The 56,112-nt window shown below is 72.9% G+C and carries 48 protein-coding genes and 2 pseudogenes (1 of these 50 cut by a window edge); 22 read left to right on the plus strand and 28 right to left on the minus strand.

The window, feature by feature from the left end; all coding sequences use genetic code 11:
• The 3 genes and pseudogenes from ACFY6S_RS12945 to ACFY6S_RS12955 all read left to right on the plus strand — a co-directional run.
• A pseudogene (locus ACFY6S_RS12945) lies at positions 1-416 on the plus strand (hypothetical protein); the annotation flags it as partial.
• A complete protein-coding gene (locus ACFY6S_RS12950) occupies positions 413-1,441 on the plus strand; it encodes a phosphotransferase family protein (protein WP_388826581.1) in 1,029 nt (342 codons plus the stop codon). The pseudogene ACFY6S_RS12945 and the gene ACFY6S_RS12950, both read left to right, overlap by 4 nt.
• A gap of 9 nt (positions 1,442-1,450) precedes the next feature.
• Positions 1,451-2,668: an acyl-CoA dehydrogenase family protein gene (locus ACFY6S_RS12955; protein WP_388826584.1), complete on the plus strand. Its 1,218-nt coding sequence runs from the start codon at positions 1,451-1,453 to the stop codon at positions 2,666-2,668.
• Positions 2,669-2,710: 42 nt separating this feature from the next.
• Here ACFY6S_RS12955 and ACFY6S_RS12960 read toward each other — a convergent pair whose 3' ends face one another.
• Both ACFY6S_RS12960 and ACFY6S_RS12965 read right to left on the minus strand, forming a co-directional pair.
• The gene (locus ACFY6S_RS12960; protein WP_388826587.1) at positions 2,711-3,304 is read right to left on the minus strand and encodes a TetR/AcrR family transcriptional regulator; all 594 of its coding nucleotides are present in this window, start codon (positions 3,302-3,304) and stop codon (positions 2,711-2,713) included.
• Between the two features lie 177 nt (positions 3,305-3,481).
• Entirely contained in the window at positions 3,482-4,249 is a 768-nt protein-coding gene (locus ACFY6S_RS12965; RefSeq protein ID WP_388826590.1) for an SDR family oxidoreductase, read from the minus strand.
• A 359-nt stretch (positions 4,250-4,608) separates the two neighbouring features.
• On the opposite strand from ACFY6S_RS12965, the gene ACFY6S_RS12970 reads away from it, so the two are divergent.
• Positions 4,609-5,910: an exo-beta-N-acetylmuramidase NamZ domain-containing protein gene (locus tag ACFY6S_RS12970; protein ID WP_388826598.1), complete on the plus strand. Its 1,302-nt coding sequence runs from the start codon at positions 4,609-4,611 to the stop codon at positions 5,908-5,910.
• Between the two features lie 83 nt (positions 5,911-5,993).
• On the opposite strand, the gene ACFY6S_RS12975 is transcribed toward ACFY6S_RS12970, so the two are convergent.
• Positions 5,994-7,064: an alkene reductase gene (locus ACFY6S_RS12975; protein ID WP_388826601.1), complete on the minus strand. Its 1,071-nt coding sequence runs from the start codon at positions 7,062-7,064 to the stop codon at positions 5,994-5,996.
• A 113-nt stretch (positions 7,065-7,177) separates the two neighbouring features.
• On the opposite strand from ACFY6S_RS12975, the gene ACFY6S_RS12980 reads away from it, so the two are divergent.
• Entirely contained in the window at positions 7,178-7,558 is a 381-nt protein-coding gene (locus ACFY6S_RS12980; RefSeq protein ID WP_388826604.1) for a MerR family transcriptional regulator, read from the plus strand.
• 49 nt (positions 7,559-7,607) lie between these two features.
• Here ACFY6S_RS12980 and ACFY6S_RS12985 read toward each other — a convergent pair whose 3' ends face one another.
• Complete coding sequence (locus ACFY6S_RS12985; protein WP_388826607.1) at positions 7,608-10,514, minus strand: penicillin acylase family protein; 2,907 nt, start codon at positions 10,512-10,514, stop codon at positions 7,608-7,610.
• Positions 10,515-10,779: 265 nt separating this feature from the next.
• On the opposite strand from ACFY6S_RS12985, the gene ACFY6S_RS12990 reads away from it, so the two are divergent.
• The gene (locus ACFY6S_RS12990; RefSeq protein ID WP_388826610.1) at positions 10,780-11,391 is read left to right on the plus strand and encodes a hypothetical protein; all 612 of its coding nucleotides are present in this window, start codon (positions 10,780-10,782) and stop codon (positions 11,389-11,391) included.
• A 73-nt stretch (positions 11,392-11,464) separates the two neighbouring features.
• On the opposite strand, the gene soxR is transcribed toward ACFY6S_RS12990, so the two are convergent.
• Entirely contained in the window at positions 11,465-12,007 is a 543-nt protein-coding gene (gene soxR / locus ACFY6S_RS12995; RefSeq protein WP_388826613.1) for a redox-sensitive transcriptional activator SoxR, read from the minus strand.
• A gap of 145 nt (positions 12,008-12,152) precedes the next feature.
• Here soxR and ACFY6S_RS13000 point away from each other — a divergent pair, with 145 nt between their 5' ends.
• Positions 12,153-12,614 (plus strand): MaoC family dehydratase, encoded by a 462-nt coding sequence (locus ACFY6S_RS13000; RefSeq protein ID WP_388826616.1) that lies wholly within the window; start codon positions 12,153-12,155, stop codon positions 12,612-12,614.
• Between the two features lie 133 nt (positions 12,615-12,747).
• Here ACFY6S_RS13000 and ACFY6S_RS13005 read toward each other — a convergent pair whose 3' ends face one another.
• A complete protein-coding gene (locus ACFY6S_RS13005) occupies positions 12,748-13,374 on the minus strand; it encodes a TetR/AcrR family transcriptional regulator (RefSeq protein WP_388826619.1) in 627 nt (208 codons plus the stop codon).
• A 111-nt stretch (positions 13,375-13,485) separates the two neighbouring features.
• Positions 13,486-13,773: a YiaA/YiaB family inner membrane protein gene (locus ACFY6S_RS13010; RefSeq protein WP_388826622.1), complete on the minus strand. Its 288-nt coding sequence runs from the start codon at positions 13,771-13,773 to the stop codon at positions 13,486-13,488.
• 117 nt (positions 13,774-13,890) lie between these two features.
• On the opposite strand from ACFY6S_RS13010, the gene ACFY6S_RS13015 reads away from it, so the two are divergent.
• On the plus strand, positions 13,891-14,544 hold the full coding sequence (locus ACFY6S_RS13015; protein WP_388826625.1) for a TetR/AcrR family transcriptional regulator: 654 nt from the start codon (positions 13,891-13,893) through the stop codon (positions 14,542-14,544).
• A gap of 52 nt (positions 14,545-14,596) precedes the next feature.
• Here ACFY6S_RS13015 and ACFY6S_RS13020 read toward each other — a convergent pair whose 3' ends face one another.
• The 4 genes from ACFY6S_RS13020 to ACFY6S_RS13035 all read right to left on the minus strand — a co-directional run bounded on the left by ACFY6S_RS13020 (position 14,597) and on the right by ACFY6S_RS13035 (position 21,379).
• Positions 14,597-15,676: a Zn-dependent alcohol dehydrogenase gene (locus tag ACFY6S_RS13020; protein ID WP_388826627.1), complete on the minus strand. Its 1,080-nt coding sequence runs from the start codon at positions 15,674-15,676 to the stop codon at positions 14,597-14,599.
• A 130-nt stretch (positions 15,677-15,806) separates the two neighbouring features.
• Positions 15,807-17,219 carry an aldehyde dehydrogenase family protein gene (locus tag ACFY6S_RS13025; RefSeq protein ID WP_388826841.1) on the minus strand — a complete coding sequence of 471 codons (1,413 nt, stop codon included), beginning with the start codon at positions 17,217-17,219 and terminating at the stop codon, positions 15,807-15,809.
• 142 nt (positions 17,220-17,361) lie between these two features.
• A complete protein-coding gene (locus ACFY6S_RS13030) occupies positions 17,362-18,723 on the minus strand; it encodes an ABC transporter ATP-binding protein (protein WP_388826630.1) in 1,362 nt (453 codons plus the stop codon).
• A gap of 400 nt (positions 18,724-19,123) precedes the next feature.
• A complete protein-coding gene (locus ACFY6S_RS13035; protein ID WP_388826633.1) occupies positions 19,124-21,379 on the minus strand; it encodes a molybdopterin-dependent oxidoreductase in 2,256 nt (751 codons plus the stop codon).
• Positions 21,380-21,747: 368 nt separating this feature from the next.
• On the opposite strand from ACFY6S_RS13035, the gene hmgA reads away from it, so the two are divergent.
• The 3 genes from hmgA to ACFY6S_RS13050 all read left to right on the plus strand — a co-directional run bounded on the left by hmgA (position 21,748) and on the right by ACFY6S_RS13050 (position 24,705).
• Positions 21,748-23,076 (plus strand): homogentisate 1,2-dioxygenase, encoded by a 1,329-nt coding sequence (gene hmgA, locus ACFY6S_RS13040; protein ID WP_388826844.1) that lies wholly within the window; start codon positions 21,748-21,750, stop codon positions 23,074-23,076.
• A gap of 18 nt (positions 23,077-23,094) precedes the next feature.
• Positions 23,095-23,868: a GntR family transcriptional regulator gene (locus tag ACFY6S_RS13045; RefSeq protein WP_388826636.1), complete on the plus strand. Its 774-nt coding sequence runs from the start codon at positions 23,095-23,097 to the stop codon at positions 23,866-23,868.
• 180 nt (positions 23,869-24,048) lie between these two features.
• Entirely contained in the window at positions 24,049-24,705 is a 657-nt protein-coding gene (locus ACFY6S_RS13050; protein WP_388826639.1) for a DUF5701 family protein, read from the plus strand.
• Positions 24,706-24,890: 185 nt separating this feature from the next.
• Here the strand turns inward: ACFY6S_RS13050 and ACFY6S_RS13055 are convergent, their stop codons facing one another.
• Positions 24,891-25,439, minus strand: a complete 549-nt coding sequence (locus ACFY6S_RS13055; protein WP_388826642.1) for a MarR family winged helix-turn-helix transcriptional regulator — start codon at positions 25,437-25,439, stop codon at positions 24,891-24,893.
• Between the two features lie 241 nt (positions 25,440-25,680).
• On the opposite strand from ACFY6S_RS13055, the gene ACFY6S_RS13060 reads away from it, so the two are divergent.
• On the plus strand, positions 25,681-25,926 hold the full coding sequence (locus tag ACFY6S_RS13060; protein WP_388826645.1) for a hypothetical protein: 246 nt from the start codon (positions 25,681-25,683) through the stop codon (positions 25,924-25,926).
• A 337-nt stretch (positions 25,927-26,263) separates the two neighbouring features.
• Here ACFY6S_RS13060 and ACFY6S_RS13065 read toward each other — a convergent pair whose 3' ends face one another.
• Complete coding sequence (locus tag ACFY6S_RS13065) at positions 26,264-26,527, minus strand: hypothetical protein (protein WP_388826648.1); 264 nt, start codon at positions 26,525-26,527, stop codon at positions 26,264-26,266.
• 311 nt (positions 26,528-26,838) lie between these two features.
• Positions 26,839-27,648, minus strand: a complete 810-nt coding sequence (locus ACFY6S_RS13070; RefSeq protein WP_388826651.1) for an SGNH/GDSL hydrolase family protein — start codon at positions 27,646-27,648, stop codon at positions 26,839-26,841.
• A gap of 757 nt (positions 27,649-28,405) precedes the next feature.
• Between ACFY6S_RS13070 and ACFY6S_RS13075 the strand changes: the two genes are divergently transcribed.
• The 4 genes from ACFY6S_RS13075 (at position 28,406) to ACFY6S_RS13090 (ending at position 32,444) form a co-directional block, all read left to right on the plus strand.
• On the plus strand, positions 28,406-29,188 hold the full coding sequence (locus ACFY6S_RS13075; protein WP_388826847.1) for a glycosyltransferase family 2 protein: 783 nt from the start codon (positions 28,406-28,408) through the stop codon (positions 29,186-29,188).
• Positions 29,185-30,261 (plus strand): glycosyltransferase family 2 protein, encoded by a 1,077-nt coding sequence (locus ACFY6S_RS13080; protein WP_388826656.1) that lies wholly within the window; start codon positions 29,185-29,187, stop codon positions 30,259-30,261. The genes ACFY6S_RS13075 and ACFY6S_RS13080 overlap by 4 nt, the downstream gene beginning before the upstream one ends.
• A 131-nt stretch (positions 30,262-30,392) precedes the next feature.
• A complete protein-coding gene (locus ACFY6S_RS13085) occupies positions 30,393-31,199 on the plus strand; it encodes a polysaccharide deacetylase family protein (protein ID WP_388826850.1) in 807 nt (268 codons plus the stop codon).
• 99 nt (positions 31,200-31,298) lie between these two features.
• Positions 31,299-32,444, plus strand: a complete 1,146-nt coding sequence (locus ACFY6S_RS13090) for a DUF5925 domain-containing protein (protein WP_388826659.1) — start codon at positions 31,299-31,301, stop codon at positions 32,442-32,444.
• A gap of 107 nt (positions 32,445-32,551) precedes the next feature.
• On the opposite strand, the gene ACFY6S_RS13095 is transcribed toward ACFY6S_RS13090, so the two are convergent.
• From ACFY6S_RS13095 to ACFY6S_RS13105, 3 genes are all read right to left on the minus strand, one after another.
• Positions 32,552-32,926, minus strand: coding sequence for a GntR family transcriptional regulator (locus tag ACFY6S_RS13095; RefSeq protein ID WP_388826662.1), 375 nt, complete (start codon positions 32,924-32,926; stop codon positions 32,552-32,554).
• A 109-nt stretch (positions 32,927-33,035) separates the two neighbouring features.
• Positions 33,036-34,133, minus strand: coding sequence for a methyltransferase domain-containing protein (locus tag ACFY6S_RS13100; RefSeq protein WP_388826665.1), 1,098 nt, complete (start codon positions 34,131-34,133; stop codon positions 33,036-33,038).
• A gap of 123 nt (positions 34,134-34,256) precedes the next feature.
• Positions 34,257-35,132 (minus strand): putative protein N(5)-glutamine methyltransferase, encoded by an 876-nt coding sequence (locus tag ACFY6S_RS13105; protein ID WP_388826668.1) that lies wholly within the window; start codon positions 35,130-35,132, stop codon positions 34,257-34,259.
• 431 nt (positions 35,133-35,563) lie between these two features.
• Between ACFY6S_RS13105 and ACFY6S_RS13110 the strand changes: the two genes are divergently transcribed.
• Positions 35,564-36,634, plus strand: coding sequence for a lytic polysaccharide monooxygenase (locus ACFY6S_RS13110; RefSeq protein WP_388826671.1), 1,071 nt, complete (start codon positions 35,564-35,566; stop codon positions 36,632-36,634).
• A 52-nt stretch (positions 36,635-36,686) separates the two neighbouring features.
• Here ACFY6S_RS13110 and ACFY6S_RS13115 read toward each other — a convergent pair whose 3' ends face one another.
• From ACFY6S_RS13115 to ACFY6S_RS13130, 4 genes and pseudogenes are all read right to left on the minus strand, one after another.
• Positions 36,687-37,562: an esterase/lipase family protein gene (locus tag ACFY6S_RS13115; protein ID WP_388826674.1), complete on the minus strand. Its 876-nt coding sequence runs from the start codon at positions 37,560-37,562 to the stop codon at positions 36,687-36,689.
• Between the two features lie 221 nt (positions 37,563-37,783).
• Positions 37,784-38,764: a hypothetical protein gene (locus ACFY6S_RS13120; RefSeq protein WP_388826677.1), complete on the minus strand. Its 981-nt coding sequence runs from the start codon at positions 38,762-38,764 to the stop codon at positions 37,784-37,786.
• Positions 38,761-42,279, minus strand: coding sequence for a DNA polymerase III subunit alpha (locus tag ACFY6S_RS13125; protein WP_388826680.1), 3,519 nt, complete (start codon positions 42,277-42,279; stop codon positions 38,761-38,763). The genes ACFY6S_RS13120 and ACFY6S_RS13125 overlap by 4 nt, the downstream gene beginning before the upstream one ends.
• A gap of 404 nt (positions 42,280-42,683) precedes the next feature.
• Positions 42,684-43,766: pseudogene (locus ACFY6S_RS13130) on the minus strand (S1 family peptidase); the annotation flags it as partial.
• A 397-nt stretch (positions 43,767-44,163) separates the two neighbouring features.
• Between ACFY6S_RS13130 and ACFY6S_RS13135 the strand changes: the two are divergent.
• A complete protein-coding gene (locus tag ACFY6S_RS13135; protein WP_388826683.1) occupies positions 44,164-44,310 on the plus strand; it encodes a hypothetical protein in 147 nt (48 codons plus the stop codon).
• A 220-nt stretch (positions 44,311-44,530) separates the two neighbouring features.
• On the opposite strand, the gene ACFY6S_RS13140 is transcribed toward ACFY6S_RS13135, so the two are convergent.
• Both ACFY6S_RS13140 and ACFY6S_RS13145 read right to left on the minus strand, forming a co-directional pair.
• A complete protein-coding gene (locus tag ACFY6S_RS13140) occupies positions 44,531-45,430 on the minus strand; it encodes a S1 family peptidase (protein WP_388826685.1) in 900 nt (299 codons plus the stop codon).
• Positions 45,431-45,666: 236 nt separating this feature from the next.
• Entirely contained in the window at positions 45,667-46,467 is an 801-nt protein-coding gene (locus ACFY6S_RS13145; RefSeq protein ID WP_388826688.1) for a DUF1684 domain-containing protein, read from the minus strand.
• A 489-nt stretch (positions 46,468-46,956) separates the two neighbouring features.
• On the opposite strand from ACFY6S_RS13145, the gene ACFY6S_RS13150 reads away from it, so the two are divergent.
• Positions 46,957-47,394: a cell division protein SepF gene (locus tag ACFY6S_RS13150; RefSeq protein ID WP_388826691.1), complete on the plus strand. Its 438-nt coding sequence runs from the start codon at positions 46,957-46,959 to the stop codon at positions 47,392-47,394.
• Positions 47,395-47,420: 26 nt separating this feature from the next.
• Here ACFY6S_RS13150 and ACFY6S_RS13155 read toward each other — a convergent pair whose 3' ends face one another.
• The gene (locus ACFY6S_RS13155; RefSeq protein ID WP_388826694.1) at positions 47,421-48,719 is read right to left on the minus strand and encodes an acyl-CoA dehydrogenase family protein; all 1,299 of its coding nucleotides are present in this window, start codon (positions 48,717-48,719) and stop codon (positions 47,421-47,423) included.
• Between the two features lie 118 nt (positions 48,720-48,837).
• A complete protein-coding gene (locus tag ACFY6S_RS13160; RefSeq protein WP_388826697.1) occupies positions 48,838-50,562 on the minus strand; it encodes an MFS transporter in 1,725 nt (574 codons plus the stop codon).
• 435 nt (positions 50,563-50,997) lie between these two features.
• On the opposite strand from ACFY6S_RS13160, the gene ACFY6S_RS13165 reads away from it, so the two are divergent.
• Positions 50,998-51,993, plus strand: a complete 996-nt coding sequence (locus tag ACFY6S_RS13165) for a phosphatase PAP2 family protein (RefSeq protein ID WP_388826700.1) — start codon at positions 50,998-51,000, stop codon at positions 51,991-51,993.
• Positions 51,994-52,061: 68 nt separating this feature from the next.
• On the opposite strand, the gene ACFY6S_RS13170 is transcribed toward ACFY6S_RS13165, so the two are convergent.
• Positions 52,062-52,277, minus strand: a complete 216-nt coding sequence (locus tag ACFY6S_RS13170) for an I78 family peptidase inhibitor (RefSeq protein WP_388826703.1) — start codon at positions 52,275-52,277, stop codon at positions 52,062-52,064.
• 448 nt (positions 52,278-52,725) lie between these two features.
• Here ACFY6S_RS13170 and ACFY6S_RS13175 point away from each other — a divergent pair, with 448 nt between their 5' ends.
• Both ACFY6S_RS13175 and ACFY6S_RS13180 read left to right on the plus strand, forming a co-directional pair.
• Positions 52,726-53,514, plus strand: coding sequence for a hypothetical protein (locus ACFY6S_RS13175; protein ID WP_388826706.1), 789 nt, complete (start codon positions 52,726-52,728; stop codon positions 53,512-53,514).
• Positions 53,515-53,666: 152 nt separating this feature from the next.
• Positions 53,667-53,963: a hypothetical protein gene (locus tag ACFY6S_RS13180; RefSeq protein WP_388826709.1), complete on the plus strand. Its 297-nt coding sequence runs from the start codon at positions 53,667-53,669 to the stop codon at positions 53,961-53,963.
• Between the two features lie 82 nt (positions 53,964-54,045).
• Here ACFY6S_RS13180 and der read toward each other — a convergent pair whose 3' ends face one another.
• Positions 54,046-55,506 carry a ribosome biogenesis GTPase Der gene (gene der, locus ACFY6S_RS13185; RefSeq protein ID WP_388826712.1) on the minus strand — a complete coding sequence of 487 codons (1,461 nt, stop codon included), beginning with the start codon at positions 55,504-55,506 and terminating at the stop codon, positions 54,046-54,048.
• Between the two features lie 72 nt (positions 55,507-55,578).
• A protein-coding gene (locus ACFY6S_RS13190) for a lysophospholipid acyltransferase family protein (RefSeq protein ID WP_388826853.1) crosses the window boundary here: on the minus strand, positions 55,579-56,112 show its 3' portion. It continues 51 nt past the right edge of the window; only the last 534 of its 585 coding nucleotides appear in the window; its start codon lies beyond the right edge, outside the window — the gene reads right to left on this strand; it ends in the stop codon at positions 55,579-55,581.

Genomic DNA, 56,112 nt, shown 5'->3' on the forward strand with positions numbered 1-56,112 from the left:
GACGGCGGCACGGCGGCACGGCGGCACGGCGGCACGGCGGCACGGCGGCACGGCGGCACGGCGGCACGGCGGCACGGCGGCACGGCGGCACGGCGGTACGGCGGCACGGCGGTACGGCGGTACGGACGGGACCGGACCGGACGGGGGAACGGTCCGGCGGGACCCGGCGCACCGGCAGGCGTGGCCCGGCGGTCGGGGCCGGACGGGCGCCCGCACCGCCCCGCGCGGGCCCGGACGGGCGGGAATCCGGGCACCGTACCGCGCGCGGGAAGAGCACGCGGGGGCATGAGCACTGGACGACATACCGACTGGTCGGCATCATGGGGGCGACCAGCGACCGCGACCACCGCACCGCCGGTCCGCCGCCCGCCCGCAAGCACGCATGCACGCACGCACGCACGGAGGTACGCCGATGAGCCCAGCCCCGCCGCCAGGTCTCGATCCCGAGCGGCTGCGCGGCCATCTCGACCGGGCGCTGCCCGGCCTGGTGAGCGGCGCGCTCGACGCGCGGCTCATCGAGGGCGGCCGGTCGAACCTGACGTACACCGTCACGGACGGCGCCCGGCGCTGGGTGGTCCGCAGGCCGCCGCTCGGCCATGTGCTCGCCACCGCGCACGACATGAGCCGCGAGTACCGGGTGATCGCCGCGCTGCACCCGACGGCGGTGCCGGTGCCGGAACCGCTGCTGCTGTGCGAGGACGAGTCGGTGCTCGGCGCGCCGTTCTACGTGATGGAACACGTGGCGGGCACCCCGTACCGCACGGCCGAGCAGCTGGCCCCGCTCGGCGCGGCGCGCACCCGCGCGGCCGTACTCGAACTGGTCGACACCCTGGTCGAGTTGCACGCCGTCGATCCGGGCGCGGTCGGGCTCGCCGGCTTCGGCCGCCCCGAAGGTTTCCTCGACCGGCAGTTGCGCCGCTGGGGCAAGCAGCTCGACGGCTCGCGTAGCCGCGAGCTGCCCGGCATCGACGAACTGCACGCCGCGCTCGGCCGGTCGATGCCCGTCTCTCCCGCCCCCACCGTGGTCCACGGCGACTTCCGGCTCGACAACGTCCTCATCGGGGAGGACGACCGGATCAAGGCGGTGCTCGACTGGGAGATGTCCACCCTCGGCGACCCGCTGACCGATCTGGGGCTGCTGGTGATGTACAGCGCGCCGCTCGATCTGCCGGGCTCCCCGATCAGCACGACGGCCGGCGCGGCCGGCCACCCCTCCCCCGCCGAGCTGGTCGAGCGGTACGCGGCGGGGTCGGGCCGGGACACCTCCGGCCTCTCCTGGTACACGGCCTTCGCCTGGTTCAAGCTCGCCGTGATCCTGGAGGGCATCCACTACCGCTACACCCTGGGCCGGACCGTGGGCCCCGGTTTCGACCGGATCGGTGATCTCGTCCCCGTCTTCATCCGGCACGGCCTCGCCACCCTCCAGCTCCAGGAAGGCTGAGTACCCCTCATGGACTTCGCATTCGACGCCCGTACCGAAGAACTGCGCGCCCGGCTGCTCGCCTTCATGGACGAGCACGTGTACCCGGCCGAGGCCGTCGCGCAGGAGCAGCGCTCCCGGCTGGCCGATCCCTGGGACACCCCGGCGGTCGTGGCGGAGCTGAAGGCGGAGGCGCGCCGGCAGGGGCTGTGGAACCTCTTCCTGCCCGACCCGGAGTACGGCGCCGGGCTGACCAATCTCCAGTACGCGCCGCTCGCCGAGATCACCGGCCGCTCGCCGCAGTTGGCCCCCACCGCGCTGAACTGCGCGGCGCCCGACACCGGGAACATGGAGGTGCTCGCCCAGTTCGGCTCCGCCGGGCAGCGCAAGCAGTGGCTGGAGCCGCTCCTCGCGGGCGAGATCCGGTCGGCGTTCGCGATGACGGAGCCCGAGGTCGCCTCGTCGGACGCGACGAACATCCGCACGGTGATCAGGCGCGACGGTGACGACTACGTCATCGACGGCCGCAAGTGGTACATCTCCGGCGCCATGAACCCGGAGTGCGCGATCTTCATCGTGATGGGCAAGACCGATCCGGAGGGCGCCGATCCGCGCCGCCAGCAGTCGATGATCCTGGTCCCGCGCGACACCCCCGGGCTCGAAGTGCGCCGCGCCATGCGGGTGTACGGGTACGAGGACCACGCGCACGGCGGCCACGCCGAGGTCGTCTTCGACCAGGTCCGGGTGGACGCCGCCCACCTCATCGGCGAGGAGGGCGGCGGCTTCGCCATCGCCCAGGCCCGGCTGGGTCCCGGCCGCATCCACCACTGCATGCGGCTGATCGGGATGGCCGAGCGGACGATCGAGCTGATGTGCCGGCGGGCCGTGTCCCGTACGGCCTTCGGCAAGACGCTCGCCCAGCAGGGCGTGGTCCAGAACTGGATCGCGGACGCCCGGGTGACCGTGGAGCAGCTGCGGCTGCTGGTCCTCAAGACGGCCTGGCTGATGGACACCGTGGGCAACCGGGGCGCGCACACGGAGATCCAGGCCATCAAGATCGCCACTCCGCGTGCGGTGGTCGACATCATCGACTCGGCGGTCCAGCTGTACGGCGCGGGCGGTGTGAGCCAGGATTCCCCGCTGGCCGAACTCTGGGCCTCCGCCAGGACCCTGCGCCTCGCGGACGGGCCGGACGAGGTGCATCAGCGCTCGCTGGCCCGGCGCGAGCTGAAGAAGCACCTCCACTAGTCCGCCGGCGGGGGTGTCGCGCGGGGCCGACGGCTCAGGGGGTCATGGGCGCAGCGCCCGCAGCAGCAGGTCCGCGAGGTGGTCCGCGACCTGCTGCGGGGCGAGCGGGCCGTCCGGGCGGTACCAGGTGGACAGGTGGTGGACCGAGCCGAAGTGGTAGTCCACCACCAGGTCGGCGGGGGTGGCGGTGGAGAAGACACCGCCGCGCTGGCCCTCCTCGACCAGCGCGCGGAAGCGCTCGTGGTAGCGCCGCCGTTCCTGCCGTACCCGCTTGTACTTCTCGGGGCTCAGGTGGTGCATGGAGCGGAAGAAGATCGCGGCGTCGTCCAGGTTCTCGATCGTCGTGACGACGACATCGGCGGCGGCGGCGCGCAGCCGGCGCTCCACGGGCTCGTCGGCCTCGGCGAAGGCGTCCAGACGCTCCTGCTGGAGCCGGAGCACCCGGGCGTAGACCTCCTGGAGGAGATCCTCCTTGGAGCCGAAGTAGTGGTAGAGCGCCCCCTTGGTGACGCCGGCCGCCTCGACGATCTCCTGGACCGAGGTGCGGTCGTAGCCGCGCTCGGCGAACAGCCGGGTGGCGGCGGCCAGCAGCCGCTGGGGTACGGGGGCGCTGTCCCCGTCCGTCGTTCTCGCCATGCTCGGCCAACCGCCTTTCGTTCCGTGCCGTACCGTGCCGCGTCCGGCGCTCTCCCGATCGGCGCCCACGGCGGGGAACGCGGTTCCCGTCCGAGGATCTTCCCACCCGTGGTCCCGCACGGCCCGGGCAGGACCTCGGACACGCCCCGCCCGGAGCGAACGGGTCGGGCGCCGAGGTCAGGCGCCGCTCTCCTCCCACTTCCGCTGGAGGCGGTTCATGGAGTCCAGCCAGCCTCCTGTGTCCTCGGCGCGGGCCTGGAAGAAACCGGCCACCTCCGGGTGCGGAAGGACGAGGAAACGATCCTCCGCCATGGCATCGAACAGGGCGTCGGCGACGGCCTCGGGGGCGATGGCGGTCGGCATCAGCACGAGTTCCCCGGCGCTCCCGGTGGCGGCGAGCATGTCCGTACGGACACCCTGCGGGCAGATGGCGTGGACCTTGAGGCCCCGGTGCCGGTAGGTCAGCGCGAGCCACTCCGCGTACGCGAGGGCGCCGTGCTTGGTGACGCTGTACGGCGCCTCGCCGATCATGGTGAGCAGCCCGGCGGCGGAGACGGTGGAGACGAACCGGCCGCTGCCGCGCTCCAGCCAGGCCGGGATCAGCGCCCGGGACGCCCGGACGTGCGCCATCACATTGATGTCCCAGGCCGTCGCCCAGACGTCGTCGCCGGGCAGCGTACGGCCGGGTGGCGAGCCCACGCCGGCGTTGGCGCAGTAGATGTCGACGGTGCCGCCGAGCGCCTCGCGGGCGTCCTCGACGATCAGGGAGGCGTCGCCGGGTACCGCGACGGCCCCGATCGACGCGGCGACGGCATCGGCCTTCGCCGCGTCGAGGTCGTTCACCACGACCCGGGCCCCCTCGGCGGCGAATCGGCGGGCGAGCGCGGCGCCGATGCCGCCGCCGGCCCCCGTGACCACAACTCCCGCGCCGCGCACCGTGTCCATCGGGCCTGCCTCTCCGGCGTTCCGGTTCCGTGGCCGGTCCCCGGGAAGTGGCTCCGGGACGACCACGCTGTCGATCGACCCGAGCAGACTAACCAGTCGGTATGTTGCTGGGGAAGAGGCGGCGCCGGACGGCCTGGTTCGGGCCGGCGGCGAGGCGCTCGCCGTCCCGGGGCCGGGGATCGCCGCGCCCGGTAAGGCGCGGAAGCCCCCGCCGGCTCCGAGGAGTCCGGTCGGGGTGCCCGGCTCCGAGGAGTCCGGTCGGCGCGACCGGCCCCGCGCCGCCGGTCGCCTCGTTCCCCCGGCCCGCCGCAGCCGTTAGCGTGCGTGGCCACGATGGCGTCCGATCGCGGAGGTGCGGAATGAATCTGTCCAGACGTGGCCTGCTGAGCGCCGGCGGGGTGGCGGGGGCGCTGGCCGTGACCGCCTCGTCCCCCGCGCTCCCCTCCCCCGCCCTCTCCTCCTCCGCGTCTCCCGCCGCCGCGTCCCCCTCCCCCACTCACCCCGGCGGCGCCGCGCGCGTACGCACCGGCTTCGACCGGCTCGCCGCCGACGGCTACCGGCGGCTGTCGGGGCAGAAGGTCGGCGTCGTCACCAATCCGACCGGGGTCACCCAGGACGTACGCCACATCGTGGACGTCATGCACGCCGACGAACGGGTCGACCTGATCGCGGTCTTCGGCCCGGAACACGGCTTCCGGGGGACGGCCCAGGCGGGCGGCTCCGAGGGGCGGTACGACGATCCGGCGACCGGGCTGCCGGTCTACGACACGTATCTCAAGAGCGGCGGGCCGCTCGCGGACGTCTTCACCGCCTCCGGTGTCGACACCGTCGTCTTCGACATCCAGGACGCGGGGGCGCGCTTCTACACGTACATCTGGACGCTGTACGACTGCATGGAGGCGGCGGCGCGGGCGGGGAAGCGTTTCGTCGTCCTGGACCGGCCCAATCCGGTGACCGGGCGCGCGGCCCTCGGACCGGTCCTGCGGCGCGAGTTCGCCACCTTCGTCGGCCGCGAGCCGATCTCCCAGGCGCACGGCATGACCGTCACGGAGCTGGCGCGGCTGTTCAACGGCGAGTTCCTGGCGAAGCCCGTGCGGCTGGAGACGGTCGCCATGTCCGGCTGGCGGCGCGGTGACTTCTTCGACGCGACGGGGCTGCCCTGGGTGCCGCCGAGCCCCAACATGCCCACCCCCGACACCGCGCTCGCCTACGCGGGAACCTGCCTCTTCGAGGGCACGAACCTCTCGGAGGGCCGCGGCACCACCCGCCCCTTCGAACTGCTCGGCGCGGAGGGCGTCGACGGAAGGTGGGCCGAGGCGGCCAATTCCCTGTCGCTGCCGGGCGTGCGCCTGCGCGAGGCGTACTTCGCGCCGACGTTCTCCAAGTTCGAGGGCCGCACGATCGGCGGCGTACAGCTCCATGTCCACGACCGCGAGACCTTCGACCCGGTGCGCACCGCTATCGCCCTGCTGGTGACGGCGAAGCGGACCTGGAGCGGCTTCGCGTGGCGCACCGACCACTGGATCGACAAGCTGACCGGCTCCACGGGCGTCCGTACGATGATCGACGCCGGCGCGGACACGGACGAGATCGTCGGAGCCTGGCGGGACGAACTGGCCGCGTTCCGCGCCGTACGACGGCAGTACCTGCGCTACCGGTGACCGGACCGGCCGGGGGCCGCCGGGCCGCCGGAGACACGACCGGGGGCGGCGCGCCCGTCGCCGCCCCCGGACACCGCCCGGGGTCAGGCCGCGTGCTGATACGCCGGGTAGGTCAGATAGCCCGCGTCACCGCCCTGGTAGTACGTGGCCACGTCGACGGGGGCGACCGGGAGTCCGGTACGCAGCCGCTCGACCAGGTCGGGGTTGGCGATGAAGGCGCGGCCGAAGCTGATCAGTTCGGCGCCCAGCCCGAGCCAGCGGTCGGCGTCGGCCCGTTCCGTCTGCTTCGGGCCCATCGGGAAGACCGGGTTCATGATCAGGGTGCCGGGCCACGCACGGCGCAGGTCCACCAGCACCTCGTCGCCGACGGTGGCTTCGAGGTGGACATAGGCGAGCCCGAGGCGGGCCAGTTCGGTGAGCAGCGCGGTGTGCAGCTGGAGCGCGTCGTGCTCCTCCACGCCCCAGAACGCGCCGCCCGGGGAGAGGCGGATGCCGGTCCGGTCCGCGCCGACGGCGTCGACGGTCGCGGACACCGCCTCGACGGCGAACCGGATGCGGTTGGCCACGGAGCCGCCGTAGCGGTCCGTGCGCAGGTTGGCGTTGGACGACAGGAACTGGGAGATGAGGTAGCCGTTGGCGCCGTGCAGCTCCACGCCGTCGAAGCCCGCGTCGACGGCTCGGCGGGCCGCCTCGGCGTACGACTCGGCGTGCTCGGGCACCTCCGCCGTGTCCAGGGCGCGCGGCGTCGGCGCGGGCTGCGGGCCGGTGGGGGTGAACACGTCACCCACGGCGGGCACGGCGGAGGGCCCGACCGGCACCGTTCCGATGGTCTCGGGGTGGGAGACCCGCCCGCCGTGCATGAGCTGCGCGAAGATCCGCCCGCCGTTAGCGCGCACGGCGTCGGTCACCGGGCGCCACGCGGCGACCTGCTCATCGGTGTGCAGCCCCGGTGTCCCCGGGTTGGACTGCCCGATCGGGCTCGGCTGCACCCCCTCGCTCACGATGAGCCCGGCCGTCGCGCGCTGCGCGTAGTACGTCGCCATCGACGGCGTCGCGAGCCCGCCGGCGGCGGCCCGGGCCCGTGTCATCGGGGCCATCACCACACGGTTGGGCAGGGTCAGGCCGCCGAGCCGATAGCTGCTGAAAAGGGTCATCGCACAGGTCTCCTCGTTCCGTGGCGCCCAGATCGCGGGCACAACCGCTACGCTAGAACCTCACATTGACGTCAGAGGCAAGTCTTGTGCCACGGATCACAGGGGAGGACGAGGTGCGGATCGGAGAGCTGGCGTCACGGGGCGGGGTCAGTGTCCGCTCCTTGCGCTACTACGAGGAGCAGGGGCTGCTCAGCAGCGTCCGCAGCAGCGGCGGGCAGCGGCACTACCGGGAGGACGACGTCGAACGGGTGACGTTCATCCAGCGCCTGTACGCGGCGGGGCTGTCCAGCAGCACCATCGCCGAACTGCTGCCCTGCGCCTACGCGCCCAGCGAGGCGAATTCCGAAGCCGCGCTGGAGCGCATGGCGCAGGAGCGCGAGCGGCTCTCGCGGCACATCGCGGAACTCGTCCGCACTCGGGACACCCTCGACGAGCTGGTGGCCACGGCCAGGGCGTACCGGGAGAGTCTGCGGCCGATGGTGGCCGGACCGTAGGCGGTACGGTCCGGCCACCGGCGCCGCCCCCGCGCGCGGGGGCGGGCGGTCAGCGGTGCGAGGGGAACTCCACGACCTGCTGATATGTCGGCCTGTTCTGCCAGTTGACCTTCGGGTGGGCGATGCCTCCCAGCGCGCTGTGGATGATCGAGTCGGTGCACCACTGGTCACCGGCCGAGCAGTTCGCGTCGCCGGGGTAGACCTCCTTGACCGGGACGGCCGCCGCCGTCCTCAAGGTGGACAGGAGGCTCTCGCGGCAGGCGGTCGCCGAGCCGTCGCCGCAGTACGTGACCGGGGCCGGCGCCAGGACCGGGTCGCCGAGGACCTGGCGCAGGTCCTTGTCGACGTAGCCCCACCATCCGTACTGGAACGACGAACCGCTGTGCGCGCCGGTCGGGCCGTGGCTCGACGCCGGGGACTCGTCGATCTGGAGCGAGGCGGTGAGCGCCTCGTACAGACCGCTCCCGAGACCCGGCCGGTACTGGGCCTCGACCAGCCGGGGCCACCACGCGTCCATGATCCGTACGGCGGCGGCGTGGGTGTAGGTGTGCGAACCCTGCTTGGTCTCCTTGCGCGGCGATCCGGCGGCCCGCCAGGTCTCCAGTTGCTGGACGACGGTGTTCAGCGCGGGATCGGTGACGGGCGCCGAGCGGATCACCTTGAGCAGCGTGGGCAGCACCTGCTCGCCCCGGAGGTCGGTGACCGCCGCGTCGGCCATCGCCCCGGTCAGGGAGGCGCGGGTGACGCCGCCCTTGGCCACCAGCGCCTTGACCCGGTCGTCCAGCAGATCACCCCGGTGCACGGCGCCGTAGCCGAAGCCCGCCGCGTCGTACTCCTCGGCCTGCCGGTTGTTCCAGGAGATGTAGTAGTCCTGCCCGACGGACCGCGGATGCTGGGCGAAGGGCGTGTAGGCGGCGGTGTTGTGGACCGGGTCGAACCCCTGCCACTCGTACGCCTGCTCCGCCTTCACCGGCAGCGCGGCGTCGACTCCGGCCGCCCGCACCGGATTGAGGCCGCTGTTGAAGTAGGCGGCGGTGCGGGAGTCGGCGTAGAACCAGTTGAAGGCGTAGCCGATGTGGTGCGCGGCCTGCTGGAAGGAGGCGGCGTCCGTGACGTATCCGGGGTCGTTGAGCATCTGGAAGCCGATGATCGAGTCGGCCTCGTGCCGGTAGGTGCTCCGCAGTGAGGTGTACGCGACGGGCTTGCCGCCGACGGTCGCGCGGTGGGTGACCATGCCGTACTTCGTGCGCCAGACCTGGAGCCGGTACGAGCCCTCGGCGGTGGAATCGGCGGTGGTCGGCTTCCAGGCGTTCTTGCGCTCCATCTTCTCCATCGGGGTGCAGACGGAGCGGTGGAGGTACGAGGTGGACGCCTTGGTCGGGGTACCGCCGCCGGGTTCGCACAGTTCGACGGCGTACGTGTCGGTGATGTCCTGCTGGGCGGAGGTGGCGCTCCAGGCGTAGTCCTGGCCCCGGCCCATCTGGACGTACATGCCGACGCCGGCGAAGGCCACCCCGCGGGCGCTGATGCCCGGCCCCTGAAGCTCCTGGAGCATCATCAGCTGTGGCGCGAAATAGCCGGTCTGCGGTCCGAACACCGCGATGGGGTTGCCGCTGGCGGTGTGCTGCCCGGAGACCAGCAGCGCGTTGGACATCCCCTTCCTGGCGGAGAGCGCCCCGGCGGGGAACACCCCGTCGTCGAAGATCCCCTGGAGCGGCTCGATCCCGGCGGGGGCGCTGACGGGCGCCTTGGCGTCGGTGACGGCCGAGCCGGTCCGGTCGTACACCAGCGGTTCGGCCTGGACGGAGCCCGCGTCGGGCAGGGCCGTGCCCTGCGGGTTCGCGGGCTTTCGGGCGTACGGGAAGCGGGTGCCGTCGTGGACGGTGAGGACGGCCTCGGGGTCGTCGCGCTGACGGAACGACTCCCAGACCTCGGTGCCCTTGACCACGCCGTACTTCTGCTGTGCGGCGAGGAGCGAGAGCGCGGCCTGCACCTCGCCGCCGCCTCCCCCGCCGAACTGACCGCCGACGACGGAGGCGATGGAGATCAGGTCGGTGATCTTGAAGGGCTGGATCTCGCCGACGTTGGTGATCGAGTCGATCTTGCCGGTGAGCACGTACTCGCCGGGGAAGTAGCGGCCGTCCTTGGACTTCTGGCGGTAGGCGTTGATGCCGTCGACGTACGCCTGCGCGTCGGCCATGGCCAGCTCGCCGCGCTCGCCCCCGGTGGTCCTGATCCGCTCGACCTGGGCCTCGTAGTCGGCTTCCGTGTACGGGGCCGAGGGCCAGAACTGCTGCTCCAGGCCCTGGTTGGAGAGGGCGCCACCGGCGAAGGAGGTCAGTTCGCCGCGTCCGATGTGACGGAAGAGGTCCATCATCCAGAGCCGGTCCTGCCCGGCGGCGTAGCCCGCGCCGAACTCGGTGCCGTAGCGGGTGGTGCCCTGGATGTGCGGGACGCCGGTCTTCTTGTCCCGGGTGATCGTCACGTCCTCGCGGGGCGAGGTGACGGATTCGACCTGGCCGGAGGGGACGCCGAAGGAGGCGTCGTTGAAGAAGTCGGTGATCTTCGCGTCGGTGAGTCCGCTCTGCCCGGCCACCAGGGAGTCGTAGCGGGCCAGTTGGTCGGAGGCGTGGGCCGGGAAAGTGCCGAAGATCTTGTTGCCGAGGATGTCGGCGAGGGTGGCGTTGCCGTTCGCGCCGGGCGGCAGGATGTCGGCGCACTGGCCCCGGCAGTGGTCGGTGACATCGGCGGCCGGGGCGGCCTCCGGCGCGGGCGCGGCGGTGGCCGGCCCCTGCGGGAGCAGCAGGGCGGCGCCGAGCGCGAACACCGCGACGGCGGTGGCGGCGGCTCTGGTCGCGGTGCGGCCGGCTCCCGTTCTCTTCCGGCCGGTTCCGGTTCCGGCTCTGGCGCGGCCGGTGTCGGCGGCGCGGTCGGCTCGGTGGGTGCGTCGTCGCATACGAGCTCCTCGTGGAGGCGGGTGCGCCGGAGGTTACCGCCGGTACGACCGGTCGGTAAGGTGAACATCGGTCACCTTTCCCCGGAGCGCGTCCCGTCGCTCATTGCGGGGCGCGCTCCGTCGATTCCTGTGAATCCGCATCGAATACCGCTCGATAACGACCCAAATGCCGGAATCCATAGGTGCCATCTGTTTTTTGATGGAGCCGAATGGGGCAGACGTACGTCCATTCCTCAACGCCGAGAAGCGACGGAGGTGGCATGCGATGGCCGGGTTCCGGAGTCTTGCGAGACAGGTGCGCGATCCGCGATGCGATCTGGCCTTGCGACGGTATTCGCTGCGCAAGTGCCTGGAACGATTCGCCCCTTACGGGCACCGGGCGACCTGGGATCACCTGTGCGCGAGGCACAGCATCGATCCCGAGGACAGGGCGCCCGACCCGGCGCGGCTGACGGCCGCGCTGGACGAGCTGGAGGACGCGCGGGCCGTCTGGCTCGCGTACGAGCTGGAGTTCGCCGAGCGCCGCAGGCGCGAGAAGCACGACGGGCTGCGCCGGCCCGGGAGCTTCGACGACTGGCACCGGCGCACCTGGGGCGGCAACGGGGTCGCCCGCTGCGTCGACCCGGCGGTCCATCCCGCCGCGTCGCTCGGCGAGGTGCTGCGCCGGCTGATCTCCGGGCTGGAGACGGGCCCTGGCGCCGGCTGCCCGGTCTGCGGACGGGGCGGGATCGTCTGGCGCCCCGACCTGTCCGGCGCCCCCTGGTCGGGGCCCGTCTGTACGGGGTGCGGCATCGTCGTACCGCAGCCCGTGCTCACGAACGAGGCCCTGGCGCGGGCGAAGCGGGTACGGCTGAGGGATCTGGCGTCGGTGGCGTGAGACCTGCGGGGGCGGGCTCAGGAGCGGCCCCGGCCCCCGCGGTGTCCGTGCCGGACGGGGTGGGGCGGGCGGCTCAGGGCGCCGCGTCCCGGCACGTCGGCGCGCACGGTCCGTCCGGAACGCCCGGCTCGCCCCGCTCCTCCCGGCCACCCGGCGGGACGCGGCGCTCCGCGAGCAGGCGCGAGCCCGTCATCCGATCGCCGAAGGCGTCGTCGGGGTTGGAGAGGACACAGGTCTCCAGGGAGAGACAGCCGCAGCCGATGCAGTCCGTCAGATGGTCGCGCAGCCGGCCGAGCCGGCGGATGCGCTCGTCCATCTCCGCGCGCCAGGCCAGCGAGAGCCGCGCCCAGTCGTCGCGATCGGGGGTGCGCTCCTCGGGGAGTTCGGCCAGCGCGTCCCTGATGGTCGACAGCGGAATACCGACGCGCTGGGCGGCGCGCACGAAGGCGACACGGCGCAGCGTGTCCCGCGCGTAGCGGCGCTGGTTCCCGCTGGTCCTGCGGCTGTGGATGAGCCCCTTGGACTCGTAGAAACGCAGGGCCGACACGGCGGCGCCGCTGCGCGCCGACAGTTGACCGACGGTGAGTTCCTGGATCTTCTCCGGAATATGTGGCACCCGTCCGACCCTAAGGGCTGTCCCGAAGCCCTCGTCGACCGAGTCCGAAGCTCTCGTTGACAGGAGCACTCCCGCCCAACATGCTGAGCAAGCGCTTGGACACATACCGAGGAGCGCGGTCCCGAGAGGCAGGGAGCAGAGAGAAATGGCCGAGCCGAGAACCTTCACCTCCGCCGCGGATTTGCTCGCCGGGGTCGGCGTGCGCCTGGGGCACAGCGGCTGGCTGGAGATCGACCAGAAGCGGATCGACCTCTTCGCCGAAGCCACCGGGGACGAGCAGTGGATCCATGTGGATCCGGAGCGGGCGGCGGCGGGGCCGTTCGGCACGACGATCGCGCACGGCTATCTGACGCTGTCGCTGCTGCCCGTGCTCATGCCGGAGGTCCTGCGGGTCGAGAACGTACGGATGGCCGTCAACTACGGCACGAACAAGGTCCGTTTCCCCTCGCCCGTACCCGTGGGCTCGCGGCTGCGCGCGTCGGCCGTCCTTCAGGACGCCGTGGAGGCGGGCGGCGGTGTGCAGGTCACGGCGCTGGTCACGGTGGAGCGCGAGGGCGGCGAGAAGCCGGCCTGTGTGGCGGAGTCCGTGTCCCGGTACTACTTCTGAGCCGGACGGCCACGCGTACAGGCCGGAACGGGTACACCGGTACGGGACCGCGTACGGGACGGGCGCGTCAGGTGCGGGACCCGCGTCCGGTACGGGCGCTTCACCTGCGGGACCCGCGTACGGTACGGGCGCGTCAGGTGCGGGCCGAGACCATCCGCAGGACGAGGTCGGCGTAGAGCGCGCCGACCTCGTCGGGCGTCCTCGGGCCCGCCGCGTTGAACCAGCGCGCCACGTCGATGCAGAGCGACAGCACCGCGAGCGTGGTGCCCGGCACGTCCGGTACGTCGAACTCCCCGTCCCGTACGCCGTCGAGCAGGATGCGCCGCACCGCCGCACCGCTGCTGCGGCGCAGCTCCACGATCTCCGCGCGGTGCTCGGCGCCGAGCGCGTCGAGTTCGTACTGCACGACGCGCGCGGTGGTGTGCCGCTCCGCGTGCCAGCGGACGAAGGAGCGCACGGCACCGGCGAGCCGTTCGGACGCCGAGCCCTCGGCGTCCGCCGCGGCCGTCAGCAGCACCAGGGCGCTGTCGTGGCCGATCCGGCTGATCCGGTGGAGCAGCTCCTCCTTCGTCTTGAAGTGGATGTAGAGCGCCGCCGGGCTCATCCCGGCGCGGCCGGCGATGTCGCGGGTGGTGGTGGCGTGGTAGCCGCGCTCGGCGAACGCCTCGACGGCGGCGACCAGCAGCTTCCTGGCCGCCTCCGGGGTCACCTCGGCCCACGGCGGGTTCTCGCCGTCCGCCGACTGCTCCGCCGTACGCATCGCTCGCCCCTCTCGTTCGGCCGCCCATTCGATCAGGAGGCACACCCTACCCCGAGGGTGAGCAAGCGCTTAGAGCCTCTCGGGGGCTTCTCGGGGGCTTCTCGGGGCTGCTCAGAGCTTCTGGAAGGGATCGTGGTCGGCGAGCATCTTCTCCAGTCTCGCCTGGTCGACCCGGCTCACGATCTGCCCGGCCTCCTGCCGGTCTCTGATCACCTTGGCCAGCGTGAAGGCGGAAGTCGTCAGATAGAGGACGGCGATACCGAGGAATCCCCGCACCCAGGCGCTGGCGTCGAGCTTGAGGATGCCGACGGACACGGCGACGAGGGCGAGGGCGAAGGAGGCCACGGCCTGCACGTAGAAGGCCGCGGTGCTCTGCTGCTGAACGGGAGTCTCTGTCATGGGCCCAGCATCGGCGGGCCCGGCACGGGCCACATCGGTACGCGTACTCACCCGGCGTCCTGAGTACGGAGCGAGGAGCCCTGCCCGTTCCGCGCGGCGGGACCTACGATGTGCGCCATGGCCCGACCGCGCAGACCCCTGCTCAGCAGAGACCGCATCGTCGCCGCGGCCGGCGCGCTGGTGGACGCGGAGGGACTGGACGCGGTCTCCACCCGGCGGCTGGCCGCCGAGCTGGGGGTGAGCGGGCCTTCCCTGTACAACCACTTCCGCACCAAGGACGAGATCCTCGAAGCCGTCGCCGACGCCGTCAGCGCCCAGGTCGATCTGTCGATGTTCGAGGAGGGCGACGGTCGCGACTGGCGCACCGCGCTGCACGACTGGGCCCGCTCCTACCGCGCGGCGCTCGCCGACCATCCGCACATCGTGCCGGTGCTCGCCCGGGGGCCCGGCCGGCGGCCGGCCGGGCTGCGGGTCGCGGACGCCGTGTTCGGCGCGATGGTACGGGCGGGGTGGCCGCCCGCGCAGGCCACCTCGATCGGGGCGCTGATGCGGTACTTCGTCACCGGTTCGGCGCTCGGCTCGTTCGCCCGGGGCTTCGTGGACGACGCGGCGGCGTACGACCCGGCCGACTATCCGCACCTCGGCCGGGCCCATCTGCTCGCCGAGCGGCAGCGGCAGGTGGACGAGGGGGCCTTCGAGACCGGGCTGCGGGCCCTGCTGGACGGGCTCGCGATCCGGTACGCGCAGTACGAACGGCAGGGCGGGCGTTAGCGGGCGGGGGCTGGGAGGACCAAGGGCGTTGCCCGGCCCGGCCGGACGCCGCCTAGAAGATCACCAGCGCCCGGCCGCCCCGGCCCGCGAGCATGTTCTCGAAGGCCGCGGGGATGGCGTCGAGGCCGATCCGCTCGGTGACCAGCGCGCCCAGATCGAACCGCCCGGCGCCGATGTGGCCGGCGAGCACCGGCAGGTCCTCCGCCGGGTCGCTGTTGCCGTAGACGCAGCCGGAGAGCGTACGGCCCCAGTGGAACAGCTCCAGCGCGTTGAAGGTGACCGCCTGGTCCTTGCCGCCGATGCCGACGACCGTCGTACGGCCGCCGCGCCGGGTGGAGTCCCAGGCGGTGCGGATGGTGGCGGCGCGGCCGACGCACTCGACGGCCACATCGGCGCCCCGGCCGCCGGTGAGCTTCCGGATGGCCCTGGCCGTGGTGTCGGAGGCGACGACGTACTCGGTGGCTCCGGCAGCGCGGGCCAGGGCCTCCTTCTCCGGAGAGACGTCGACGGCGACGACCGTACCCGCTCCGGCGATCCTGGCGGACTGGAGGACGGCCAGGCCGACCCCGCCCACGCCGAACACCGCCACGGACTCGCCCTCGCGGACGCGGGCCGCGTGGTGGACCGCTCCGTATCCCGTCAGGACCGCGCAGCCGAGCAGCGCCGCGTCCGTGAGGGGGATGCCCTCGGGAAGCGGCAGGACGCAGTGGGCCGCGACGACCGTCTCCTCGGCGAAGGCGCCCACGTTGAGCCCGGGGTGCAGCTCCGTGCCGTCGGCCGTGCGGGCGTGCACCCCGGCCGTGCCGGCGAGGGCGTTGTCGCAGAGCCAGACCTCGCCGGCCACGCAGGGGGGACAGCTCCCGCAGGACGGGGCCCAGTTGAGGACGACGCTGTCGCCCGGCGCCACCCCGGTCACCCCCGCGCCGACGGAGACGACCGTACCGGCGCCCTCGTGGCCGAGGACGGCGGGGACCGGTACCCGCATCGTGCCGTTGGAGAGCGACAGGTCGGAGTGGCAGACCCCGGCGGCCGCGAGGCGGACCCGCACCTGCCCGGGGCCGGGTTCGGGAAGTTCGATCTCGGTGATCTCCAGCGGGGCTCCGACGGCGGGCAGGACGGCGGCACGGACCACGGGTTCTCTTCTTCCCTGAAGACGACGGGGACGGCTGGCGCGACGGGCGACGGCCGGCACGACTGGGGGCGGCTGGGACGGACGTGGCGGGCGGGGCGGCCGGATCGGCGGGCCGGCGTTGCCGGAACGGTCAGAACTGGAGGGACTTCGTCTGAAGGTACTCGGTGAGCCCGTGCACTCCCAGCTCGCGCCCCACGCCCGACTGCTTGTAGCCGCCGAACGGCGCGAGCGGGTTGAAGCGGCCCCCGTTGATGTCGACCTGTCCGGTGTCCATCCGGCGGGCGAAGGCCACGGCCTCGGCCTCGTCCCCGGCCCAGACCGCGCCCGCGAGGCCGTACACGGTGCCGTTGGCGATACGGAGGGCGTCCTCCTCGTCCTCGTACCGCAGCAGGGCGAGGACCGGCCCGAAGATCTCCTCCTGGGCGATGGTCATCTCCGGGGTGACCTCGGCGAACACGGTCGGCGCCACGTAGTAGCCGGTGGCCAGCGGGGCTTCGGGGCCGCCTGTGACCACCTTGGCGCCCTGCGCGACGCCCTGCTCCAGATAACCCCGCACCCGGTCCCGCTGCCCGGCGCTGACGACCGGACCGAGGCGGCTCGTCTCCTCGCGCGGATCACCCGCGACGTACTTCCGGGCGGCGGCGGCTGCCAGCTCGACGGCCTCGTCGTACTGGTCGGTGTGGACCAGCATCCGGGTCCAGGCGCTGCAGGTCTGGCCCGAGTTGGACATGACGTTGGCGACGCCGACGCGGACGGCCCTGGCCAGATCGGCGCTGGGCAGGATGACGTTGGCGGACTTGCCGCCCAGCTCCAGGGCGACCCGCTTGACCGCGCCGCCCGCCGTGGCGCCGATGCGCCTGCCGACGGCGGTGGAGCCGGTGAAGGAGACCAGATCGACCCCCTCGTGTTCGGCGAGGGCCTGGCCCGCGACCGGGCCGAGGCCGGTGACCAGGTTGAAGACACCCGCGGGCAGCCCGGCCTCATGGACCAGCTCGGCGAAGAGGCGGGCGGTGAGCGGGGTGTGCTCGGCCGGTTTGACGACGATCGTGCAGCCGGCGGCCAGGGCCGGGGCGACCTTCGCGACGATCTGGTGCAGCGGGTAGTTCCACGGCGTGATCGCGCCCACCACCCCCACCGGCTCCAGCAGCACGGTGGAGTTGCCCGCCTTCTCCTCGAAGGGGTACGACGCCGCCAGGTCGGCGTACGAACCGGCGACCAGGATCGGCGCCGCCGCGTGGACCAGCCGCGAGAAGCCGATCGGCGCGCCCAGCTCGGCGGTGACGGTTTCGGCGATCTCCTCCTTGCGGGCGGCCATGGCGTCGCGCAGCGCCCGCAGGTACCCGGCGCGCTCGGCGGGCGGGGTGGCGGCCCAGCCGGGGAAGGCGGCCCGCGCCGCGCGGACGGCGGCGGCGACGTCCTGCGCCGTACCGGCCGGGACGGTGGCGATGATCTGCTCGTCGGCCGGATTGACGACCGGGATCGTGTCCGCTCCCGCCGCCGGCCGCCACTGCCCGTCGATGTACATCCCGTCGTACGCCTGCATCGCCATCCCCTGTCCTCGCCCCGTACGTGGTCGCTGCGGTGTCCGCGTTCGGCACCGGTGACGGAACTCCAAACTAGCGACGATAGTTTTACGGCGCCAGGGCCCCTGTGCGAACGATTCGCGGCGGGCGCCGACGGCGCGCCTACCCGTCGAGCCCCGGCAGATCCCTCGGCGCGGGACAGATGCGGCGGCCGAGGTGGTCGAAGACGTACAGGTGCGCGAGATCCACCAGCAACGGCACCTGCGCGCCGGTCCGCAGCCGCATGTCGGGGCCGGTACGGACCACCAGGTCGCTCGCCGTGATGGCGGCGCGGTCCGGGCCGAACTCCCCGTCGCTCTGCGGCTCCTGACCGTCCAGCACCACCACGGGGCCCGCCACCCGGCTCGCGTCCCGGCCGTCCCGGCGGCCCTGCGCGCGCCCGGTGAGCCGTTGCAGCAGTCCCGGCCCCCGGCGTCCGCGCGATCCCGGCCGGGGGCGGGCGGATTCGAGGTCCGTCACCGTGGCGGGCCGTGAGCCGATGTCGAGATGGACCAGCGCCTCGTGGCCCTGGTACTCCATGTGCTCGACGATGCCGCTCAGCGCCACCTCACCGGAGCGCGCCTGGCTCGGCGGCGCGATGCGGGCCGCCTCGGAGCGCAGCCCGACGATGATCTGCCGGCCCTGCTGGATGCGGAGCAACTGGTGGTCGGAGCTGAGGGGTTCGGGCAGCGGCAGCCGCTGCCGGCCGAGGTCGATCGACATCCGGCCGTCCAGCGGCGCGTACACCACGGCCTGGAGCAGATTGATGCGCGGGGTGCCGATGAAGGCGGCGACGAAGACGTTCTCCGGCAGGGCGTACACCTGGCGCGGCGCGCTGACCTGCTGGAGCACTCCGCCGCGCATCACAGCGACCCGGTCCCCCAGCGACATCGCCTCGGCCTGATCATGCGTCACATAGACGGTGGTGACGCCGAGTTCGGTGGTCAGCCGGGCTATCTCGGCGCGCAGATGGCTGCGCAGTTTCGCGTCGAGATTGGACAGCGGCTCGTCCATCAGGAAGACCGACGGCCGCCGGGAGATCGCGCGGCCCATCGCGACACGCTGGCGTTCGCCGCCGGAGAGCTGGCTCGGATAGCGGTCCAGCACGCTCTCGATGCCGAGCATGCGGGCGGTGGCGTCGACCCGCGCGGTGCGGTCCTCGCGGGGGTTCTCCAGCCGGAGGGGGAAGCCGATGTTGTCGCGGTTGGTCATGTTCGGGTAGAGCGCGAAGTTCTGGAACACCATGGCCATGCCCCGCTCCCGGGGCGGCATGAGGTTGGAGTACTCGCCGTCGAGCAGCAGTTCGCCCTCGGTGATGTCCTCCAGCCCCGCGATCATGCGGAGCACGGTCGACTTGCCGCACCCCGAGGGCCCGAGCAGCACCAGGAATTCGCCCGGCGCGATATCGAGCGAGAAGCGGTCGACGGCCCGGGTGGCTCGTCCGTACGTCTTGCTGACACTGTGCAGAGAGATGGCGCGAGTCATGAATGGATTTCCGCCCGTATGCCCGTATGCGCGTATGGAAGCCCGTATGGAGGGGGTGGAGTTGCCTGCGCGCCTGAAGTTAGCCGACCACGGGCGGTCAGGGAATGACTCGCGCGAAGGTCGCGGGGCGGATCGGGCGTTGTCCCCGCCGGGCGGGGGCCTGCGGGGGGGGCGTCGGCCCACCGGGCCTCGGCCCGCGAAGTGCGTCGGCCTGCGCGGTGCGTCGGCCTGCCCGGTGCGTCGGCCTGCCCGGTGCGCCCGCCCGGCAGACGGGCGGGCGGGCAGGCAGACGGGCGGGCAGACGGACCAGGCGGGCGGACAGGCAGACGGATCAGACGGATCAGACGGATCAGACGGGCGAGCGGATCAGACGGGGGGACAGGCAGACGGATCAGACGGATCAGACGGGCGACACCTCGACCGGGAAGCCGTTGAGCACGGCCGTACCGGAGAGCGGGTCCAGCCGTGAGCCGTCGAGCAGCTGGTTGACGTTGACGCCGGGCCGGGCGCTCGCCACCGCCGTCCTGGTACCGGGGCGGTCGTGGCCCCAGCCGTGCGGCAGGCTCACCACCCCGGTCCGTACGGTGTCGGTGATCTCCAACGGCGCCTCCAGCGCGCCCCCTTCGGCCGTCACCCGGACGCGGTCGGCGGCCCCCAGCCCGAGCCTGGCCGCGTCGTCCGGGTGGATCTGGAGGGTGCAGCGGTTGGAACCGCCCGCCAGCGCCGGGACGTTGTGCAGCCAGCTGTTGTTGGAGCGCAGATGGCGCCGCCCGACGAGCACGAGTGAGCCGGGCCGGGCGGTAAGGGTGAGGGCCGCGCGCAGCCGGGGCAGATCGGCGGCGATGGGGGCGGGCAGCAGCTCGATCCGGCCGCTGCGGGTTAGCAGCGGCTCCGGGAGGCGGGGGCGCAGCGGTCCGAGGTCGATGCCGTGCGGACGCTCCCGCAGCCGCGCGAGGCTCAGCCCCTGCTCGCCGGAACCGTCCCGCGCGCCGAAGCCGTCCCCGTAGGGGCCGAGGCGGAGCTTCAGGTCGAGCCGGCGTTCGGGGCCGGTGTCGCCGGTCAGCAGGGTGGAGAGTTCCTCCGGATCGCGCCCGTGCACCGGGGAGCGCGGGTCGCGGACCGCTCTGCCGAGCAGGCGGGTGATCGCCGCCCGGTCCACGTCGGCGGGCGCCGCGCCGGGCACGCCGCCGACCGCGAGGATCAGCCGGGCATGGATCTCGCTCTCGTCCATCCGGCCCTCCTCCAGCGGTACGGCGGCGGGCGTGTACCGGACCTGGTTGCGTACGGCGAGGGCGTTGAAGGCGAAGTCGAAGTGCGCGCTCTGCGCGGGCGGCGGCGGGGGCAGCACGACATCGGCGTGGCGCGAGGTCTCGTTCAGGTACGGATCGACGCTGACCATGAAGTCGAGCCCGTCCAGTGCCCGGTCGAGCCGGTCGCCGTCCGGTGCCGACAGCACGGGGTTGACCGCGAGGGCGATCACGGCGCGGACGCGCCCCTCGCCCGGGGTCTCGATCTCCTCGGCGAGCGCCGCGAGCGGCAGTTCGCCCTTCGTCTCCGGATGGCCGCTCACCCGGCTCGCCCAGCGGCCCAGGGCGAAGCCCTTGCCGGGCACCGGGGCGCCGGTGGCCGAAGGGGGCACGGGCGCGCGGCCGGTGGCGGAGAGCGGGAAGAGGGCGCCGCCGGGCCGGTCGAGGTTGCCGGTGATGATGTTGAGCACGTCGACGAGCCAGCTGGCGAGGGTGCCGTGTTCGACGGTGCAGCTGCCGATCCGCCCGTAGACGGCGGCGGTGGGCGCCGCGGCCAGTTCACGGGCGATCGTACGGATCTCATCGGCGTCCAGATCGCACGCGGCGGCGACCGCTTCGGGGGTGAAATCCCGTACCGCGTCGCGGACTTCACCCACCCCCTGCACATGCCCGGCCAGCGCGCCGAGGTCGGTGAGCCCCTCCGCGAAGAGGACGTGCGCGACCGCCGCGAGCAGCAGGGCGTCCGTGCCCGGCCGGATCGGGACATGCCGGTCCGCCATTTTGGCCGTACGGGTGCGGCGCGGGTCCACGACGGTGAGGGTGCCGCCGCGCCGGCGCAGCGCCTTCAGCCGGCCGGGGAAGTCGGGCGCGGTGCAGAGACTGCCGTTGGAGTCCAACGGGTTGGCGCCCAGGAGCAGCAGATGGTCGGTGCGGTCCAGATCGGGTACGGGGATGGCGTTCGGGTCGCCGAACAGCAGCCCGCAGGAGACGTGCTTGGGCATCTGGTCGAGGGTGCTGACCGTGAAGAGGTTGCGGGTGCCGAGCGCGCCGACCAGCAGCGACGGGTACAGGCCACCGGCCATGGTGTGGACGTTGGGGTTGCCGAGGACGACGGCCACGGAGTGCGGGCCGTGCTCCGCGACCAGCGGCCGCAGCCGTGCGGCGATCCGGTCGAACGCCTCCTCCCAGCCCGCCTCGCGCAGCTCCCCGTCCACCCGGACGAGAGGGGCGCGCAACCGGTCCGGGTCGGCGTCCAGCTCCGCGAAGGAGGCGCCCTTGGGGCAGACGAAGCCCCGGCTGAACACATCGTCGCGGTCTCCCCTGGCGCCGGTGACCTTGGTCCCCTCGATGGTGAGGGTCAGTCCGCAGGTGGCTTCGCAGAGCGGACAGATGCGCGGGGCGGTGGTCATGGACGGTCCTCCCGGGCGGCGGGGGCGGCGGTGACACGCGGACGGCGGGGTCGGCCACGGGGGCCGGGCCGGCGGGAGCGAGCATACCGACCGGTTGGGATGGTGGATACGGGTCGGACCGGACGGGCGCGGAGGGCGCCCCACCGCGCCCACGCCCGCGCGCACCCCCATCCGTACGTCCGAGCGCCCTCGTTCGTACGCCCAGCGGCCCCGTCCGTACGTCCGAGCGCCCCCGTTCGTACGGCCGCGTGAACCCGGTGGCGCCGTACCGCGCGGTCCCGTTGACGCGTGGGTTCCGCAATCCTACGGTTGTCCATAGGATTTCGCGGGATTCCTCGACCAGGGAGCGGGCACGACGGATGAGCGGCATGAACGGCATCGAGCAGGCGCGCAGGACGGCCGAGGAGCTGGACCACTCCCCCGGCTTCGGCAACGAACACAGCTCGGAGGCGGTGCCGGGGGCGCTGCCGCACGGCCGCAACTCGCCGCAGCGCGCGCCGCTCGGGCTGTACGCCGAGCAGCTGAGCGGCAGCGCCTTCACCGAGCCGCGGGCCGCCAACCGCCGTTCCTGGCTCTACCGGATCCGCCCTTCGGCCGCGCATCCGCCGTTCGTCCGGGTCGACAACGGCGGCCTGCGGGGGGCGCCGTTCACCGAGAGCGTGCCCGATCCGAACCGGCTGCGCTGGAATCCGCTGCCCGAGCCCGCTCCCGGCACCGATTTCGTGGCGGGGCTGTGGACCCTGGGCGGCAACGGGGACGCGGCCCGGCGGGAGGGCATGGCGATCCATCTCTACAGCGCCAACTTCTCCATGACCGACCGGGTGTTCAGCGACGCGGACGGCGAGCTGCTGATCGTGCCCGAGCGCGGCGGGCTGCTGATCCGTACCGAACTGGGGCTGCTCGCCGCCCGCCCCGGCCAGGTGGCGCTGATCCCGCGCGGGGTGCGCTTCCGTGTCGAGCTGCTGGACGCGACGGCGCGCGGCTACGTCTGCGAGAACTACGGACACCCCTTCGCCCTCCCGGAGCTGGGCCCGATCGGCGCCAACGGGCTCGCCCACGCACGGGACTTCCTCGCGCCCGTCGCCGCCTACGAGGACGTCGAGCGGCCGGTCGAGGTGGTCAGCAAGTTCTGCGGCAACCTCTGGGCGGCCACCTACGACCACTCGCCGCTCGATGTCGTCGCCTGGCACGGCAACCATGTGCCGTACGTCTACGACCTGCGCCGGTTCAATGTCATCGGCTCCATCAGCTACGACCACCCCGACCCGTCGATCTTCACCGTACTGACCTCGCCGTCCGACACCCCGGGCCTCGCGGGCGTCGACTTCGTGGTCTTCGCGCCGCGCTGGCTGGTCGGCGAGGACACCTTCCGGCCGCCGTACTTCCACCGCAATGTGATGAGCGAGTACATGGGCCTGATCGAGGGCGCCTACGACGCGAAGACGGCCGGCGAGGGCGGTTTCGTACCCGGCGGCGGCTCGCTGCACAACATGATGTCGGCGCACGGCCCCGACCGGGACACCTTCGAGCGGGCGAGCGCGGCGGAGCTGCGGCCGCAGCGCGTGGACGACGGCCTGGCCTTCATGTTCGAGACCCGCTGGCCGGTGACCGCGACCGGGCAGGCGGCCGGGGCCGCCCATCTGCAACAGGGGTACGACGCGGTGTGGCAGGGTCTTGAACGCCACTTCAGGCCCTGATCCGTCTACGGAGCTGCCGTGACCGCCTTCGCCCCCGACTCCCTGGTCCTGAACCGCAAGCTGCCGCTCTGGTATCAGGTCTCGCAGTCGCTGCGCGCCTCGATACTGGGCCGCCGCCCGCACGATCCGCTGCGGCTGCCGACCGAGGAGCGGCTCGCGGCGCACTACGGCGTCAGTGTGCTGACGATGCGTCAGGCCCTCAAGGAGCTGGAGGAGGAGGGGCTGATCAGCCGGCACCGGCGGCGGGGCACCTTCATCGAGCCGGGTGCGCGCGCCGCCGCCCCGCGCCGGCTGCTGGGCTCGATCGACGCGATCGTGGCGCAGCAGTCCGGCGAGCCGGCCACGGTCCTCGGCCACGGTCCCGCGCCGGTCCCCGGCGAGCTGGCCGAGCACTTTCCCGGGCTGGACGAGGTGGTCGAGTACCGCAGGCTGCGGCACGACGGGGAGAGCGGGGAGCCGGTCAACTGGGTGGAGAACGCGGTGCATCCGGAGGTCGCGGCGCGGATCGAGGTGTCCGACCTGGAGCGCTGGCCGATGACGAAGGTGCTGCGCGACCTCGTCGGCGTACGGATCAGCCGGATCACCGACACCGTCGAGGCGCGGCTCGCCGACCCGGTGACGGCCGAGCTGCTCCGGGTGCCGCTGCTCAGCCCGATCCTGCACTACACGGGGGTGACGTACGACGCGGACGGCCGGGTGGTGGACGTGGCCAGGATTCGCTATCGGGGCGACCGGTTCGCGTTCTCCGTGACGGTCGAGGCGGACCCCACGGGTGAAGCGCGCCCGCTCTGACCTGCGGTTCGAACACGGGCGTCACGATGCCGCCGACGGCGCACGCGGCGCCGCGGGGGCGGGGGCCGCCGCAGGCCCCGGCGTCCCGCTCGGGTACACAGCCCTCGGCACCGGAATATTCCGGTGGGCCGCCTCGTTCGACCCAGGTCTACGGCTCCGAACCGCGAACCGAGGAGTACCTTGTCCGATACGTCGTCCACCGCCGCCGCGCCCCCTCTCCCGCCGCTCGCCGACCAGGCACATCACCTGATCCGGCTTGGCGTGCACGAGATCGCGGGGATCGCCGCGGATGAGCTTCGCACCTTCGCTGAGAACCCCGGCCGCCGGGACAGCGACGCCCTTCTCGCCATCCACCCGGACCGCGCCCCCGCCTCCGCCCTCGCACCGCTGCTCCACCATGAGGGCAAGTCCGGATTCGTCGTCGGCGACATGCCCGATGTCGACAGTTTCGCCCCGCACACTGTCGAGCTGCCCGACGCCCCCCTCTACCTCGTCACCGGCCTCGACCGGGGCGAGCACATGGCCAACTGGAGCCCGGAAGAGGCACTGCCCGCCCTCACCGAGGACGGCCGTACGCCGCTGCTGCTCACCGAAGGCATCCACTGGATGCTCCAGCGGCCGGCGGTCCTCGAACGCAATCGCTGCTTCATGACCATCGGCTCCAGGCTGCGCAAGGCAGACGGCGCCCTGGACGCCCGCACCCCGGCGATCTGGGTCAGCAACGGCACGGGGCGGGACGGCCGCGAGCGGCGCAACGCCCCGAAGGTCGGCTGGTGCTGGTGGGGCAACCGCCACACCCGGCTGGGCTTCGCCTCCGCCACGGGCCGAAGGCGCTGAGCGGCCCGGACGGCGTCCGCCATTCGCTCAACGCCGTCCCGGCCCCGGCCGCCGCGGCTCGCGGCAAGGTGCTGGGCACCGCCGTCGTCGTCGCCGCCCGTCCGGAGTTCCGAGTTCCGGGTTCCGGGTTCTGACAAGGCGTCAGTGCTCTCCACAGGCTCCAGCCTGCGACTGACCCAGCCAGGTCAGAACGTGTCCCCGCCGACGGATTCACCGGCCGGCAGAGCGGCAGAACCCGGCCAGGAGGCCCTGCTGCCCTCGACGTTGGCGATCATCCTGCGCAGCACCCTGAGCGCGGCCACGTACTCTTCGTCGCCGATGCCCTCGTGGACCACGCCGCGCAGTTCGGTCACCAACTCGCGCAGCCGCACCCTGGCAGCCTCCCCGGCGTCGGTGAGCCGCAGGCGCTGCCCGGCGTCGATCCTGAGCCAGCCGCGGTGGATCAGTTGGTCGATGACACGAGCGATCTCGTGCGGCCCGTCCGTGAGGGGCGTCAGCTGGGTGACGACCTCTTCGCGGCTCGGCGCCGCGGACCCACCGTGCACCCGGTTGAGCACCCAGTACTGCGGCTGCGTGACGTCGATCCGGGCCATGGCGTCACGCAGCTGCCGCGTGACGGCCTCCTGGGCGAGGCCACTCCAGTATCCGATGGGCTGAGTGGCCAGCATGTCGTCGGTGGCGGCCGGATCAGCCGGCGCCTGGTCGGTGGCGGTGTCGTCCGTCAGCGGTCCCATGATCGCGACGCTACAACCCCCGTCGCGACGCCAAGGCGGCGCGTCCGGCGTTCACACCTCCCCACCCGAGCGCCGAACAGCCGTACAGGGCGCGGAAGCGCCTGCCGTAGCAGGCCGTCGAGGGCTTCGCAAGATCCACTCCCCGCCGGACGGCGGCACTCCGACCGCGGCGCCCCCAGATGCGGACTGCCCGGTTCGGGGTCACGGTGGAAGGGACTGTTTTCTACCCGCCGGGAGAGTCATGATCGTCAAAATGTTGCACGAGAAAGGCGTTACGTCCGAGCACGCCTACACGGCCGGATTCATATCCATCGGCCTGTCCGTCGCATCGTGGTGCGGCTCGATGAAAGCCGAGGCCGCCGGGATAGAGCGGGCCGATCGGTGGGGGATCTTCGTCGGGGAGTGGGCGCCGACGTTCTTCACGCTGGGCCTGGCTCTCGCCGGGTACGAGCGTGACCATGCCCCGTTGCACACGGCCGCCCACTGACGGCCACGGGTCGCGGGCCCACGACGAGTAACGCCCTCCTGGAGACCAGGGGGGCGTTACCGCACGGGCGTGAGCGCCGGAGCGCCTTCGGCGGGCGGGAGCGAGCGGCGGGATCGGGCCGCCCCCGGGGGGAGTGACCGGGGAGGCCGGGAGCCGGGGAGACCGGCGCACTGCCGCGAGCCGTGACGAAACGGACGAGCGGGGATGGCACTGCGCCGGGGCCGCGTCGGAGCGCTCGGGAACCGGCGGACCGGTGGATCGGCCGCGCTGACGCGGTGGAGCGTACGGCGCCGTGACGCGGGGACGCCGGCACGCCGTGAGCCGTGTTGCCGCAGGGTCAGCGGCGGCCGCCGAACAGCGAGCGGCGCAGCCGGCGCAGCGGCGCGAAGAGCGAGACCCGCGCGCCCTTGTTCCGATGCGTCCGCGAGCGGTCGCGCGAGGTCAGCTCGCGCATCAGCAGCGTCGCCTCGACGGTCTCCCGCTGCGGGACGGCGGGACCGCCGAGCACCGAGAGATGGCGGTCGAGACGCGAACTGGACGCGCTGCTCCCGCAGGTGATCGCAGGGACCCGCGCCCTGCTGTGTACCGTTATCTGATTCATTTCACTCCCCACCCGTACGAGGGCAACCGGCCCGGGCAGGTTAACCCTATCGCCCCTTCCAGCCACCCGTGTATCCCGCCTCCGGCGGAAACCACACTCGTACGGGGACGGACATCCGGCGCCCTATCCATCTGATTTCAGGGCGAGTTGGACACTTTGCCCAAGATGTCCGAGTGCCCTCACGGAGGGGCACCGGGGCAAGCGGGGCAGATCAGGACAAGAGGCCCGGACGAGAGGCCGGGACGAGGCCGGGACGAGGTCGGGGACAGGGCCGGCGGCGTGCTTCCCGGGCCCGCCGCCGGCCACGCCCGCTAGGCCGCCGAGGTGAAGACCGGCAGATAGCCGCCGGTCTGGCCGGCGGCGGTGGGGTGGTAGGACTCCCCGACGTTGAGCACATTGAGGCTGTGCAGCCACGCGGAGCTGGTGCAGATCTCGTGGCCGGTGAACGCCCCGGCGACATCGGCGAAGGTGAAGCCGTGGTCGGCGGCGCGCTTGGCGGTCGCCGCGTTCAGATAGTCGGAGGCGCCGTTGATCGCGGCGCGCACGGTCTCGCTCAGCCCGGCGAGGCAGCTGCCGTTGAGCTTGTAGAAGCGGGGGTAGCCGAGGACGACGACGCGCGCGGAGGGCGCCTTGGCCTTGATGGCCGTGTACACCGAGTCGAGATTCCCCGGCAGGGTCGAGTCGACGTAGGCGCGGGCCGTGGCGATGCGGTTGAGGCAGGTGGCCTGCGGCTGGAGGACGCAGGTGGTCATGACATCGGAGAAGCCGGCGTCATTGCCTCCGATGGTGATGCTGACGAGATCCGTGGCCGAGCTGAGCGGGCCCAGCTGACTCGCGGTCACATCACCCGTACGAGCGCCCGAGCAGGCGGTGAACGCGAAGGTCGCGGGTGAGTGCGAGGCCGCCCAGAGAGCCGGGTACGCCTTGGGGGTGCGCTTGCAGTCACCGCTCGCGCTGTCGTAACTGCCGGATCCCACGCCGGAGGAGTAGGAATCACCCAGCGCCACGTAGTCGATGGCGGCAACCGATTCCCGGGCCTGGGCCGAGGCGGCTCCGGTGAGAGCGAGGACGGCGCCGAGGAGCAGCGAGGTGGAGAACGCTGTGAGTCTGGACAGTTTCATAGGACCTCTCCCTAGCAGGATCTCTGCCTCAACTTTCGTACCAGCCGGACCGGTTCACTGGAAGTGTCCATGCCAAGAACGTTAGGTGAGGGTTCCGCTCAAGATCCCCCATCCTCCCCCTACGCCCTCACATCACTCGCTCGCTATGACCGGATTGAACGTATTCGATCAGGGAGGTTCCGGAAGTGACCGTTGAAGTACGGCCAAAGAAGTAAAAAGGGCAGCCCCGTTCCAGCTCTTGCCATACCGTCTGCATTCTCAATACCGTCGTACATTCACCCGCATCGGACCGTCATGCAAAGCGGCTCAGGGGAGGGCGCAGGCGTCGCGACGTTCCCGGGGCGGGGCGCATCAGGGGGGTGCCGCGCTCGGCGACCGCACGTCGTGCCGGGTCGGCTGCCGCGCGGCATGCACCACGACTCACCCGTCCAGCAGGGAGTTCCGGTACGGAGCTCCCTTTCGTCATGGGCGGGGTGAGAACCCCCCTTTCGAACCGGAAACACAGCCGGACCGCCCCAGGGGCGGGCGGTCCACCGGACGAGAGGGAACGAGACTCGTGAGCGCTTTTCTGCGCCCGGCGGTACCGGGCGAGGATCCGTTGGCCGTTCCGTCCCCGGAGGACACAGACGCCTCCGGCCGGACGGCGGACAGGACGTACGGTCCCCCGCGCAGCCATCCGCACGGCGGTCCCTACAGCGGTCCGTACAGCGGTCCTTACGACGGTCCGTACGGCGAGGCGGCCGATACGCGCCACGGCCTGCCGGACGGTAGACCGCGCTACCGGCCCGTCTCCCTGCACCTCGCGATCGCCCCGCCCGTCAGCGTCGTGATCCCGGCGATGAACGAGGCGGAGAACCTCCCGTACGTCTTCAGGACGCTGCCCGGGTGGATCCATGAAGTCGTCCTGGTGGACGGCGACTCGACCGACGACACCATCCGGGTCGCGCGCGAGCTGTGGCCGGACGTCAAGGTCGTCGAACAGCGCGGCAAGGGCAAGGGCGACGCCCTGATCAGCGGATTCGCCGCGTGCACCGGCGACATCATCGTGATGGTCGACGCGGACGGATCCGCCGACGGCCAGGAGATCGTCTCCTATGTGTCGGCGCTGGTCTCCGGCGCCGACTTCGCCAAGGGCTCACGCTTCGCCAACGGCGGCGGTACGGACGACATGACGGCGATACGCAGGCTCGGCAACCGGCTCCTGTGCGCCGCCGTCAACGCCAAGTTCGGCGCCAGATACACCGATCTGTGCTACGGCTACAACGCCTTCTGGCGGCACTGCCTGGACGCGATCACGCTGGACTGCACCGGTTTCGAGGTGGAGACCCTGATGAACATCCGGGTCGTCAAGGCGGGGCTGAAGGTGCAGGAGATACCGAGTCACGAGTACGACCGCATCCACGGGGCCAGCAATCTGAGAGCCGTCAGGGACGGTCTCCGGGTCCTCGGAGTGATCCTGCGCGAGCGGGGCGTCCCCCGCTCGACCCGGCGCCGCCCGGCCGCGCCGCGGATCGGTGTGCCGCGGGGTGAGGCGTCGTGAGCGCGCGTCACTCCCCGGACCGCCCGCGCCGGCCGTTCTCCGTGGTGATCTGCGTCTACACGGAAGAACGCCGGGAGGACATCCGGGCCGCCGTCGAATCGGTACGGCGGCAGTCGCCGCCCGCCCTGGAGACCCTGCTGGTCGTCGACCACAACCCGGCGCTGCTGGAGCGGCTCGTCCGGGAGTACGAGGGGGACACGGAACGCGGGGAGGTGCGGGTCCTGGCCAACGCCGGGCCCCGCGGGCTCTCGGCGGGCCGCAACACCGGCATCGCCGTCGCGCGCGGCGCGTACGTGGCCTTCCTGGACGACGACGCCGTGGCCGAACGGGACTGGCTGCGCCGCCTCGACGAGGCGTACGGCGACGACCCCCGCGTCCTGGCCGTCGGCGGCCGGACCCTGCCCGTGTGGGCGTCGGGCGACAGGCCCGTCTGGTTCCCCGAGGAGTTCGACTGGGTCGTCGGCTGCACCTACCGGGGGCTGCCCGAAGGGCGGGTACGGGTCCGCAACGTACTCGGCGGGAACGCCTCCTTCCGGCGTACGGCCTTCGACGCGGCGGGCGGGTTCGCGACCGGTATCGGGCGGGACGGCGACAAGCGCCCGCTGGGGTGCGAGGAGACGGAGCTGTGCATCCGGCTCTCCGACGCCGTACCCGACGCGGTGCTCCTGATCGACGACCGGGCGGTCATCCACCACCGGGTCCCGGCGTCCCGCGAGCGGTTCGGCTACTTCCGTACCCGCGCGTACGCGGAAGGGCTGTCCAAAGCGCTGGTCGCCGGCAGCGTGGGGGCGGGCAAGGGGCTCTCGTCCGAGCGCCGTTACACCACCCGCGTGCTCCCGGTCGGGGTCGTGCGCGCCCTGCGCGACGGGGTACGGGGGCGGCCGGGCGGATTCGCCCGCGCCGGGGCGATCCTGGTGGGAGTGGCCATGACGGCGGCCGGCTATCTGGTGGGCCGTGCCCGCGCGCGGGTACGGCCCACGGCCTTCTCCGCCGGGCCGGTCGAACGGCCCGGCGCCCGGGAGCCCGACGCGCACGAGGGCAGCGCCCGCACGCCCCGGGGAGCCGCCGCGTGACGACACGACCGGCCGGAGCGGCACGATCAACGCGGTCAACACGACCGGCGGGCGCGGCGGACCTCACGGTCCCGGTGGAGCGCGGGCCGGCGGCGGGGGGCGCCGCGCCACCGGACGCCGTGCCGGTCCTCATGTACCACGCCGTCGCGCGACGGCCCGCCCCCTCCGCCTACGCCCTGTCCGTCTCACCCGAGGCGTTCGCCGAGCAGATGGAGCTGCTCCACGAGCGGGGACGCACCCCGGTCACCACGGCGCGGCTGGCCGCCGCCTGGCGCGCGGGCGAGCCGCTGCCGCGCCGGCCCGTACTCATCACGTTCGACGACGGGTACGAGGGTGTCCACCGGCACGCGCTGCCGGTGCTCGCCTCGTACGCCTTCACCGCGACGCTGTTCGTCTCGACGGGGTGGCTGCGCGGCCGGTACGACGAGGGCGGCGCGCCCGACACCATGCTCGACTGGGACCAGGTGCGGGAACTGGCCCTGGCGGGCACCGAGATCGGCGGCCACAGCCACACCCATCCGCAGCTGGACCAACTCGACGGCGAGCGGCTCTCGTTCGAGACCGGGCGCTGCCGGGAGATCCTCGCCGCCGAGCTGGGCGCGGCGCCCGTCTCCTTCGCCTACCCGTACGGCTACTCCAGCCGCCGGGTGCGGCGCGCGGTGCGCGCGGCCGGGTTCGCCCAGGCGATGGCGGTGGGCAACGCGCCGGCCGGGCGCTGCCAGGGCCCGTACGCCCTGGAGCGGATGACGGTACGGCGTACCACCGGGATCGGGGAGTTCGCGCGGCTGGTCGAGGGCCGCCGCCTCGGCGTCGGCTTCGCCCGGGACCGGGCGCTGACCAAGGGGTACGCGGTGGTGCGCCGGGTCCGCCGGGCGGCGTCGGTGGCGACCGGGGCGGCGGCCGAGGTGGCGGCGGCGGTGTCGACGGGACGTGTGTGACGCGGTGGTGTGCCCGTGGCGGTTTCGGCGGTGATGTCACGGCCCCGCCACGGGCAAAACACCATGCGCGGCGGGCCCCTGTGCCGGATCATGTGCGACATGTCTGCCAAGCCACAGGACGCACTGCCGATCCGGCTCACCGTCGATGACAGCGACTCACCGTCGGACGTGGTCGACGCACTGTTCCTCGGCCGCTTCGCGACGGGCGAGCAGCCGTACTCCCACAGCTCCACCATCGACCGGGTCAAGCCCGGCTCGACCCTGCTGCCACCGGACTCCTCGGTGCTGCGCCGGGCCCGCGACGACGACCGCAACGCGACCCTCGCGGAGGGCGACGGCTGGACCCTGCTGGTGTCCCGCTGGAACCGTGGCGCCGATGTGACGGTAACGGCCGTCACCGCCGAACTCGCCGAGGAGATCCACCGGCAGGCGACCGACGGCGCGCGGGACAATCCGGAACCCCAGCCGGAGAACGTGTCCATGGGCTTCTGGTACGTCTCCCCCAGGCGAGGTCCGCACCGCACCGCGCGGCAGATCGCGGCCGGTGCCTGGGACGAGGTCAGGCCCAACTACACCGCGCCGGTCGCCGACGCGCTGGACCGGCTGATGAAGGTGACCCCGGACGACATCTCGGGACGCCTGCTGTTGCTGCACGGGCCGCCGGGCACGGGAAAGACCTCCGCGCTGCGCACCCTGGCCAGGTCCTGGCGGGAGTGGTGCCAGGTCGACTGCGTGCTGGACCCGGAGCGCCTCTTCAACGACGTGGGCTATCTGATGGACATCGCGATCGGCGAGGACGACGGCACGGCCAAGGGCCGCTGGCGGCTGCTGCTGCTGGAGGACTGCGACGAACTGATCCGCGGCGAGGCCAGGCACACGGCGGGGCAGGCGCTGTCGCGGCTGCTGAATCTCACCGACGGGCTGCTCGGCCAGGGCAGAAACGTGCTGGTGGGGGTGACGACCAACGAGGATCTGGAGCGGCTGCACCCCGCGGTGGTGCGGCCGGGCCGCTGCCTGGCCAGGATCGAGGTGGGATCACTGACCCGTGCGGAGGCGGTGTCCTGGCTGAGCGGTCGGGACGGGGGCCGGGACGGGGACGGCGGCCCCGGCCCGAGCGACGACTGGGAGGCCGCTGTCGGCCGCGAGGGCGCGACGCTGGCCGAGCTGTACGCGCTGCGGCGGGGGACGGGCCCGGCGTCGGTCCCGTCCCAGCACCTCGGCACGGACGCCGGGCTGTATCTGTGAGCACGGCCCGCGCCGCCGGCGCGGGCCGGTGCGCGGCGCGCGGGCCGTGGCCGGGCGTTCACGGGCCGCGGCCGGGCGCGCGGGTCACAACGGCCGTACCGCGCGGGTCACTTCGCGTAGACGGCCCGTACGGCTTCCTCCGCCGCCGCCAGCGCGGCGGCCCGGCCGAGGCCCAGCCGCCGGGCCCGCTCGGCGTAGGTCCGCGCGGCGGCGGCGGCCTCACGGTCGGCGGCCTCGCCCGCCGCCGCCACGAACGTACCGTTTCTGCCGCGTGTCTCGACCACCCCGTCGGTCTCCAGCGCGCGATATGCCTTGGCGACCGTATTGGCGGCCAGCCCCAGCTCCTCGGCGAGCCCTCGCACGGTGGGGAGTTTGTAGCCCACGGGCAGCGCGCCGGAGCGGGCCTTCGCGGAGATCTGGGTGCGCAGCTGCTCGTACGGGGCGGTCACGGCGGCCGGGTCGATCACGATCTTCAAGGTCACGGAGCGATTGTCCCCCACGACCCACCGCCACCGGGCGCCGTGCGGCACAGCTGGCCGGAACACGCCGGAACGGGCGCGGGGGTACGGCGCAGGCCCGGCGTCCCCGCCTTCAGGGCCTGCGGTCCGTGGCCGGAAGGGGAACCGACCGGTCGGGCCCGGCCGGCAGATGGGCGATCGGATCGCCGTCCTCGTGCCAGTGGATGACGAACCGTTCGCCCGTGCGATACGCGTCGAAGCCCGCGCGGCAGTAGGCGATCATGTCGTCGGGGAGGGCGGAGAGCGGATGCCAGGACAGCCCGGAGCACTTGTGGGGCTCGCGGTTGACGGGCACGCCGCCCGCGCCGTACTCCGCCTCGAAGAACCAGCCGACCCTGGGCGCGCCGGCCGGCCCCCGGTGCTGCATGACGAGCGCGACGCGCAGATCGCCGGGCGCGAGCGAGATCCCGATCTCCTCGGCCGCCTCCCGGATCATGGCCGCCCGCACGTCCTCCCCCGACTCGACATGCCCGGAAGGCGCGTTGAGCAGGCCGTCCCCGTAGCCCGTGCCCGCGCGGCGGGCGAGCAGCACCTCGTCTCCCCGGCGCACGATCAGATGGACATCGACGACCTCGGTGTGGCGTCGGGCCGGGGCGAGCCGGGCGACCAGCGCGTATCTCTCGTCGTCGACGGCGCGGCCCCAGAGCGCCGGGTCCGCCGAGAGCCTCTCGTGATGGACCCGCTCGGCGAGCGGGCCGAGCGCGGCGACCAGCCGCGCGGCGGGCAGGCCCGCGCCTGACCGGACGCCCTCGATCAGCACCAGCCGTCCCCCGGGACGCGGCAGCGACGCCCAGCCGCGCAACGCCGCCTCGGGATCGGGCAGCGCCCACAGCACGTGCCGGGCCAGCACCACATCGAACGCCTGCCGCGCCACGGGCGGCCCGGTCGCGTCCCCGACGAGCACCCCGGCGTCCGTCCCCGCCAGCTTCGCGCGGGCCAGCGCGGCCATGCGCGGCGACCGGTCGACCGCCGTCACCCGGTGCCCCGCCTCGGCCGCGAGCAGCGCGAGGCTCCCCGTACCGCATCCGAGATCCAGCACCCGCCCCGGCTCCCCCGGCAGCCATCCCGCCATTCGCCGGGCCCAGGCGGCCCTGACCACCGGGTCCAGCAGGCCATGGTCGGGCTCCTGGTCGAAGGTGTCGGCGAGCGAGTCCCAGTCGTCGGTGGTCATGCCCCGATGGTGCCAGTCGCCACTGACAACGCGGCGGGTCCGGCCGGGAGTCGGCGGACGGCAGCCAGCGGGTCAGCGGGACAGCGGCTGTGGTGACGCGGACCGGCGGCTGGTCGTCGTCGGTCACACCACCGGGTCCCGGCCGATCGCGCCGGGGCCGGCCGGGGCGGTCGCGACGACCACCGTCGCGTACAGCTCCTCCGCGTGGGCCACGTGCGGGACGAGCCCGTCGCGGGCGACCGTTTCCACCGCCGCCGGGGTCTGGTGCTCGCTCGTCTCGAAGAGCAGACAGCCGCCGGGCGCCAGCCACCCGCGCGCGCCGGCGCTCACACGGCGCAGGACGTCGAGGCCGTCGGCGCCGCCGTCCAGGGCGACCCTGGCCTCGTGGATACGGGCTTCGGGCGGAAGCAGGCCGATCTCCTCGGTGGGTACGTACGGGACGTTGGCCAGCAGGACATCGACGCGGCCCCGCAGCGCGGCGGGCAGCGGGTCGTACAGGTCGCCCTCGTGGACATGGCCGCCGACCGGGCCGACATTGCGCCGGGCACAGCGCACCGCTGCGGGGTCGATGTCGGCGGCGTGCAGCTCGATCCCGTCCAGGGAGGCGGCCAGCGCGGCGCCGAGCGCGCCGGAGCCGCAGCACAGGTCCACGACGACGGCGCCGGGCCGGGCGAGGAGGACGGCCCGGTCGACGAGGTACTCCGTACGGCGGCGGGGGACGAAGACCCCGGGGTCCACGGCCATCCGCAGTCCGCGGAACTCCGCCCAGCCCAGGACCTGTTCGAGGGGCAGTCCCCCGGCGCGGCGTTCCACCAGGGCGTCGAGTCCGGCCACCGTCGAAGCCGCGGAGAGCAGCAGGGCCGCCTCGTCCTCGGCGAAGACGCACCCGGCGGCGCGGAGCCGGGCGACCACAGCGGCCGTGGCCACCGGGGAGAGGAGGAGAGGCGGAGCCGGCGCGGAGGAAGCGGCGGCGGGGGAAGCGGAGGAAGGGACGGACATGGGTGAGCCTTTCGGGGATGCCGATGGGGCACTCCCGGCGGTCACCTAACTCCGAGGGACAGCGCGGCCGTGAGGAGGGAGCGCCCGGCCTGGTACAGCGGTGATGGGTCTCGCCTCCTTCGGTGGGGACGCGTCCGCCGGGGACGTGTCGTTCGCGCGTGCGACGGTCACCCTACCGGAGCCGTTCGGCGCCGGCCCGGACCTGAGCCGTATCCGCGGCGGCGTCGCCCGGCCCGCGCGCCGTGTCCCTTTCTCAGGGGTCGCTTAGCCTCGCCTTAAGGGGAGCATAAGAATCGCCATCACCCCCTCCGAACAGGCGATTTCGGGGTTCGGAGCGGCTAGCTTGCTGAGCGCTGGAGCGGTCCGGTGGCGGGGAGGCCGCCGGTCGCTCCGGCTGTTTTCCCCCTGCCGCCCAGAAGGAGAATCCGTTCATGACCCCTCGTCGCACGGCCATCGGGATCGTCACCCTCGGCCTCGCCCCGCTCGCGCTGGCCGGGCTCGCCGCCACGCCCGCCGCCGCCCACGGGTCGATGACGGATCCCGTCAGCCGGGTCGCCGCGTGCTTCGCGGAGGGGCCGGAGAGCCCGCGCTCGGAGGCGTGCAAGGCGGCGGTCGCGGCCAGTGGTGCGCAGGCGTTCTACGACTGGAACGAGGTCAACATCGCCGACGCCGCCGGGAACCACCGGCAGATCATCCCCGACGGGGAGCTGTGCAGCGCGGGCCGGGACAAGTACAAGGGGCTCGACCTGGCGCGCGGTGACTGGCCGTCGTCCGCCATGACCGCCGGCAACCGCACCTTCCGCTACAAGGCCACCGCGCCGCACAAGGGCTCCTTCGAGCTGTACGTGACCAAGGACGGCTACGACCCGGCGAAGCCGCTGAAGTGGTCGGACCTGGAGGAGAAGCCCTTCCTCACGGTCACGGACCCGAAGCTGGAGGACGGCGCCTATGTCTTCGACGGCGTCGTCCCGAACCGGACGGGCCGTCATCTGATCTACTCCGTCTGGCAGCGCTCGGACAGCCCGGAAGCCTTCTACACCTGCTCGGACGTGGTCTTCGGAGCGGACAACGGCAGTGCGGGCGGCGCGGCGCCGGAGGCTTCCGCGCCCACCGACCAGAAGATCGAGGACGGTACGGACAAGTCCACCGTCGACCACCACGGCCACGGCGGGGACGGGGCGGGAGCCGGTACGGGGGCCGCGCCCTCCCCCACCGAGGCCGGGGCGGGGACCGGTGTCGCCGACGAGCCGGCGGACGCCTCCGCCGCCCCCGGCACCACCGCCCCCAACGCCCCCGAGGCCAAGGCCGCGGGTGCCCCGGTCGCGCAGGAGGCCGAGCAGCCCGCCGGCGCTCAGGAGAACCTCGCCGAGACCGGTGGCAGCGGCACCACCCCCTACCTCGCCGTCGGCGGCGCGGCGGCCCTCGCGCTGGGCGCCGCCGTGATGTTCGGTACGGCGCGCCGCAGGGCCGTCGCCTCGGGCGGCGGGCGCCACGGGCGCTGATGCCCGGCTCGTCCGCGCGACCGCCGGAGGGACGGCGGTCGCGCGGACGCGGTCAGCCGATCGCCGACGCGCAGGTGGTCGGCGTGGCACGCGCCGGGTCGAGCGCGTTGGCCACCTCGTGGAAGGCGACCCGGTCGGCCAGGCCGATCGTGGCGTGTTCGGACAGATCGAGCGCGCACAGGTCCTGGATCAGCACGTTCCGTACGTCGGAGCCGGTCAGGAACTGGGAGCGGTACGGGGTGACCACCTCGTCGTACCGGGTCGCGATGACCGTGTAGCGCACCCCGGGGACCGTGTCACCCCCCTCGTTGAGCTTGGTCAGCAGGGGGGACCCGGCTATCTGGTCGGCCAGCGCCGGGGTCTTGTCGGTCAGCAGGTCCTCGGCGCCGGGGAAGTACGGCAGCAGCCGGGTCAGCCCGAGCAGGGTGGTGCCGCGGTTGCTGGGCGCGATGGCGACCAGCGCGTTCACCTTCGGCGCCCCGCCGAGGAATTTCAGGTAGTAGCGCGGCATCATGCCGCCCTGGGAGTGGCCGACGAGATCGGCCTTCGCCGCGCCGGTGGCGGCGAGCACCCTGTCCACATACGCGGCGAGCTGGCCGGCCGAGGCGTCGACGGGCCCGAGGCCGTGGACGAACGGGACGCCGGGGAGCTGGCCGTAGTCGAGGGAGAAGACGCAGTAGCCCCGGTTCACCAGGTACGGGGCGAGTCCGAGCCAGTTGTCGACGGAGTTCGCGAACGTGCCGTGGACGAGGACGACGGGGCGGGGATGAGCGGCGGAGGGCTTGCACGCGTAGTCGTTCCAGCCGCTGCTCGGCGCTGCGGCGACGGTGGAGGGGGAGCTGGTCGCGGCGACGGCGGGGGTGACCGTGACCGTGGTGGCCAGCAGTAGCGCGGCCAGCGTACCGAGCGCGCGTTTCCAGGGCAGCATCAGGCGATCTCCTTGCGGCTCAAGGGAATTGCGATGACTGTCAGCCCTGTGGCCCGGACCACATTGGCGGCTGTGCAGGTCAAGTTACGCACGAGTAAGGTGAAGAAGGGAAGTTACGTGCCGGTAAAACTCCCGCGGCCCGCGCCCCCTCTCCCCGCCCCGTGAGCGCCCCTTCGTCCGGCCCCGGCCGGCGCGCCCTCACCTCATGCCGCACCCCGCCCTCACGCGGCCAGCGACCCCGGCACGATCGCCCGTGGACCGAACCTCGCCCGCGCCAGATCCGCCACCGCCTCGATCCGCCGCGCCCGCTCGTCCACCGGGTCGAACGTCAGCTGGCGGGCGGCCCGTTCGGCGGCCACCAGCCCCTCGGCCCGTACCGAGAGGCCCCGCACCCGCGCCCGTTGCAGCCCGAGCGACTCATGGACGCGGTATACGGCGGCGGCGAGCGCGGCCGAGTGGGCGGTGGGCTCGCGCAGCGCGCGGGTACGGGTGGTCGTGGAGCGGTCCGCGTAGCGCACGGTGAGGGTCAGCGAGCGGCACACCGTTCCCGCGCCGCGCATCCCGGTCCCCAGTTCCTCGGTGATCGAAAGCAGTGCCCTGCGGTGCAGCTCGTGGTCCAACTCGTCCCGGGGGAAGGACCGTTCGGCGGCGACGGAGCGCGCTGCGGCGTTCGGGGCGACCACCGTACGGTCGATGCCGCGCGCCTTCTCGTACAGCTCACGCCCCGGGCGCACCCCCACGATCCGCTGGAGCGTCGAGAGCGGCACGTCCGCCGTCCCGCCGACGGTGTCGAGTCCGTACGAGCGCAGCGCGCGGGCCGTCGCGGCGCCGACGCCGGGCAGCGCGGCGACCGGGCACGGCGCCAGGAACTCCCGTACGGCGCGCTCGTCGTCCGCCACCACGAGCGTCGTTCCCGGCGCGGCCCGCCGGGCGGCCATCCGCGCCAGCAGCGGGGTGGCGGCCACGCCGATCGCGCAGCCGACGCCGAGGTGCGCGAGCGCCCGCACCCGCAGCACGGCGGCGATCCCGGCGGCGTCCCGCCCGAAGTACCGCCGCGCGCCGCGCACATCGACGAGCGCGGCGTCCGGCGGCAGCGCCTGGACCACGGGGCTGATGTCCTCGGCGAGGCCGAGCAGCGCCGGCAGCGCGGCGGGCGCGGCTTCGGCGCCGTTCTTCCCTTCGAGCCGTACGCAGAGGATCATCCCGCGCTCCCCGGGCTGGCGTGCCAGAACTTCCGGCCGGTCGCGGCTCCTTCGCCGGGCGGCCGCAGATCCGCCCACGGGTTCAGCTCGTAGCCCGTGGCCAACTGGATACGCCGGCCGGAGCCGCCCGGCGCGGAACCGGAGCCGGAACCGGGAGCGGAACCGGAAGCGGGGACGGGAGCGTCCAGCGCCGCCGCGACCGCCTCCAGGCCGCCCGTCCTGCGCAGCTCCACCAGCTCCGCCAGGTTCCAGGCCGCCACGCCCACCACGCTCAGGCTCCGCGCACCGCGCCGCTGCACCACCCCGCGCACCAGCAGCAGCCAGGAGTGGAAGACGGTGTGCGCGCACGCCTCGTGGCTGTCGTCGAAGAAGGCGAGGTCGACCAGGCCCGTACCGTCGTCCAGCGTGGTGAAGATGACCCGTTTCCCGGAGCGGACCGGCGGGGTCTGCGTGGCCACCTTGGCGCCCGCGACCAGGACGGTCCTGCCGTGCTCCGCCTCCCGCAGCCGCTTGGCCGGCAGCGCCCCCAGCTCGTCCAGGAAGGCGTGGTGGTCCGCCATCAGATGGCGTGAGGCGTCCATGCCGAGGACGCCCAGCTCGGCGCTGAGCCGCTCCGCGTCCCCGAGGTCGGGCAGCCCGGCGGGGGCCGTACGCCGCCCTCCCTCCAGCGGAAGCTGGTCACCGTACGCGCCCGCGCCGCGCCGCGCGCCGGCCAGCTCGGACAGATGCAGCAGCAGATCGCGCCGGTTGGCGCCGAACATGTCCAACGCGCCCACCTGCGCCAGCCGTTCGGCGACGGGGCGGGCGGGTCTGGCCCGCTGCCAGAAGTCGCGCAGCGAGGAGTAGGGCTGCCCGGCCTCGATCCGCGCCGCCTCGGCCTCGCTGATGCCGTGCACGTCGAGGAGGGCCAGCCGCACCCCCCAGATGGAGCCGCCACCCCCCTCACCAGACACCAGTTCGATTTTATGAGCGGCCGTCGACCGGTTCACGTCCAGCGGCAGCACCGGCACCCCCCGCCGCCGCGCGTCCGCCAGCAGCAGCCGCTTCGGGTACATCCCCGGGTCGTGGGTGAGCAGCCCGGCGTAGAAGGCCGCCGGGTGGTGCGCCTTGAGCCACGCCGACTGATAGGTCGGTACGGCGAAGGCCACGGCGTGCGCCTTGCAGAAGCCGTACGAGCCGAACGCCTCGACGATCTCCCAGGCGCGCGCCACGACGTCGGGCGCGTACCCCCTCTGCCGGGTCAGCCGGTCGAACCAGGCGCGGATACGGCCCAGCGACTCCGGGTCGGACAGACCGCGCCGCACCTTGTCCGCCTCCTCCCGGCCGCAGCCGGTCATGATGTCCACCATCCGGATGATCTGCTCGTGGAAGACGACCACGCCGCAGGTCTCGCGCAGCGGCGCCGCCAGGTCGGGATGGGGAAAGCGGACGGGCGCCCTGCCGTGCCGGGCCTCGATGAACGGCCGCACCATGTCGGCCGCCACCGGACCGGGCCGGAAGAGGGAGATGTCGACCACCAGATCGTGGAAGGTGGCCGGCTGGAGCCTGCCGATCAGATCGCGCTGGCCCGGCGACTCGATCTGGAAACAGCCCAGCGTCTCGGCGGACCGGATCAGCCGGTAGGTCTCCGGGTCGCCCTCCGGCACCTGCTCAGGATCGTCGATGTCCACCGGCTCCCCGGTGGCCCGCGCGATCTCGGCGACCGCGTGCGCCATCGCCGACTGCATCCGTACGCCCAGCACATCGAGTTTGAGCAGCCCCAGGTCCTCGACGTCCTCCTTGTCGAACTGGGACATGGGGAAGTGCTCGCCGCTGGTCGGCACCACCGGGGTACGGCGCAGCAGCGAGGCGTCCGAGAGCAGCACGCCGCACGGGTGCATGGCGACGCCGCGCGGCAGCGCGTCCAGCGCCTCCACCAGCTCCCACATCCGGGCGCGGCGGCCCTTGTCCCGCGCCACCTCGCGCAGCTCCGGCAGCTCCTCCATCGCCGCGCGGGCGTCCTTGGCCCGGATGTGCGGGAACGCCTTGGCGATCCGGTCGATCTCGGCGGGGTCCATGGAGAGGGCCGCGCCCACGTCCCGTACGGCGTGCCGCACCCGGTAGGTCTCGGGCATGGCGACGGCCGCGACCCGGCTGGGGCCGAAGCGGTCGAGGATCGCGCGGTAGACCTCCAGCCGGCGGGCGGACTCGACGTCGATGTCGATGTCGGGCAGACCGGGGCGCCGGGTGGAGAGGAAGCGTTCCATCAGCAGCCCGTGCGCGACCGGGTCGGCCTGCGCGATGCCCAGCAGATGGTTGACCAGGGAACCGGCGCCCGAGCCGCGCGCGGCGACCCGGATGCCCATCCCCCGGATGTCGTCGACGACCCCGGCGACGGTGAGGAAGTACGAGGCGAAGCCCATCCGGTCGATCGTGCCCAGCTCGGCGTCGAGCCGCGACCAGTACTCCCGGTGGTCGCGGCGCCGGTCGTAGCCGCGCAGCACCATCCCGGCGGCGGCGCGCGAGCGCAGCACCCGGGAGGCGGTGCGGCGGTCCGCGCCGACCAGCCGGGGCTCGGGGAAGTGGACGGAGCCGAGCCCGAGATCGTCCTCGGGGTCGACCAGACAGGCCGCCGCCGTCTCCTCGGTCAGGGCGAGCAGCCGGTGCGCGGTGTCGCGGCGGAACCCGGCCGCCTCCGCGACCAGCTCGGCGGTGCGGACCATCGCGTCCGGGTCCTTGAGCCAGCGCTCGCCGCTGTCCAGGCCCCGGCGCGGATCGACGGGGACCAGCAGGCGGGCCGCGTCGAGGACATCGGCGACGGGGCCCTGCCCCGGATCGGCGTAGCGCACGTCGTTGCTGAGCACCGCGCGGACGCCCTGCTCGGTGGCGAAGCCGAGGGTACGGGCGGCGTGGCGCAGCGAGCCGGGGCCGGTGCCCGCCCCCGTACCGGTACGTCCGTGGTGCACGATCTCCAGGCGCAGCGCGTCGCCGTAGATCTCCCGCCAGGGCGCCAGCAGCCGGGCGGCCCGGTCGGGGCGGCCCGCCGCGAGGGCGCGGCCGGTCTCGGAGTCCGGGCCGAGGAGGACGGTCAGTCCCGCGCCGTGGTTGTCGGACCAGGGCAGCAGCGGGCCGCCCTCGCCCGCCGCGTGCGCGGTGGAGACGAGCCGGCACAGCTCGGCCCAGCCCGCCGCGCCGTCCCTGGCGAGAAAGAGCGCGCGGGGCGCGGACTCGTCGACGAAGGCGCCGCCGCGCACAGGGGTGCGCCGGCGCGTGGTGGCGCCGGAGTGCCCCTCGCGCGGGTCCCGCTCGCGCGCCGGGCGCTCGCCTATCGCCAGCTGCGCGCCGAAGATCGGCCGCACCCCCTCCTTCGCGCATGCCTTGGCGAAGCGGACGGCGCCCGCGAGGGTGTCGCGGTCGGTCAGGGCGACGGCGTCCATGCCGCGCTCGGCGGCGCGCCGCGCCAGCCGTTCCGGGTGGGAGGCCCCGTAGCGCAGGGAGAATCCGGAGACGGTGCGCAGATGCGTGAAGCCGGGCATCCGCACCTCCTGGATTCCTGGATCAGTCCGTTCTCACCCCCCTTGTCCCGCTCCACCATAGACCAAGTTTCGAACGTGCGTGCGATGTGTTTCTCCGGCCCCGGACACACGGCGGAGCCCGGACCGCCGAGCGGGCGGTCCGGGCTCCTGCGGTGAGCCGGTGGTGCGGGTGGTGCGGGTGGGAGGGGCGGTCAGTCCGACCGGCTGCCACTCCGGTGGGCGGAACCGTGGCCGTTTCCGTCGGCGTTCCCGCCCTCGTTCGCGTCGCCGACAGCGTCACCGGCCTGGTCACCCGCCGGGGCGCCCGCCTGGTCACCGGCGGCCTCGCCCGCGCCGGAGCCGTCACCGGCGGCGTCGCCCGCACCCGTGTCGTCGCCGGTGGCGTCGCCCGCGACCGACCCGTCGCCGATCTCCGCGCCGACCTCGGCGAGCGCCGTCGTCACCGGCTGGAAGAACGTCTCGCCGCCCGAGGTGCAGTCGCCGCTGCCGCCCGAGGTCAGCCCGAGCGCCGTGTCACCGTCGAAGAGCGAGCCGCCGCTGTCGCCGGGCTCGGCGCAGACGGTGGTCTGGATGAGCCCGTTGACGATGTCGCCGTTGCCGTAGTTCACCGTGGCGTCGAGCCCGGTGACCTGGCCGTCGGAGACCTCGGTGGTGGAGCCGCTGCGGACCACCCGCTGCCCGACGACCGCCTCGCCCGCCCGGGCGATCCGCTGGCTGCCGCCGTCGTAGAGGTTCACCTCGCTGGGGGCGTCCGCGGCGGCGTCGTCGTACTTGACCAGCCCGAAGTCGCTCGCCGGGAAGGCGGAGGCGACGGTCGTCCCGATCCGGTCGCCCTGCGCGTCGGACCACGTCTGGATGGACTCCGTGCAGTGCCCGGCGGTCAGGAAGTGCGGCGCGCCGTCCTTGACCACGTTGAAGCCGAGCGAGCAGCGCGCGTTGCCGCCCAGGATCGGGTCCCCGCCGGAGACGAAGGTCTTGAACTCCCCCGCCGACTTCTTGAGTTCGGCCTTGCCGCCGAGTCCTTCCACCACGCCGCTGAGCGTGTCCCACGCGTCACCGGTGACCGTACGGTCCGCCGTGACGACCACCTTGTTGGTGACCGGGTCGACCGCCCAGGACGTACCCGCAATGGTGGCCCGGTCGGCGAGGGTCTGCCGGGCGCTCCTCAGCTCGGCGGTGGAGTACTGGACGACTCTGGCCTTGCCGCCCGCCTGCCGCACGGTCTCGGCCGCCGACTCGTCGACGACATTCATCACGAGGGCCTTGGAACCGGCCTCGTAGTACCAGCCGGCCGCGCTCCCGCCGAGATTCCCGCCGAGGGTGGACGCGAGGGTGCCGGCCGCCGTCGCCGACAGGGTCTTCGGCTCGAACGGGGGCTTCTCCTCACTGGCGTTCGCGTTCTGGAGCGTGACACCCGCGAGGGCCAGCGCCACCACGGCGCCGCCCGCCATGGTCACACGCTTCTTGGATATACGCCGATGACTCAAGATCAACCTCCTGTGGGGCCCGCGCCGGAGTATGTGGGGGATCCGGCGCGGGGATGAGGCGGCCCACTATTGCGAGACCGGTCAGCCGAACACAAGGTCGGCTTCAGGACGATCACGCGAGCAGAGGTGTCGGCTGGCGGCAGCGGCGAAACCCCTGCCGGGAAGGGGATTTCGGGGCCCCGGAACACATGGGGTGACGGCTGTGTCGGCGGCCGGTGAGGACTAGTCCTGTCTTGAATCCGTGCCACGTACGAACGGTGTTTTCCGTTCACGGTCCGCGGTGTGACCTTACAGATCCGGCCCCGCGCCCGGGCAATCGAGGGCGTGGGCCTTGGCGTGTTCGGCCGGCCGGTGCGCTGCCCAGTGGGTCGCCTCGTCCGAGATCACCCGGGGGCGGGTGCGTCGGCTCCGGTCGGCCACCCTCACGGCGCTGGCCCTGCCGGCGCTCTTCCTGGCGCTGGAGCAGTGGGCGAGCGCGGTGTACGAGACCGAGCACGTCGTCCCGCCGCAGCACACGGACTGGCCGGCGCGGCACCGGAGTTGAGGTGACCGGCCGGTCAGGCGGGGGCCGGGACCCGGTGTCGGGCGCGTTCGACGCCGTCGCACCAGATCACGTGACCGGCTTTCCGCGCTCCCGCGCGCAGCGGGCGCGCGCCCCGGCGTCCTCGCGGAGAGACGGAGGCGAGCCCCCGCCGGAGAACCAGGCGGAGACTCGCCCCCGGACCCTTGTCAGGGCCGGGCCCTGTCGGTCGGTCGCAGGCCGGTCAGACGAGGCTGACCCCGTAGGCGCTCAGGGCCGCCGTCACGGGCTGGAAGTACGTGGTGCCGCCCGAGGTGCAGTTACCGCTGCCGCCCGAGGTCAGGCCGATGGCGAGCGAGCCCGAGTAGAGCGGGCCGCCGCTGTCGCCGGGCTCGGCGCAGACGGTGGTGCGGATCAGACCGTTGACGATGTCACCGCTGCCGTAGTTCACGGTGTAGTTGAGACCCGTCACCGATCCGCTGTGGATACCGGTCGTGGAGCCCCGGCGGGTGACCGACATCCCGTTGGTCGCGTTGGCCGCGCCGGTGATGGTGACGCTGCCCACGGTGCCGGGGTGCGCCAGTGCGGTGTTGGAGTACCGCACGAGACCGTAGTCGTTGCCGGGGAAGCTGGAGCCGGCCGACGGACCGATGCTGGTGGTGCCCGCCGAGCTGGTGTACCAGGCCGGGAGACCCTCGGTGCAGTGCCCCGCGGTCAGGAAGTAGTACGTGCTGCCGCTGCGGACGTTGAACCCGGCCGAACAGCGCCAGCTGCTGGTGTAGACGGCGTCGCCGCCCGAGATGAGCTTGGAGAGCTTGCCCGGGGTGCGCTCGACGCGCAGCGCGCCCGCGTTGGAGCCGGCGGCCTGCTTGAGGCTCGCGATGTCGGCCTGGGTGACGGTCGAGTCGACCTGGACGACGAGCGCGTTGGTCGCCGGGTCGACGGCCCAGGCGGTGCCCGCGACATCGGCTTCCAGGACGGCTTCGCTCGCGGCGGAGAGCTGGTTGGCGCTGAACGTGGGGGCCGGGGCCGCGTTCGCGGTGGGCATCGCGAGCGCCGCGGCCGCGGCGAGTCCGGTGGTGACGGCGATCAGACGCGCGCGTCTCGTCATGGCGCTGAGGGGGTTGGTGCGCTTGATCCTCACTGGTCGTTCCTCCCGAGGGGAATCGGGGGCCCGTTGTGGGGTTCCGGGGCCCGTGAGGCGCGGTTCGACGGCGCGGGGCGGACAGGGGTCTCCTGACCGCACCACGCCCCGACCGGCGCTGCACGGGAGTATTGGCCGCCTCAACTCCCGGCGCAAGAGGGCCTTTTGGCCGTACGCGTGACCAGTGGTGCGCATGGTGCCCGGGTGTCACGGGAGACGCCGGCGACCGGCACGGATCAGTCCGTGCGTACGGTGCGCTCACCCGCCGGGACCGCGATCGGGAGGGTGTTGCCGGGCGGCGGGAACGGGCAGATGAAGTGGTCGGCGAAGGCGCAGGGCGGCAGCAGCGCCCGGTTGAAGTCGACCGTCACCGTCCCGTCGGCGGCCGGTGCGCCGGGCCGCAGAAAGCGGAAGCGGTAGCTGCTCCGGCCGCTGGTGGCGTCGGCGAAGACCGCCCAGAGCGAGCCGTCCGGTTCGACCGCGACCTGGAGGGTGTGCTCCGCGCCGCCGGCCGTGAAGACGATCTCGCCGCCGAGCCCGAGGCCGCGTTCCCGGCCGTCGGCGTTCTCGACCCGTACCGTACGGCCCGTGTCGTACGGCCGGAATCGGCCGGGCAGCGTCCAGCGGCCGTCGTACGGGGTGGCCTCCACGGACCGGAAGGCGCGCCGCGCGGCGGAGCCCGGGTCGAAGTCCCGTACGGCCCAGAGCCCTTCACGGCGCAGGACGACCAGCCTGCGCGGCCCGGCCGCGATCCGGGAGTCCTCGAACGGGCCGCTGTCGGCGGTCAGCGCGATCTCCCCGGTCAGCGGCTGCCCGTCGGCGGTCAGCCCGTCGTCGGCCGCCGCCGTCAGCGTCACCTCGTCGCCGGCCTCGCGCCACACCCCCGGCAGCCCCGGAACGCGCCCTTCCGGGTGGTCGGCGAGCCAGTGGGTGGCGACGAGGGAGAGCGGCCCGTACGGCGCCGTGACGGCGGCGGCGCGGCGCTCGTGCCACTCGTGCCACTCCAGCGCTGCGGTGGCGGTGGAATCCGTGCTCATGCTGATCAGCCTTTCCGGACGGCCCCGGGGGCCGGGGAGGTCCTCCGGAGGAGCGCCGCGCGGTGCCCGGATATTCCGGCCCGGCGCCGTACGGGTGTGCGCCGTCGCGCCGGGTCGCGGCCGGCCTGAGCGACCGTCAGGACCGGGACGGTGAGGCCGTCGTAGTGGGTGACGCGCAGGGTCTGACCATTCCGAACACTTTGTCCCCCCGTGAGCCGTTCCACCTGAGCGGAGCGCATCGTAACGAGTGAGCGACCGCCCCCGCCGATTCACCCGTACGTCCCCCGCGTCACCCGTCTGGACGGAACATAATATTTTGGGTCGATTCATGGGCCTTATGCTGGAAGAACCTTGACGAACCGCCACATCTTCTGCACCAGTACCGTCACGGATCGCCTGCGCGCCGACTATCCCCTTGGCGCGCGATCCGCATGATGGACGACCATAGGGATAGGGAACGTCATGTGACCGCGGTGAAAGGAGGCGTCCATGGGATCGGTGCGCAAGGCGAGTGCCTGGCTGGGCCTCGTTGAGGACAACGACGAGCGTTACTACGACGACGAGTACGCCGGGGGTTCGGAGAGTGGCGACGGCTGGAAGAGCGAGCCGCGCATGCGGGTCGCCCCCGAGGCCGCCCCGGAACGGCAGGCTCGCAGAATCGCCACGGTCTCCCCGGAGAGCTTCCGGGACGCCCGCGCCATCGGCGAACTCTTCCGGGCGGGCACCCCGGTCATCATGAACCTCACCCTCATGGAACCGGCCGACGCCAAGCGGGTCGTGGACTTCGCGGCCGGACTGATCTTCGGGCTGCGCGGCTCGATCGAGCGCGTGGCCACCCGGGTCTTCCTGCTGACCCCCGCCGACACCGAGATCGTCTCGGGCGACGAGTCGGCGGGGCGCCAGGACGGCTTCTTCAACCAGAGCTGAGCAGGGCGCTCACCGGTTCCAGGGCCTCACCGGAAGGCGTCGAGGCCGGTGAGCGCCTTGCCCAGGACGAGTTGGTGCATCTCCACGGTTCCCTCGTAGGTGAGCACCGACTCCAGGTTCGTCGCATGGCGCATCACCGGGTATTCGAGCGAGATCCCGTTCGCGCCGAGGATCGTCCGCGAGGTCCGGCAGATCTCGATCGCCTCCCGCACGTTGTTGAGCTTGCCGAAGCTGATCTGCTCGGCCCGCAGCGTCCCCGCGTCCATCCGCCGCCCCAGATGGTGGGCGAGCAGGATTCCCTTGTGCAGTTCGAGGGCCATGTCCGCCAGCTTGGCCTGGGTGAGCTGGAAGCCGCCGATCGGCCGGCCGAACTGCTCGCGCACCCCGGCGTACTGGAGCGCCGCCTCGAAGCAGGCGCGCGCCGCCCCCATCGAGCCCCAGACGATTCCGTAGCGCGCGTAGCTCAGACAGGTGAGCGGACCGCGCAGCCCGACGGCTCCGGGGAGTACGGCGTCGGCGGGCAGCCGCACCTCGTCGAGGACCAGTTCACTGGTGACCGAGGCACGCAGTGACCACTTATGGGTGATTTCGGGCGCGGAGAAGCCAGGGGTTCCGGCCGGTACGAGAAATCCCCTGATGTCCCCCGCGCCACCGTCGCCCCCGTCGCCGTCCGTCCGCGCCCAGACGACGGCGACGCCGGCCACCGAGCCGTTGGTGATCCACATCTTGCGGCCGGTGAGCACCCAGTCGGTGCCGTCGCGGCGCGCGCGGGTGCGCATGCCCGACGGGTCGGAGCCGTGGTCGGGCTCGGTGAGGCCGAAGCAGCCGATGGTCTCGCCCGCGGCCATCGCGGGCAGCCAGCGTTCCTTCTGCTCCTCCGAGCCGAAGCGGTGGATCGCGTACATGGCGAGCGAGCCCTGTACGGAGACCAGGGAGCGGATGCCGGAGTCGGCGGCCTCCAGCTCCATACAGGCGAGCCCGTACTGCACGGCGCTGGCGCCCGCGCAGCCGTACCCGGTCAGGGACATGCCGAGCGCGCCGAGCCCGCCGAGTTCCCTGGCCAGCTCCCGGACGCCGGGCAGCTCACCGCGCTCGTACCAGTCGGCGATGTGCGGCAGCACCCGGTCGGCGGCCCAGGCGCGCACGGTGTCGCGGATCGCCAGGTCCTCGGGGGACAGCAGGTCGTCGAGGCCGAGCGGATCGCCCGGGTCGAAGGAGGGCGTTCTCCTGGCGGACGGCGGCTTCGCCGCGGACGGGGACTCGGCGGCGGAAGGGGGCTTCGCGGCGGACGGTACGGACATGGGGAGACCTCCGGCGGCTCGCACGGCTGGGACGCGCCGCCCATGACCAGCGCCCCTCGGCGGACGGCGCCCCATCGGGCGACCGCCGCAGAGCGTGGAACCTAGCAGTGCTAGTTACGGGTGGCGGTCGCGACGTTACGGCTCAGTGCGCCGCTCGTCCAGACCCGGTCCGCCGGGCGGACCCGGCGCTCGCCCGGACGACGGCCTCCGGGAGCGCCCCGCGCGCGGCACCGGGCGCGGACGCGACGCGCGGCGCGACGCGGCGCTGCCCGGGCGCGGTGCGCTGACGTACAGACGTCGGTTCGGCGAGCGGCCCGTCCGCCCCCGGCGGCGGGCACTCCATGCGCCTCGGCAGCCGCAGCGCGGCCACCGCGCCGAGCAGCAGCAACGCCGCGCTCACCAGCAGCGTCACATGCAGTCCTTGCACGAACGAGTTACGTGCGGCGGTCCGCAGCGCCTCCCCGACCGGCCCACCGAGCCCGTCCGCCACCCGGTACGCCTCACCGAGCGAGCCGGCCGCGGCCGAGCCCGCCCCGCGCGGCACGCCCCGCACCGATTCAAGTCCCGGCGCGTACACCGCGTTCATCACACTGCCGAGCAGCGCTATGCCCAGGCCCGCGCCGAGTTGGTACGAGGTCTCGCCGATGGCCGCCGCGCCGCCCGCCTGGTCGGCGGGCGCCTCGCTGAGCATCGACTCGTACGCGCCGAACAGCGTGGTCTGGAGCCCGAAGCCCAGCAGCACGAACCCCGTGGTCAGCAGCGCGGGCCGGTCGTGCTGCCCCATCAGGACGAGCAGCAGTACGGCGGCGGCGGTGAGCACGAAGCCCCAGGCCACCATCCGGCGCGGTCCGGCCCGGCGCAGCGTGGCGGAGCCCGTGACGCCCGCCGCCATGGCGGCGAAGGTGAGCGGGAGCAGCCGCAGTCCGGTCTCCAGCGGGCTGAGCCCCAGGACCAGCTGGAGGTACTGGACGGCGATCAGCTCCAGGCCGACCAGGGCCAGCATGGCCAGGACGATGCAGCCGACGGAGGTGGCGAAGGTGGGCCGGGCGAACATCGACATGTCGATCAGCGGGTGCTCGCGGCGGCGCTGTCTGCGGACGAAGAGGATCAGGAAGGCCGCGCCCAGGCACAGCGGCGCGAGCGTCGCGGGGGTGAGCGGCCCCTCGCCCGCCCCGAGCCGCTTCACGCCGTAGACCACCCCGAGCACCCCGGCCGCCGCCGTCAGCGCGCCGGTGACGTCCCAGGGTCCGTCGGCCGGGCCCCGTGACTCGGGCAGGACGAAACGGCCGAGCGGCAGCAGGACGGCCAGCAGCGGGAGGTTGATCAGGAAGACCGAGCCCCACCAGAAGTGCTCGACGAGAAAGCCGCCGAGGACGGGACCGACGGCCGCGCCGATCGCGGCGACCGCCGTCCAGACACCGATGGCCATGGCGCGTTCGCGCCGGTCGGGGAAGACCGCGCGCAGTACGGAGAGGGTCGCCGGCATGATCATCGCGCCGCCGACCCCGAGCAGGGCGCGGGCGCCGATCAGCACCTCGGGGGTGGGTGCGAAGGCGGCGACCGCCGAGGCCGCCCCGAAGATCGCGTACCCCGTCAGCAGGATCCGGCGCCGTCCGACGCGGTCGCCGAGCGTGCCGAAGAGGATCAGCAGCGCGGCGCAGACCAGCGGGTAGGCGTCCACGATCCACAGCAGCGCGACCCCGCTGGGCGAGAGGTCGGCGGTGACGGCCGGCACGGCGACGTGCAGCACGGTCGCGTCGAGCGCGACCAGCAGCAGACTGACGCAGAGCACGGCCAGGACGATCCAGCGGTTGGCACCGTCGCCGGCGGCACGCGCGCGTGCTCCGGCCGTGGCGGTCCCGGACATCTGCGTACCTCCCAGTGCGTCCCTCGCGCTCGGCGGGCCCACCGGCCGGGAAGGCCCGCGGGACGGCCCGGCCTCGGGGCGAGTGAGCCGACAGCGTACGCGAGTGATCGCGCGTGCCGCATGGTGCCTGTCTCACGGCTCTGACCTGGGGGTGTGGCGTACGCCACTCCTCCGGGCGGGTGCCGGTGACCGCGAAGCGCGCGTGAGCGTGCGGGAAACTCCACGCGACTCCGCGGTGAACCATTTCCGTGCCGCGCTATGACACTTCCCGAAACCGCGTGGCGGTGAATAGAGACCAAGGTCCCTTGAATTTCGGGAACCACCACGGATAAGCCCCGGATAAAATACGAACCGAGACGCACTCCACATCACATCGTCATCACGAAGAGACCGGATCGACCGGTTCGGTCACTCACTCGCTGTAACGTCCTTTAGGTGCGTACCGACATCTTTGCCCGCCTGGACCGGGAGCCGGAACCGCCGAAGATAGAGACCCCGCGGATGAGCCGGACCCGCTCGGCTCTCTTCGGCGGGACTCTGGCGTTCTATGTCGCCATCGTCGCCGCCGTGCTCGTCTCGTCCCCGCTGGTGATCCTCGACTGGAAGATCATGCTCTTCCGGCCCTACCAGCAGTGGCCGGACCTGCACCCCTTCCTCGACTACTTCGTGGTGCTCGGCCAGCGCGGCCCGACCGCCGTGATGATCGCGGCCTGGCTGGGCTGGCGCTCCTGGCGCCAGCACACGCTGCGCCCGCTGCTGACGCTCGGCGCCGCGCTGCTGGCGCTGAACGTGAGCGTCGGCGCGGTGAAGCTCGGCCTCGGGCGGCTCGGCCCCCACTACGCGACCCAGGTCGGCTCGGCGGAACTCTTCGCCGGCGGCGATATATTTCCGTCGGGTCATACCGCCAACGCCGTCGTGACCTGGGGAATCCTCGCCTATCTGGCGACCACGCCACGAGCCAGGCGCTATCTGTCGATCATGTCGGCGCTGGTCGCGCTGGGGGTCGGCGCCACCACCGTCTACCTCGGGACGCACTGGCTGAGCGATGTGCTGCTCGGCTGGGCCGCCGGTCTGCTGATCCTGCTGGCGCTGCCCTGGGCGGAGCCGGTGATCGGCCGTGCCGAACAGATGATCCTGGAGGTGCGCGAGCACTGGCGGGAGGGCCGCAGACGGATGCTCGCGGCCCCGGTGGCCGTCGGGGTGCCCAGGACCCCGGTGCCGGTGCCCCACGAGGCGGAGCCGGCGGCGCACCCCGAGGAGGGGCCCTGCGAGCACGTGGGCGCCGGTCACGGCGGCCGCCCGGGAGCGGCCAGGGGCGCGGGACAGCTCACCGCCCAGCCCCGGCAGCACGCGGTGCGCTCGGAGCGGACCCCGGTGACCCCGGCGGGCAGCCGCCGCCCGCCGCGTTCCCGGCCGCTGACCGGCGGCTGAGCGCTCACCGTGGGTGAGCCCCGTCCTGGGCTCACCCACGGGTACGGATGGTGCCGCGGCGGCGTCGGTCAGCCGAGCCAGCAGCGGATCACCCGGCCGTCCTCGACCTCGAAGTTGATCCGGCTCGCGACGAACTCCATCGTGATGATCGAGCCGGGCGGCAGCGCGCGGACATGCGTCCAGCCGCGCTCCCCGGCCTGCCGTTCGGCGTTCGCGGCGTCGAGGCCGACATAGGACTCGGGGGCGTCGTGCGGCTGCGGGGGTGGAGTCGGTATCGGTGCCATACCACTCACCGTAGGCGGCCGGGAGCGGTGAAGGAAGCCGAACGGGATAGCCGTTCCGAAGGCTCGGGTACGTCGGCGGTCACGCTTGTGTCACAGGATCCCAACACGTTCCGGATGCGGCGCGTCTCACTCGTACGGCCCCTTCGGGCCTTACTTCCGAAGAATTCCGCGATCCCGACCATCACATAAATCTACCTTCACCGAATTACCCTTCCCGGACATCCCGGTGATCTTCCCGTCGCTTTTCCCGACCGGAGAATTCCCCGCTTTCTCCGCACTTCAAGTACCACGACGGAACCCACCGGGCGGCCGGTCACGGCGGGCGCCGGCCGTCCGGCTGGGCGGCGACGAGTTTCGGCCAGCGGCGTGACCCCTGCCACGGGTCGCCCGTTGTCTCTGTACGAGCCGGGAACAGCCCGGCCCACGCACCGAGTTCGAGGAGCCACCCGTGCCGCGCATGCTCGATGTCAGCGAGGAAGTCCGCGCCGAGATCGGCGACGAAGAAGCCGACCGGCTGCTCGCCGGCGAGAACTCCCCGGGCAGCTACGACTGCACCTCCTGCCGGACCCCCGGCGACTCCGACCAGGAACGGACCAGCACCGTCCTGTTCGTCGGTGAGGAGACCGCGGTTCTCGCCTTCGCCCACGCCACTTGTATCCCCTCCCAGGTCGTCCAGGTCGCCGAGGACCAGCTCAAGGGCGCGGTCCGTTCGATCACCGGCAGCGAGCCGCAGCCGTCCGGTGGCCCCGCCGTCGGCGGTGGCGGGCAGGCCGTCCTCGGTGTCACCAGCGGTCTGGTGCTCATCGAGGACGAGCTGCACCCCGCCCTGGTCGTCGAGCCGACGGCCCCGATCGCCCGCCCCGGCTCGGACAGCGTCACCGACGAGTTCCTCCAGCTCCTGATCGAGCAGGGCTTCCAGCCGGTCGGGGACCTGGACAAGGCGCCGGGCCCGCTGGACGGCTGGTCGGTGCTGCTCGCCATGGGCCAGCTGCACGCCGTGCTCCAGCCCGGTACGGGCGGCGGCAGCCCGGTCGCCTGGTGGCAGGCCCACCAGCCGCTCCAGGTCACCGAGGGCTGGCGGACCGCGGCGAACAAGTCGAAGACGGTCCTGGTCTTCGCCGCCCCGGTCGGCTCGATCGGGCAGCAGCCGCGCGAGGACCTGATGCGCGACGCCCTGGAGAAGGCCGCGGCGAACGGGCAGCTGGTCGCCGCCGCGATGCCGCTGGCCGGTACGTGACCCGGGCCACCAGCCCCACCGGCCGGCTGCGTCCACCACCGGCGCAGGCGAATTCCGCCGGGAGCCCGCATCCCGCGGCCGACGGGGTCGTTGGCAGATACGTGCACTCATACGACCCCTCCCGCGCCCCGTACCAGAGCCAGATCCCTTCCATGCGCCCCGCGCACGACGGGGGGAACGGGTTCTCCACGACCCCGATCTACGACGCGCTGTACTCCGAGTTCCGCCGCTCGTTCCGGGCCCTGCCCGGCGACCGGAGCAATGAGGAGAATCTCGGCTTCACGGCCTTCGGCACCGGTCTGCACGCCTCGCACGGAGGCTACGGCGGGTACGGGGGATACGGCGGCCTCGGCCACACGCCACAGGCGGGTTCCTGGCAGCGGGACCCCCGGCAGCACGGCGGACGCCCCCAGGCGGCGCTGCCCCCGGGGCCGCGCCGCTCGATCTGAACGGCGAGGCCCGGGGGGGGCAGGCAGCGGAAAGCGGTGGGGCCCGGTACGGATGATCCGCACCGGGCCCCACCGCTTTCCGTCACTTCTTGCGGCCGCGCTTCTCACGCACCCGCACGGAGATGTGGATCGGGGTGCCCGTGAAGCCGAACTCCTCGCGCAGCCGGCGCTCCACGAAGCGCCGGTAGCCGTGCTCGATGAAGCCGGAGGCGAAGAGCACGAAGCGCGGCGGCTTGGTGCCCGCCTGGGTGCCGAACAGGATGCGCGGCTGCTTGCCACCGCGTACCGGGTGCGGATGGGCGGCGACCAGCTCACCGAGGAAGGCGTTGAGCCGGCCGGTCGGCACCCGGGTCTCCCACCCCGCGAGAGCCGTCTCGATGGCCGGGACGAGCCGCTCCATATGACGGCCCGTACGCGCCGAGACATTCACCCGGGGCGCCCACGCGACCTGGGCCAGCTCGGTCTCGATCTCGCGCTCCAGGTAGTAACGGCGCTCCTCGTCGAGCGTGTCCCACTTGTTGTACGCGATGACCAGCGCGCGGCCCGCCTCGACGGCCATCGTGATGATCCGCTGGTCCTGGACGGAGATGGACTCGCTCGTGTCGATCAGTACGACCGCGACCTCGGCCTTCTCGACGGCGGCGGCGGTGCGCAGCGACGCGTAGTAGTCCGCGCCCTCCTGGAGGTGGACCTTGCGGCGGATGCCCGCCGTGTCGATGAACTTCCAGGTGGTGCCGCCCAGCTGGATCAGCTCGTCCACCGGGTCGCGCGTGGTGCCCGCGACCTCGTTGACGACGACCCGGTCCTCGCCCGCGACCTTGTTCAGCAGGGAGGACTTGCCGACGTTCGGGCGTCCGATCAGCGCGATGCGGCGGGGGCCGCCGAGCACCGTTCCGAAGGTCTGCTCCGGGGCCTCCGGCAGCGCTTCGAGCACCGCGTCGAGCATGTCGCCCGTACCGCGCCCGTGCAGCGAGGAGACCGGGTGGGGCTCACCGAGCCCGAGCGACCAGAGCGCCGTCGCGTCGGCCTCGCCGCTCTGTCCGTCGACCTTGTTGGCGCAGAGCACCACGGGCTTGCCCGCCTTGCGCAGCAGCCGGACCACGGCCTCGTCGGTGTCGGTGGCGCCCACGGTGGAGTCCACGACGAAGACCACCGCGTCGGCGGCGCCGATCGCGTACTCCGCCTGGGCGGCCACGGAGGCGTCGATGCCCAGCACGTCCTGCTCCCAGCCGCCGGTGTCGACGATCTTGAAGCGGCGGCCGGCCCACTCGGCCTCGTAGGTGACGCGGTCCCGGGTGACGCCCGGCTTGTCCTCGACCACGGCCTCGCGGCGGCCGATGATGCGATTCACGAGCGTCGACTTGCCGACATTCGGGCGCCCGACGACCGCGAGGACGGGCAGCGGACCGTGACCGGCCTCGTCGATCGCGCCCTCCACCTCCTCGGCGTCGAAGCCTTCCTGGGCGGCAAGCTCCATGAAGTCCGTGTACTCGGCGTCGCCGAGCTCTCCGTGTTCGTCGCCGGAGTCGATCTGGTCGTTCATGAAGTCCGTACCTCGTTCATCGTGATCGGTGCGCCGCGTCTCGCGGCGCACTACTGAAGTCGCGAATAAGTCCTACCGCCCGGTGAAGCGCCGGGCGTACTCCAGGTGGGCGGTCAACCGCTCCTGGATGCCTGCGGTGGCCTCGTCCAGGGCCTTGCGCGTGCGCCGCCCGCCGCCGCCCGCCGTGAAGGCGTCGCCGAAGACGACGTCCACCCGGCTGCGCAGCGCGGGCAGGCCCCGTATCAGCCGGCCGGGGCGCTCCGTGGAGCCCAGCACCGCGACCGGCACGACGGGCGCTCCCGACCGTACGGCGAAGTACGCGAGCCCGGCACGGAGCGAGGCGAAATCCCCCTCGCCCCTGCTGCCCTCCGGGAAGATCCCCAGCACCCCGCCGTCCGCGAGGACCCCGAGCGCGTCGGTGATCGCGGTGCGGTCGGCGACCGAGCGGTCCACCTCGATCTGTCCGATGGAGTGCAGGAACGGATCGAGGGGGCCGATGAACGCTTCCTTCTTGATGAGGAAGTGCACCGGCCGGGGCGCCGTGCCCATCACCATCGGGCCGTCGACGTTGTGCGCGTGGTTCACCGCCAGTATGACGGGCCCGTG

The sequence above is a fragment of the Streptomyces sp. NPDC012835 genome, assembly GCF_042900885.1.
GTDB lineage: Bacteria > Actinomycetota > Actinomycetes > Streptomycetales > Streptomycetaceae > Streptomyces.

What these genes read in the sequence shown, in the direction of transcription:
- ACFY6S_RS13100 (WP_388826665.1), bottom strand. Translation starts at nt 34,133, where the DNA reads ATGACCACCGACGACTGGGACTCGCTCGCCGACACCTTCGACCAGGAG.
- ACFY6S_RS13005 (WP_388826619.1), bottom strand. Translation starts at nt 13,374, where the DNA reads ATGCGTACGGCGGAGCAGTCGGCGGACGGCGAGAACCCGCCGTGGGCC.
- ACFY6S_RS13000 (WP_388826616.1), top strand. Translation starts at nt 12,153, where the DNA reads ATGGCCGAGCCGAGAACCTTCACCTCCGCCGCGGATTTGCTCGCCGGG.
- ACFY6S_RS13160 (WP_388826697.1), bottom strand. Translation starts at nt 50,562, where the DNA reads ATGTCCGGGACCGCCACGGCCGGAGCACGCGCGCGTGCCGCCGGCGAC.
- ACFY6S_RS13180 (WP_388826709.1), top strand. Translation starts at nt 53,667, where the DNA reads ATGCGCCCCGCGCACGACGGGGGGAACGGGTTCTCCACGACCCCGATC.
- der (WP_388826712.1), bottom strand. Translation starts at nt 55,506, where the DNA reads ATGAACGACCAGATCGACTCCGGCGACGAACACGGAGAGCTCGGCGAC.
- ACFY6S_RS13060 (WP_388826645.1), top strand. Translation starts at nt 25,681, where the DNA reads ATGATCGTCAAAATGTTGCACGAGAAAGGCGTTACGTCCGAGCACGCC.
- ACFY6S_RS13010 (WP_388826622.1), bottom strand. Translation starts at nt 13,773, where the DNA reads ATGACAGAGACTCCCGTTCAGCAGCAGAGCACCGCGGCCTTCTACGTG.
- ACFY6S_RS13035 (WP_388826633.1), bottom strand. Translation starts at nt 21,379, where the DNA reads ATGACCACCGCCCCGCGCATCTGTCCGCTCTGCGAAGCCACCTGCGGA.
- ACFY6S_RS12950 (WP_388826581.1), top strand. Translation starts at nt 413, where the DNA reads ATGAGCCCAGCCCCGCCGCCAGGTCTCGATCCCGAGCGGCTGCGCGGC.
- ACFY6S_RS13030 (WP_388826630.1), bottom strand. Translation starts at nt 18,723, where the DNA reads ATGACTCGCGCCATCTCTCTGCACAGTGTCAGCAAGACGTACGGACGA.
- ACFY6S_RS13070 (WP_388826651.1), bottom strand. Translation starts at nt 27,648, where the DNA reads ATGAAACTGTCCAGACTCACAGCGTTCTCCACCTCGCTGCTCCTCGGC.
- ACFY6S_RS13150 (WP_388826691.1), top strand. Translation starts at nt 46,957, where the DNA reads ATGGGATCGGTGCGCAAGGCGAGTGCCTGGCTGGGCCTCGTTGAGGAC.
- ACFY6S_RS13055 (WP_388826642.1), bottom strand. Translation starts at nt 25,439, where the DNA reads ATGGGACCGCTGACGGACGACACCGCCACCGACCAGGCGCCGGCTGAT.
- ACFY6S_RS13170 (WP_388826703.1), bottom strand. Translation starts at nt 52,277, where the DNA reads ATGGCACCGATACCGACTCCACCCCCGCAGCCGCACGACGCCCCCGAG.
- ACFY6S_RS13065 (WP_388826648.1), bottom strand. Translation starts at nt 26,527, where the DNA reads ATGAATCAGATAACGGTACACAGCAGGGCGCGGGTCCCTGCGATCACC.
- hmgA (WP_388826844.1), top strand. Translation starts at nt 21,748, where the DNA reads ATGAACGGCATCGAGCAGGCGCGCAGGACGGCCGAGGAGCTGGACCAC.
- ACFY6S_RS12955 (WP_388826584.1), top strand. Translation starts at nt 1,451, where the DNA reads ATGGACTTCGCATTCGACGCCCGTACCGAAGAACTGCGCGCCCGGCTG.
- ACFY6S_RS13105 (WP_388826668.1), bottom strand. Translation starts at nt 35,132, where the DNA reads ATGTCCGTCCCTTCCTCCGCTTCCCCCGCCGCCGCTTCCTCCGCGCCG.
- ACFY6S_RS13125 (WP_388826680.1), bottom strand. Translation starts at nt 42,279, where the DNA reads ATGCCCGGCTTCACGCATCTGCGCACCGTCTCCGGATTCTCCCTGCGC.
- ACFY6S_RS12965 (WP_388826590.1), bottom strand. Translation starts at nt 4,249, where the DNA reads ATGGACACGGTGCGCGGCGCGGGAGTTGTGGTCACGGGGGCCGGCGGC.
- ACFY6S_RS13110 (WP_388826671.1), top strand. Translation starts at nt 35,564, where the DNA reads ATGACCCCTCGTCGCACGGCCATCGGGATCGTCACCCTCGGCCTCGCC.
- ACFY6S_RS13120 (WP_388826677.1), bottom strand. Translation starts at nt 38,764, where the DNA reads ATGATCCTCTGCGTACGGCTCGAAGGGAAGAACGGCGCCGAAGCCGCG.
- ACFY6S_RS12975 (WP_388826601.1), bottom strand. Translation starts at nt 7,064, where the DNA reads ATGACCCTTTTCAGCAGCTATCGGCTCGGCGGCCTGACCCTGCCCAAC.
- ACFY6S_RS13145 (WP_388826688.1), bottom strand. Translation starts at nt 46,467, where the DNA reads ATGAGCACGGATTCCACCGCCACCGCAGCGCTGGAGTGGCACGAGTGG.
- ACFY6S_RS12985 (WP_388826607.1), bottom strand. Translation starts at nt 10,514, where the DNA reads ATGCGACGACGCACCCACCGAGCCGACCGCGCCGCCGACACCGGCCGC.
- ACFY6S_RS12960 (WP_388826587.1), bottom strand. Translation starts at nt 3,304, where the DNA reads ATGGCGAGAACGACGGACGGGGACAGCGCCCCCGTACCCCAGCGGCTG.
- ACFY6S_RS13090 (WP_388826659.1), top strand. Translation starts at nt 31,299, where the DNA reads ATGTCTGCCAAGCCACAGGACGCACTGCCGATCCGGCTCACCGTCGAT.
- ACFY6S_RS12990 (WP_388826610.1), top strand. Translation starts at nt 10,780, where the DNA reads ATGGCCGGGTTCCGGAGTCTTGCGAGACAGGTGCGCGATCCGCGATGC.
- ACFY6S_RS13015 (WP_388826625.1), top strand. Translation starts at nt 13,891, where the DNA reads ATGGCCCGACCGCGCAGACCCCTGCTCAGCAGAGACCGCATCGTCGCC.
- ACFY6S_RS13085 (WP_388826850.1), top strand. Translation starts at nt 30,393, where the DNA reads ATGTACCACGCCGTCGCGCGACGGCCCGCCCCCTCCGCCTACGCCCTG.
- ACFY6S_RS13025 (WP_388826841.1), bottom strand. Translation starts at nt 17,219, where the DNA reads ATGCAGGCGTACGACGGGATGTACATCGACGGGCAGTGGCGGCCGGCG.
- ACFY6S_RS13115 (WP_388826674.1), bottom strand. Translation starts at nt 37,562, where the DNA reads ATGCTGCCCTGGAAACGCGCGCTCGGTACGCTGGCCGCGCTACTGCTG.
- ACFY6S_RS12970 (WP_388826598.1), top strand. Translation starts at nt 4,609, where the DNA reads ATGAATCTGTCCAGACGTGGCCTGCTGAGCGCCGGCGGGGTGGCGGGG.